Source organism: Bradyrhizobium pachyrhizi, assembly GCF_001189245.1.
In the GTDB taxonomy this organism is placed as follows: Bacteria; Pseudomonadota; Alphaproteobacteria; order Rhizobiales; family Xanthobacteraceae; genus Bradyrhizobium; species Bradyrhizobium pachyrhizi.
In genome coordinates, this window is record NZ_LFIQ01000039.1 from 321,259 (window position 1) to 376,388 (window position 55,130).

Annotated in this window: 56 protein-coding genes; 28 read left to right on the forward strand and 28 right to left on the reverse strand. The window is 64.8% G+C overall.

Annotated features, from left to right (window positions below; translation table 11 throughout):
* Positions 1-50: 50 nt before the first annotated feature.
* On the forward strand, positions 51-947 hold the full coding sequence (locus AKL29_RS06265) for a methylated-DNA--[protein]-cysteine S-methyltransferase (protein WP_028335763.1): 897 nt from the start codon (positions 51-53) through the stop codon (positions 945-947).
* A gap of 96 nt (positions 948-1,043) precedes the next feature.
* On the opposite strand, the gene AKL29_RS06270 is transcribed toward AKL29_RS06265, so the two are convergent.
* From AKL29_RS06270 to AKL29_RS06310, 9 genes are all read right to left on the reverse strand, one after another.
* The gene (locus AKL29_RS06270; RefSeq protein ID WP_050383489.1) at positions 1,044-1,667 is read right to left on the reverse strand and encodes a 2,3-bisphosphoglycerate-dependent phosphoglycerate mutase; all 624 of its coding nucleotides are present in this window, start codon (positions 1,665-1,667) and stop codon (positions 1,044-1,046) included.
* Positions 1,668-1,714: 47 nt separating this feature from the next.
* On the reverse strand, positions 1,715-2,527 hold the full coding sequence (gene dapB, locus AKL29_RS06275; protein WP_028341754.1) for a 4-hydroxy-tetrahydrodipicolinate reductase: 813 nt from the start codon (positions 2,525-2,527) through the stop codon (positions 1,715-1,717).
* Positions 2,528-2,592: 65 nt separating this feature from the next.
* Positions 2,593-2,895, reverse strand: a complete 303-nt coding sequence (locus tag AKL29_RS06280; protein ID WP_028335765.1) for a DUF1330 domain-containing protein — start codon at positions 2,893-2,895, stop codon at positions 2,593-2,595.
* Between the two features lie 21 nt (positions 2,896-2,916).
* Positions 2,917-3,627: an orotidine-5'-phosphate decarboxylase gene (gene pyrF, locus AKL29_RS06285; RefSeq protein WP_028335766.1), complete on the reverse strand. Its 711-nt coding sequence runs from the start codon at positions 3,625-3,627 to the stop codon at positions 2,917-2,919.
* A gap of 6 nt (positions 3,628-3,633) precedes the next feature.
* The gene (locus AKL29_RS06290) at positions 3,634-4,212 is read right to left on the reverse strand and encodes an NADPH-dependent FMN reductase (protein WP_050383490.1); all 579 of its coding nucleotides are present in this window, start codon (positions 4,210-4,212) and stop codon (positions 3,634-3,636) included.
* 48 nt (positions 4,213-4,260) lie between these two features.
* A complete protein-coding gene (locus tag AKL29_RS06295) occupies positions 4,261-4,863 on the reverse strand; it encodes a class I SAM-dependent methyltransferase (RefSeq protein WP_028335768.1) in 603 nt (200 codons plus the stop codon).
* Between the two features lie 99 nt (positions 4,864-4,962).
* Entirely contained in the window at positions 4,963-6,090 is a 1,128-nt protein-coding gene (dnaJ, locus tag AKL29_RS06300; protein WP_050383491.1) for a molecular chaperone DnaJ, read from the reverse strand.
* Between the two features lie 148 nt (positions 6,091-6,238).
* Complete coding sequence (gene dnaK, locus AKL29_RS06305; RefSeq protein ID WP_028335770.1) at positions 6,239-8,140, reverse strand: molecular chaperone DnaK; 1,902 nt, start codon at positions 8,138-8,140, stop codon at positions 6,239-6,241.
* Positions 8,141-8,345: 205 nt separating this feature from the next.
* A complete protein-coding gene (locus AKL29_RS06310) occupies positions 8,346-8,615 on the reverse strand; it encodes a hypothetical protein (RefSeq protein WP_050383492.1) in 270 nt (89 codons plus the stop codon).
* 92 nt (positions 8,616-8,707) lie between these two features.
* Here AKL29_RS06310 and AKL29_RS06315 point away from each other — a divergent pair, with 92 nt between their 5' ends.
* The 4 genes from AKL29_RS06315 (at position 8,708) to AKL29_RS06330 (ending at position 11,809) form a co-directional block, all read left to right on the forward strand.
* Complete coding sequence (locus AKL29_RS06315) at positions 8,708-9,643, forward strand: hypothetical protein (RefSeq protein WP_050383493.1); 936 nt, start codon at positions 8,708-8,710, stop codon at positions 9,641-9,643.
* Between the two features lie 84 nt (positions 9,644-9,727).
* On the forward strand, positions 9,728-10,438 hold the full coding sequence (gene pncA / locus AKL29_RS06320; RefSeq protein ID WP_028335773.1) for a bifunctional nicotinamidase/pyrazinamidase: 711 nt from the start codon (positions 9,728-9,730) through the stop codon (positions 10,436-10,438).
* Between the two features lie 22 nt (positions 10,439-10,460).
* Complete coding sequence (locus AKL29_RS06325) at positions 10,461-11,315, forward strand: AraC family transcriptional regulator (protein ID WP_050383494.1); 855 nt, start codon at positions 10,461-10,463, stop codon at positions 11,313-11,315.
* Between the two features lie 68 nt (positions 11,316-11,383).
* Entirely contained in the window at positions 11,384-11,809 is a 426-nt protein-coding gene (locus tag AKL29_RS06330) for a VOC family protein (RefSeq protein WP_050383495.1), read from the forward strand.
* Positions 11,810-11,858: 49 nt separating this feature from the next.
* Here the strand turns inward: AKL29_RS06330 and grpE are convergent, their stop codons facing one another.
* Both grpE and hrcA read right to left on the reverse strand, forming a co-directional pair.
* The gene (gene grpE / locus AKL29_RS06335; RefSeq protein ID WP_028335776.1) at positions 11,859-12,464 is read right to left on the reverse strand and encodes a nucleotide exchange factor GrpE; all 606 of its coding nucleotides are present in this window, start codon (positions 12,462-12,464) and stop codon (positions 11,859-11,861) included.
* A gap of 165 nt (positions 12,465-12,629) precedes the next feature.
* A complete protein-coding gene (gene hrcA / locus AKL29_RS06340) occupies positions 12,630-13,718 on the reverse strand; it encodes a heat-inducible transcriptional repressor HrcA (protein ID WP_016841498.1) in 1,089 nt (362 codons plus the stop codon).
* Between the two features lie 170 nt (positions 13,719-13,888).
* On the opposite strand from hrcA, the gene rph reads away from it, so the two are divergent.
* From rph to hemW, 3 genes are read left to right on the forward strand one after another with little or no spacing between them, the layout of a single operon-like run.
* Positions 13,889-14,602: a ribonuclease PH gene (gene rph / locus AKL29_RS06345; protein WP_016841497.1), complete on the forward strand. Its 714-nt coding sequence runs from the start codon at positions 13,889-13,891 to the stop codon at positions 14,600-14,602.
* An 11-nt stretch (positions 14,603-14,613) separates the two neighbouring features.
* Positions 14,614-15,249 carry an RdgB/HAM1 family non-canonical purine NTP pyrophosphatase gene (gene rdgB / locus AKL29_RS06350; RefSeq protein WP_050383496.1) on the forward strand — a complete coding sequence of 212 codons (636 nt, stop codon included), beginning with the start codon at positions 14,614-14,616 and terminating at the stop codon, positions 15,247-15,249.
* Positions 15,236-16,393, forward strand: a complete 1,158-nt coding sequence (gene hemW / locus AKL29_RS06355; RefSeq protein ID WP_050383497.1) for a radical SAM family heme chaperone HemW — start codon at positions 15,236-15,238, stop codon at positions 16,391-16,393. The genes rdgB and hemW overlap by 14 nt, the downstream gene beginning before the upstream one ends.
* Before the next feature lie 192 nt (positions 16,394-16,585).
* On the opposite strand, the gene AKL29_RS06360 is transcribed toward hemW, so the two are convergent.
* Positions 16,586-17,800: a penicillin-binding protein activator gene (locus AKL29_RS06360; RefSeq protein WP_028335781.1), complete on the reverse strand. Its 1,215-nt coding sequence runs from the start codon at positions 17,798-17,800 to the stop codon at positions 16,586-16,588.
* 220 nt (positions 17,801-18,020) lie between these two features.
* Here AKL29_RS06360 and rsmI point away from each other — a divergent pair, with 220 nt between their 5' ends.
* The 4 genes from rsmI to AKL29_RS06380 all read left to right on the forward strand — a co-directional run bounded on the left by rsmI (position 18,021) and on the right by AKL29_RS06380 (position 21,481).
* A complete protein-coding gene (rsmI, locus tag AKL29_RS06365; protein ID WP_050383498.1) occupies positions 18,021-18,974 on the forward strand; it encodes a 16S rRNA (cytidine(1402)-2'-O)-methyltransferase in 954 nt (317 codons plus the stop codon).
* A complete protein-coding gene (locus tag AKL29_RS06370) occupies positions 18,961-19,344 on the forward strand; it encodes a YraN family protein (protein WP_050383499.1) in 384 nt (127 codons plus the stop codon). The genes rsmI and AKL29_RS06370 overlap by 14 nt, the downstream gene beginning before the upstream one ends.
* A 30-nt stretch (positions 19,345-19,374) precedes the next feature.
* Positions 19,375-20,322: a glutathione synthase gene (gshB, locus tag AKL29_RS06375; protein WP_050383500.1), complete on the forward strand. Its 948-nt coding sequence runs from the start codon at positions 19,375-19,377 to the stop codon at positions 20,320-20,322.
* A 187-nt stretch (positions 20,323-20,509) separates the two neighbouring features.
* Entirely contained in the window at positions 20,510-21,481 is a 972-nt protein-coding gene (locus AKL29_RS06380; RefSeq protein WP_028335785.1) for an MBL fold metallo-hydrolase, read from the forward strand.
* Positions 21,482-21,570: 89 nt separating this feature from the next.
* Here AKL29_RS06380 and fsrB read toward each other — a convergent pair whose 3' ends face one another.
* Complete coding sequence (gene fsrB, locus AKL29_RS06385) at positions 21,571-22,860, reverse strand: siderophore utilization protein FsrB (RefSeq protein WP_050383615.1); 1,290 nt, start codon at positions 22,858-22,860, stop codon at positions 21,571-21,573.
* Positions 22,861-22,887: 27 nt separating this feature from the next.
* The gene (locus tag AKL29_RS06390; RefSeq protein ID WP_430648854.1) at positions 22,888-24,861 is read right to left on the reverse strand and encodes a TonB-dependent siderophore receptor; all 1,974 of its coding nucleotides are present in this window, start codon (positions 24,859-24,861) and stop codon (positions 22,888-22,890) included.
* Positions 24,862-25,602: 741 nt separating this feature from the next.
* On the opposite strand from AKL29_RS06390, the gene AKL29_RS06395 reads away from it, so the two are divergent.
* The 3 genes from AKL29_RS06395 to AKL29_RS06405 all read left to right on the forward strand — a co-directional run bounded on the left by AKL29_RS06395 (position 25,603) and on the right by AKL29_RS06405 (position 30,147).
* Positions 25,603-27,141: a YifB family Mg chelatase-like AAA ATPase gene (locus AKL29_RS06395; RefSeq protein WP_050383501.1), complete on the forward strand. Its 1,539-nt coding sequence runs from the start codon at positions 25,603-25,605 to the stop codon at positions 27,139-27,141.
* 131 nt (positions 27,142-27,272) lie between these two features.
* Positions 27,273-27,794, forward strand: a complete 522-nt coding sequence (locus AKL29_RS06400) for a hypothetical protein (protein ID WP_050383502.1) — start codon at positions 27,273-27,275, stop codon at positions 27,792-27,794.
* Between the two features lie 103 nt (positions 27,795-27,897).
* The gene (locus AKL29_RS06405; RefSeq protein ID WP_050383503.1) at positions 27,898-30,147 is read left to right on the forward strand and encodes a PAS domain-containing hybrid sensor histidine kinase/response regulator; all 2,250 of its coding nucleotides are present in this window, start codon (positions 27,898-27,900) and stop codon (positions 30,145-30,147) included.
* A gap of 167 nt (positions 30,148-30,314) precedes the next feature.
* On the opposite strand, the gene coaA is transcribed toward AKL29_RS06405, so the two are convergent.
* The 7 genes from coaA to hisB form a co-directional block, all read right to left on the reverse strand.
* Positions 30,315-31,271, reverse strand: a complete 957-nt coding sequence (coaA, locus tag AKL29_RS06410; RefSeq protein WP_026192056.1) for a type I pantothenate kinase — start codon at positions 31,269-31,271, stop codon at positions 30,315-30,317.
* A gap of 35 nt (positions 31,272-31,306) precedes the next feature.
* The gene (locus AKL29_RS06415) at positions 31,307-31,630 is read right to left on the reverse strand and encodes a phosphoribosyl-ATP diphosphatase (RefSeq protein WP_028335793.1); all 324 of its coding nucleotides are present in this window, start codon (positions 31,628-31,630) and stop codon (positions 31,307-31,309) included.
* 150 nt (positions 31,631-31,780) lie between these two features.
* Entirely contained in the window at positions 31,781-32,557 is a 777-nt protein-coding gene (gene hisF / locus AKL29_RS06420; RefSeq protein ID WP_028335794.1) for an imidazole glycerol phosphate synthase subunit HisF, read from the reverse strand.
* Positions 32,558-32,566: 9 nt separating this feature from the next.
* Positions 32,567-33,295, reverse strand: a complete 729-nt coding sequence (gene hisA / locus AKL29_RS06425; protein ID WP_050383617.1) for a 1-(5-phosphoribosyl)-5-[(5-phosphoribosylamino)methylideneamino]imidazole-4-carboxamide isomerase — start codon at positions 33,293-33,295, stop codon at positions 32,567-32,569.
* Positions 33,292-33,942, reverse strand: coding sequence for an imidazole glycerol phosphate synthase subunit HisH (hisH, locus tag AKL29_RS06430; RefSeq protein ID WP_050383504.1), 651 nt, complete (start codon positions 33,940-33,942; stop codon positions 33,292-33,294). Before hisH ends, hisA begins: the two co-directional genes overlap by 4 nt.
* Positions 33,939-34,469, reverse strand: a complete 531-nt coding sequence (locus tag AKL29_RS06435; RefSeq protein ID WP_050383505.1) for a DUF2628 domain-containing protein — start codon at positions 34,467-34,469, stop codon at positions 33,939-33,941. The genes hisH and AKL29_RS06435 overlap by 4 nt, the downstream gene beginning before the upstream one ends.
* A gap of 86 nt (positions 34,470-34,555) precedes the next feature.
* Entirely contained in the window at positions 34,556-35,149 is a 594-nt protein-coding gene (gene hisB / locus AKL29_RS06440) for an imidazoleglycerol-phosphate dehydratase HisB (RefSeq protein WP_050383506.1), read from the reverse strand.
* Positions 35,150-35,393: 244 nt separating this feature from the next.
* Between hisB and hslV the strand changes: the two genes are divergently transcribed.
* From hslV to AKL29_RS06465, 5 genes are all read left to right on the forward strand, one after another.
* The gene (gene hslV, locus AKL29_RS06445; protein WP_028335798.1) at positions 35,394-35,951 is read left to right on the forward strand and encodes an ATP-dependent protease subunit HslV; all 558 of its coding nucleotides are present in this window, start codon (positions 35,394-35,396) and stop codon (positions 35,949-35,951) included.
* 2 nt (positions 35,952-35,953) lie between these two features.
* Positions 35,954-36,439 (forward strand): GNAT family N-acetyltransferase, encoded by a 486-nt coding sequence (locus tag AKL29_RS06450; protein WP_028335799.1) that lies wholly within the window; start codon positions 35,954-35,956, stop codon positions 36,437-36,439.
* Entirely contained in the window at positions 36,436-37,029 is a 594-nt protein-coding gene (locus AKL29_RS06455; protein ID WP_050383507.1) for a DUF2585 domain-containing protein, read from the forward strand. Before AKL29_RS06450 ends, AKL29_RS06455 begins: the two co-directional genes overlap by 4 nt.
* A 61-nt stretch (positions 37,030-37,090) precedes the next feature.
* Positions 37,091-38,395, forward strand: a complete 1,305-nt coding sequence (hslU, locus tag AKL29_RS06460; RefSeq protein WP_016841472.1) for an ATP-dependent protease ATPase subunit HslU — start codon at positions 37,091-37,093, stop codon at positions 38,393-38,395.
* Between the two features lie 157 nt (positions 38,396-38,552).
* On the forward strand, positions 38,553-39,677 hold the full coding sequence (locus AKL29_RS06465; RefSeq protein ID WP_050383508.1) for a hypothetical protein: 1,125 nt from the start codon (positions 38,553-38,555) through the stop codon (positions 39,675-39,677).
* Positions 39,678-39,695: 18 nt separating this feature from the next.
* On the opposite strand, the gene AKL29_RS06470 is transcribed toward AKL29_RS06465, so the two are convergent.
* Genes AKL29_RS06470 through AKL29_RS06480 form a run of 3 tightly spaced genes read right to left on the reverse strand, consistent with a single transcriptional unit; the run spans position 39,696 to position 42,581 of the window.
* Positions 39,696-40,286: a Smr/MutS family protein gene (locus tag AKL29_RS06470; RefSeq protein WP_050383509.1), complete on the reverse strand. Its 591-nt coding sequence runs from the start codon at positions 40,284-40,286 to the stop codon at positions 39,696-39,698.
* The gene (gene mltA, locus AKL29_RS06475) at positions 40,283-41,899 is read right to left on the reverse strand and encodes a murein transglycosylase A (RefSeq protein WP_430648855.1); all 1,617 of its coding nucleotides are present in this window, start codon (positions 41,897-41,899) and stop codon (positions 40,283-40,285) included. Before mltA ends, AKL29_RS06470 begins: the two co-directional genes overlap by 4 nt.
* The gene (locus tag AKL29_RS06480) at positions 41,877-42,581 is read right to left on the reverse strand and encodes a Tim44/TimA family putative adaptor protein (RefSeq protein WP_028335804.1); all 705 of its coding nucleotides are present in this window, start codon (positions 42,579-42,581) and stop codon (positions 41,877-41,879) included. The genes mltA and AKL29_RS06480 overlap by 23 nt, the downstream gene beginning before the upstream one ends.
* 412 nt (positions 42,582-42,993) lie before the next feature.
* Here AKL29_RS06480 and secB point away from each other — a divergent pair, with 412 nt between their 5' ends.
* Complete coding sequence (gene secB / locus AKL29_RS06485) at positions 42,994-43,482, forward strand: protein-export chaperone SecB (protein ID WP_016841467.1); 489 nt, start codon at positions 42,994-42,996, stop codon at positions 43,480-43,482.
* Between the two features lie 145 nt (positions 43,483-43,627).
* Here the strand turns inward: secB and dnaQ are convergent, their stop codons facing one another.
* From dnaQ to AKL29_RS06505, 4 genes are read right to left on the reverse strand one after another with little or no spacing between them, the layout of a single operon-like run.
* The gene (gene dnaQ / locus AKL29_RS06490) at positions 43,628-44,353 is read right to left on the reverse strand and encodes a DNA polymerase III subunit epsilon (RefSeq protein WP_050383510.1); all 726 of its coding nucleotides are present in this window, start codon (positions 44,351-44,353) and stop codon (positions 43,628-43,630) included.
* Between the two features lie 30 nt (positions 44,354-44,383).
* A complete protein-coding gene (coaE, locus tag AKL29_RS06495; protein WP_050383511.1) occupies positions 44,384-44,983 on the reverse strand; it encodes a dephospho-CoA kinase in 600 nt (199 codons plus the stop codon).
* A 48-nt stretch (positions 44,984-45,031) separates the two neighbouring features.
* Positions 45,032-45,640, reverse strand: coding sequence for a Maf family protein (locus AKL29_RS06500; protein ID WP_028335807.1), 609 nt, complete (start codon positions 45,638-45,640; stop codon positions 45,032-45,034).
* A gap of 10 nt (positions 45,641-45,650) precedes the next feature.
* Positions 45,651-46,487 carry a pyruvate, water dikinase regulatory protein gene (locus AKL29_RS06505; protein ID WP_028335808.1) on the reverse strand — a complete coding sequence of 279 codons (837 nt, stop codon included), beginning with the start codon at positions 46,485-46,487 and terminating at the stop codon, positions 45,651-45,653.
* A gap of 473 nt (positions 46,488-46,960) precedes the next feature.
* Here AKL29_RS06505 and hemJ point away from each other — a divergent pair, with 473 nt between their 5' ends.
* The 7 genes from hemJ to AKL29_RS06545 all read left to right on the forward strand — a co-directional run.
* A complete protein-coding gene (gene hemJ / locus AKL29_RS06510) occupies positions 46,961-47,383 on the forward strand; it encodes a protoporphyrinogen oxidase HemJ (RefSeq protein ID WP_028335809.1) in 423 nt (140 codons plus the stop codon).
* A 252-nt stretch (positions 47,384-47,635) separates the two neighbouring features.
* Complete coding sequence (rho, locus tag AKL29_RS06515) at positions 47,636-48,901, forward strand: transcription termination factor Rho (RefSeq protein ID WP_021078151.1); 1,266 nt, start codon at positions 47,636-47,638, stop codon at positions 48,899-48,901.
* A 299-nt stretch (positions 48,902-49,200) separates the two neighbouring features.
* On the forward strand, positions 49,201-50,526 hold the full coding sequence (gene mnmE, locus AKL29_RS06525) for a tRNA uridine-5-carboxymethylaminomethyl(34) synthesis GTPase MnmE (protein ID WP_028335810.1): 1,326 nt from the start codon (positions 49,201-49,203) through the stop codon (positions 50,524-50,526).
* A gap of 232 nt (positions 50,527-50,758) precedes the next feature.
* On the forward strand, positions 50,759-52,642 hold the full coding sequence (gene mnmG / locus AKL29_RS06530; protein ID WP_050383512.1) for a tRNA uridine-5-carboxymethylaminomethyl(34) synthesis enzyme MnmG: 1,884 nt from the start codon (positions 50,759-50,761) through the stop codon (positions 52,640-52,642).
* Positions 52,643-52,776: 134 nt separating this feature from the next.
* On the forward strand, positions 52,777-53,442 hold the full coding sequence (rsmG, locus tag AKL29_RS06535) for a 16S rRNA (guanine(527)-N(7))-methyltransferase RsmG (protein WP_152977449.1): 666 nt from the start codon (positions 52,777-52,779) through the stop codon (positions 53,440-53,442).
* 31 nt (positions 53,443-53,473) lie between these two features.
* Complete coding sequence (locus AKL29_RS06540; protein WP_028335813.1) at positions 53,474-54,325, forward strand: ParA family protein; 852 nt, start codon at positions 53,474-53,476, stop codon at positions 54,323-54,325.
* 144 nt (positions 54,326-54,469) lie between these two features.
* On the forward strand, positions 54,470-55,130 hold a 661-nt coding region (locus AKL29_RS06545; RefSeq protein ID WP_244481782.1), incomplete at its 3' end, for a ParB/RepB/Spo0J family partition protein.

Sequence of the window (55,130 nt, forward strand, 5' to 3'; positions counted from 1 at the left end):
TGTCAGAAATCGGGTGGTTTGGACGCGCCATGGCTCCTAAATCAGACACCATGATGACACTCGCCATACACGACCAGCGCCTGGCCAAGCCGGGCCTCCAGAGCGCCGCGCTGCGCGACTATGACTCGGTTCGGCGCGCCATCGCGTTCATCTCGGAGCATTGGCGCACGCAGCCGACCATCGAAGCGATGGCCGATGCCGCCGCCGTCACGCCGGATGAATTGCACCATCTGTTCCGACGCTGGGCCGGGCTGACGCCGAAGGCCTTCATGCAGGCGCTGACCCTGGACCACGCCAAGAACCTGCTGCGCGATTCCGCCAGCGTGCTCGATGCGGCACTCGACTCCGGCCTGTCAGGGCCGGGACGGCTGCACGACCTGTTCGTCACGCATGAGGCGATGTCGCCGGGCGAATGGAAGACCGGCGCCGGCGGCATGACGCTGCGCTACGGCTTCCATCCCTCGCCGTTCGGCACCGCGATCGTGATCGCAACGGATCGCGGGCTTGCGGGGCTTGCCTTCGCCGATCACGGCGACGAGCAGACCGCATTCGCCGACATGAAGCGGCGCTGGCCGAACGCGACCTATGTCGAGGACACCGACGGCACCACCGCACTGGCACAGCGCGTGTTCGATACACGGTTGTGGCGGGCGGACCAGCCGCTGCGCGTCGTGTTGATCGGCACCGACTTCGAGGTGCGGGTGTGGGAGACGCTGCTCAAGGTCCCGATGGGCCGCGCGGTCAGCTATTCCGACATCGCCTGCAAGATCAACAGCCCGAAAGCTTCGCGCGCGGTCGGCGCCGCGGTCGGCCGCAATCCGGTGTCGTTCGTGGTGCCCTGCCATCGCGCACTCGGCAAGAGCGGCGCGCTGACCGGCTATCACTGGGGCATCACCCGCAAGCAGGCGATGCTGGGCTGGGAAGCCGGCCAGGTCGGATTGCACTAGCTCAATTGCAGGATGGGTAGCGCGAAGCGAAACCCATCGTCCTTATCCTCATTGCGTGATTGATGGGTTTCGCTTCGCTCTACCCATCCTGCGGGCCTACCCCGCGAGATCGACCTTTGAAGCAACGGTGGAATCGGCATTGAGCAGATAGACCACCGGCGCGCCGGTCGCGAGTTCGCGTTTGAGGATCTGCTCGGGCGTCAGCTTCTCCAGCACCATGATCAGCGCGCGCAGCGAATTGCCGTGGGCGGCGATCAGCGTGCGCTGGCCGCGCAGCACGCCGGGCAGGATCTCCTGCACGTAATAGGGCAGCGTGCGCGCCAGCGTGTCCTTCAGGCTTTCGCCGCCGGGCGGCGGCACGTCGTAGGAACGGCGCCAGATCAGAACCTGGTCCTCGCCCCACTTCTTGCGGGCGTCGTCCTTGTTGAGGCCGGAGAGATCGCCGTAATCGCGCTCGTTGAGCGCGAGATTCTTCGTGGTCGGCAAACCGGTCTGGCCGATCTGCTCCAGCATCAGCTTCAGCGTGTGCTGCGCACGGGTGAGGTCGGAGGTGAACGCGACATCGAACGACAGACCCTGCGCCTTCAGCTTGCGGCCGGCCTCGTTGGCTTCGTTGACGCCCTGCTCGGTGAGATCAGGGTCCTTCCACCCGGTGAACAGGTTCTTCAGATTCCAGTCGCTCTGACCGTGACGAACGAGCACAAGGAGACGATCACTCATTTCAGATTCCGTTTTCGCTTAGCTGGATTTCATTCCGTCGAGCGGTGTCAGTCGCTCAACCCGAGGACGTCGGCCATCGAATACATGCCGGGCTTCTTGCCATGCGCCCACAGCGCCGCCTTCAGCGCGCCCTGCGCGAACAGCGCGCGGTCCTCTGCATGGTGCGAGAGCGTGATGCGCTCGGAGGGGCCGGCAAAGATCACGCTGTGATCGCCGGCCGCAGTGCCGCCGCGCAACGAGGCAAAGCCGATATCGCCCGCGCGCCGCGCGCCGGTGAGACCATCGCGACCGCGCGCCGAATGCTGATCGAGTGCGATCTTGCGGCCGGCAGCAGCGGCTTCACCGAGCATCAAGGCGGTGCCCGACGGCGCATCGATCTTGGACTTGTGGTGCATCTCGAGAATTTCGATGTCAAAGCTCTGGTCGAGCGATTGCGCGACGCGCTTGACGAGCGCGGCGAGCAGATTGACACCGAGGCTCATATTGCCTGATTTCACCACGATGGCGCGGTTGGTCACGCTGCGTATCACCGCATCGTCGGACGGCGACATCCCGGTGGTGCCGATGACGTGAACGAGACCGCGCTCGGCCGCGATCGCGACATTGGCGATGGTCGCGGCCGGCACGGTGAAATCCAGGATGCCGTCGGCGCCGGCCGACATCGACCACAGATCGGCCGACAGCTTGACGTCATTGGCGGGAAGGCCGGCGAGCACGCCGGCGTCCTTGCCGAGCAGTTCCGAGCCCGGCGCTTCCAGCGCACCGACCAGCACCGCCCCCGGGGTCTCGGAAATCACCCGCGTCAGCGTGCGGCCCATCCGGCCGCCGGCTCCCGCAACGATCAAACGCATGTCAGCCATGGCTCACCTCTCCACGCGATATAGCGAGCCAAGGCTGTTCCGGCAACCGAACCGGCTACCCGCGATCAGGGCTGCGGGCCGTCATAGCCCTCGATGATGATGAGGTCGGCGATCGAATGCGGCTGCCGCACCTTGATGTTGGCCTGGTATTCCGGGGAGTTGTAGCAGGCCATCGCGGTTGCGTAGTCGGGGAATTCGATCACGACATTGCGGGAGCGGCTCTCTCCCTCGACGCAGTTGAGCTGGCCGCCGCGTACCACGTAACGGCCGCCGAACTTCTTGAAGATCGCAAGGTTGGCCACCGCGTAGGGCTTGTAGCCTTCGTCATTGTGAACGTCGACGCGTCCAATCCAGTATCCCTTCGCCATCTCTGTTCTCCCTCTTGTTGTTCAGGCGAGCGCCTGGGCGATTTCGGCGTGAATGGCTTCGGCTGAAGCCTTTGGATCGGCGGCTTCCATCACCGGGCGTCCGACCACGAGATAGTCGGCGCCGGCGGCGATGGCGCGAGCCGGCGTCATGATGCGCTTCTGGTCGCCGCTCGCCGAGCCTGCGGGGCGGATGCCCGGCGTCACCAGGTTCATCTGATCGCCGACGATCTTGCGCAAGGCGGCGGCCTCCTCGGGCGAGCTGACGAGGCCGTCAACACCAAGCGCCTGCGCCTGCCTGGCGCGCGCTTCGACGAGATCGGAGACGTTGAGGCGATAGCCCGCCGCATGCAGGTCGGTGTCGTCGTAGGAGGTCAGCACCGTCACCGCGAGGATCTTCAGGCCGGACCCGGCGCGTGCCTCGACCGCCGCCTTCATGGTCTGCGGGTAGGCATGCACGGTGAGAAAGGTCGCGCCGAGCCCGGCGACGCTTTCGACCCCGCGCGCGACGGTGTTGCCGATGTCGTGCAGCTTCAGATCGAGGAAGACCTTCTTGCCGCTGCCTGCAAGCTGCTTCGCCAGGATGAGGCCGCCGGCATAACCGAGCTGATAGCCGATCTTGTAAAAGGTGACGGCATCGCCGAGCCGGTCGATCATCGCCTCGGCGCTGGCGACGGACGGCAGATCGAGCGCCACGATCAACCGGTCTCTTGGAGCGATCCTGGCTGGCTGCATGTCACCTCACATCATGCGTTGGGATTGGTCGATCAGCTGCCGCACCAGCGCCTGCATCGCGTCGATGTCGGCCTGGTGCTTCAGATGATCCATATCGTCGTAGGCCTGCTCGGCGAATGACAGCGCGAGCTGGTTCGGGATCACGGTGGCGTGGCACGCCGTCAGGATCAGGCGCAGCGCAGCCAGCGCGCGCGTGCCGCCGAGCCGGTTGCCGGATGCGGCTGAAATCGCGAACGCGCGGCCGTGGAACACCTGACCTCGCACCTCATGCGGATCCTGCACGCGGCTCACCCAGTCGATCGTGTTCTTCACCAACGCCGGCACCGAGGAATTGTATTCCGGCGTCACGATCAGCACGCCATGATGGGCGCCGATCATCCGCTTCAGATTCACGGCATGCTGCGGCACGCCGGATTTCGCCTGCAGGTCGCCGTCATAGATCGGCAGCGGAAAATCGCCGAGCGAGATGCGGGTGACGTCGGCGCCGGATTGCGCCAGTTCGTGCGCCAGCACGGCCGCCAGCTTCGCATTGAGCGAGCCTGACCGAAGCGATCCGGGGATCACGAGGATTTTCAGCGCGGACATTTTGAAATCGCAGGTAAGGCGCACGCCCGGCGCGACGGCGCCGGGTGGTCAGCCCTTGCGATACACCCAGACCCGCGCGGGCGGAAGGTTCATCCAGATCCGCTCGGAGGCCTCTGTGGACACGCCCGGCAGCGACTTCGGAATCGGAGGCACCACCGAATAGGTGAACTGAATGAACGGCGCGCCGGGTGCGAGCGCCAGGAAGGCGTCACGGACCAGCCTCAGGCGGGTCAGCATCGGCTTGGTGACGAGCGGCAGACCGGAGACCACGGCCGAGGCGGGAGATTTCAGCACCTCCCACAGCGTATCGCGCAGCCTATAGGCGTCCCCCTGGACGACCCTGGCGTGCGGATAGCGTTCGCGCAGCAAGGCGCAGAAGCCGGGATTGTATTCGACCAGGACGAGACGCTTTTGATCCACGCCGTGCTCGATCAGCGCGTTGGTAATCGCCCCGGTGCCGGGTCCAAGTTCGACGACCGGCCCCTCGGCGTCGGGATCGACATATTGCGCCATGGTGCGGGCGAGCAGCCGTCCGGACGGCATCACCGCGCCCATATGCAGCGGCTTCTCCATCCATGAACGGAGAAATCGAACCTCGTCGTCGAGACGGAGGGGCTTCTTCGACGCACGCACGGACGATTGCAAAGGCATGTCGCTACCAGGCGGGGACCGCACAATCGAGCGGTTGTCAGAAAACAGTCACAAAGACGTATAGGTCGAAGTCGTTACGGTCAAGCATAACGACTGCGGCTAGACGGAGCGATTGCCAAAGAAGTCCTTGACCTTAGAGAAGAAACCCGCCGCCTCCGGCTGGGTTGCGCCGGACGACAGCTTTTCGAACTCCATCAGCAGTTCTTGCTGTTTCTTGGTCAGATTCTGCGGCGTTTCGACCACGACCTGGACATACATGTCGCCGGTCTGACGCGAGCGGAGCACCGGCATACCCTTTGATGCGATGCGGAATCGCCGGCTGGATTGGGTGCCGGCCGGCACCTTGACCTTGGTCTTGCCCTTGTCGATGGTCGGCACCTCGAATTCACCGCCGAGCGCTGCGGTCACCATCGAGATCGGCACGCGGCAGTGCAGGTCGGCGCCGTCGCGCTGGAAGAACTGGTGCGTGGTCAGCGACAAGAAGATGTAGAGGTCGCCGGGCGGTCCGCCGCGGACACCGGCCTCGCCTTCACCGGCGAGACGAATGCGGGTGCCGTCCTCGACGCCCGGGGGAATGTTGACCGACAGCGTGCGCTCGCGCGTCACCCGGCCGGAACCGGCGCAGGAGGTGCAGGCATCCTCGATCATCTGGCCGCGACCCTGACAGCCGGGACAGGTCCGCTCCAGCGTAAAGAAGCCCTGGGCCTGCCGGACACGGCCGGCGCCGCCGCAATGCGAGCAGGTCTTCGGCTTGGTGCCGGCCTTGGCGCCGGTGCCCGAGCAGGATTCGCAGGTGACCGAGACCGGAATCTCGATCTGCGCGGTCTTGCCCTGGAAGGCCTCCTCGAGCGTGATCTCCATGTTGTAGCGCAGATCGGCGCCGCGCTCGCGGCCGCCGCTGCGGCGCTGCCCGGCCATGCCGAACAGGTCCTCGAAAATGTCGGAGAAGGATGAGGCGAAGCCGGCGCCGAAGCCGGGACCGCCGCCGCCCATGCCCTGCTCGAAAGCGGCATGGCCGAAGCGGTCATAGGCGGCGCGCTTGTCGCCGTCCTTCAGCACCTCATAGGCTTCGTTGATTTCCTTGAACCGGACTTCGCTGGTGGCGTCGCCCGGATTCTTGTCCGGATGCCATTTCATCGCGAGCTTGCGGAAAGCCGATTTCAGCTTGGTCTCGTCCGCGTTCCGCTCAACCTCGAGGGTCTCGTAATAGCAGCGCTTGGTGGACATCCTTCAATTCCGTCCGAAGTTCGTCGCCATCGCCAAGGATTGCGCCTGTCTGGAAGATGCAGTGATCGCCTTAAAGAAAAATGCCCCCCACTCCTCCGAGACGCGGCGCGTGCTCTTTGGTGTGAGGGCCATGATCGCAAGCCCGCGCTTAAGCAGACTTCTTGTTGTTCTTGTCGTCGTCGACCTCGGTGAACTCCGCGTCGACAACGTCATCCTTAGCAGCGTCCTTGGCCGCATCGGCCTCGGCCTGCTGCTTGTACATGGCCTCGCCGAGCTTCATCGAAGCCTGCGCCAGCGTGTTGGTCTTGGCCTTGATCGCCTCGGCGTCGTCGCCCTTCAGCGCTTCCTTGAGGTCGCTGACGGCGTCTTCGATCGCGCGGCGCTCGGTGTCGGCGATCTTCGAACCGTGTTCGGCCAGAGCCTTCTCGGTCGAGTGAACCAGACCGTCGGCATGGTTCTTGGCGTCGACAGCCTCGCGGCGCTTCTTGTCCTCGGCCGCGTTGACCTCGGCGTCCTTGACCATCTTGTCGATGTCGGCCTCGGACAGACCGCCGGATGCCTGGATCCGGATCTGCTGTTCCTTGCCGGTCGCCTTGTCCTTGGCCGAGACGTTGACGATGCCGTTGGCGTCGATGTCGAAGGTCACCTCGATCTGCGGCATGCCGCGCGGAGCCGGCGGAATGCCCATCAGGTCGAACTGGCCGAGCATCTTGTTGTCGGCCGCCATTTCACGCTCGCCCTGGAAGACCCGGATGGTGACGGCGCCCTGATTGTCTTCGGCGGTCGAGAACACCTGGCTCTTCTTGGTCGGGATCGTGGTGTTGCGGTCGATGATGCGGGTGAACACGCCGCCCAGCGTCTCGATGCCCAGCGACAGCGGGGTCACGTCGAGCAGCAGCACGTCCTTGACATCGCCCTGCAGCACGCCGGCCTGGATCGCAGCGCCGATCGCGACGACCTCGTCGGGATTGACGCCCTTATGCGGCTCCTTGCCGAAGAACTGCTTCACGACTTCCTGAATCTTCGGCATGCGGGTCATGCCGCCGACCAGCACCACTTCGCCGATCTCGCCGGCGGTCAGGCCGGCATCCTTCAGCGCCTTGCGGCACGGCTCGATGGTCTTCTCGACGAGATCGGCCACCAGCGCCTCGAACTTGGCGCGGGTCAGCTTCATCGTCAGATGCTTCGGACCAGTCTGGTCAGCCGTGATGAACGGCAGGTTGATTTCGGTCTGCGTGGTCGACGACAACTCGATCTTGGCCTTCTCCGCAGCTTCCTTCAGGCGCTGCAGGGCGAGCTTGTCGTTGCGCAGGTTGATGCCCTGCTCCTTCTGGAATTCGTCGGCGAGATAGCCGACCAGGCGCATGTCGAAATCTTCACCGCCCAGGAAGGTGTCGCCGTTGGTCGACTTCACCTCGAACACGCCATCGCCGATCTCGAGGATCGAGACGTCGAAGGTGCCGCCGCCGAGGTCGTACACGGCGATCGTGCCGGACTTCGACTTGTCGAGACCGTAGGCGAGCGCGGCAGCCGTCGGCTCGTTGATGATGCGCAGCACTTCGAGGCCGGCGATCTTGCCGGCGTCCTTGGTGGCCTGACGCTGCGCGTCGTTGAAATAGGCGGGAACCGTGATGACGGCCTGCTCGACCTTCTGGCCGAGATGCGCCTCAGCGGTCTCCTTCATCTTCTGCAGAATGAAGGCCGAAACCTGCGAGGGCGAATAGGTCTTGCCATCGGCTTCGACCCAGGCGTCGCCGTTCGATGCCTTGACGATCTTGTAGGGAACGAGCTTCTTGTCCTTCTCGACCATCGGGTCGTCATAGCGGCGGCCAATGAGGCGCTTCACCGCGAAGAACGTACGCTCGGGATTGGTCACCGCCTGGCGCTTCGCCGGCTGGCCGACGAGGCGCTCGCCATCGTCAGTGAAGGCAACGATCGACGGCGTCGTCCGCATGCCCTCGGCATTCTCGATCACCTTGGCGTTCTTGCCATCCATTACGGCGACGCACGAATTCGTGGTGCCGAGGTCGATCCCAATGACCTTACCCATGGTTTTCATATCCTCTTTGCTACGGCAGGTTGGTTGGGCCCTGACGGCGCTCCGTACCGAACCCCCAGACGTTCACATACTCGCGATATTGCGACGGTGAGCCTGATATAGGAGAGAGGGTCCTGCCCGCAAGGACTGGACGCAACGTTGAGGCCTGAAAAGACTGACGTTTGAAAGATTGTGTCAGCCCGGCTGCAGCGCCGGTTCAAGCCCGATCCAAGTTAACAAATCGGCAATGATGCCGCCCGCCGTCGACCGCGAACATCGGCCGCGCGACGTCCGCGCTGTTGAGTGAACACTCACAAACGTCGTATGCGAGAGCGGCGCACAGGCCGAGGGCGCGCTGTTTGGCCGCTGGTGGCCGATCGTCGGAAACGTCGGGAAACTGGAAAGTGCCAGCCAATCGGGACGAAAAGCCCATGGAATCGGGCCTGCAGGCCCGGAGCGCGGCTTTGGCGGCCTGTTGCAGGGTCATCAAAACCGCTAAAAGCGGTCCGACTGAAAGAGGCCATCCAGCCCTGCACCGGCCCCGTTGCGCGGCCACCAAGCAAAACCGGTAGATCCCCCATGACGCCTTTTCGACTTCTCGTTGCGGTTGCCTTGCTGCTTGCTGCCACCTGTCGTGGCTTTGCCGCCGACGTGGTGTTTCCGCCGGGCGCGCATGTCGGGATGAAGCCGCTGGTGGGCCTCAACCGCGCCAGGTCGTTCATCGGCTTCGAGACCGAGGACCAGGGCGTGAAGGTCTTGATCGCCGATCTGCCCGCGGACGCCTACAACGAGGTCGTGAGCGCCTTCAAGGCCAACCCGGCCGGTAGCGGAAACATCAAGCCGGAGAGCCTCGAGACGCCGGCGGGCCTCGCCTATTACACCGTGGAGAGCGCGCGTGACGGCACCACCAATGTGCGGCGCTATTCCATGATCCTGCCGGGACCGACCTTCTCCGGCTATGTCGCGGTCCAGGTGCCGGAGAACGCCAGCAAGATCTACACCGACGACGCCGTGCGGCAGATGTTCGCCACCGCCCAGATCCGCAACGAGGTGCCGGTCGACGAACAGCTCGGCATGATGCCCTTCAAGGTCACCGAGCTCGGCAGCTTCAAGAATGTCCGCATGCTGGCGCCGGGCGCCGCGCTGCTGATGGCCGACGGCGACGACAAGGGCCTTGAGACCAAGCCCTTCATGCTGCTTGGCATCATCGGCTCGGCCCCGGCCACACCGGATGATCGCGGCCGCTTCGCCCAGCAGATCGCCACCACGATCCCCGGCGTGCGCGACGGGCGGATCACCATGTCCGAACCGATCCGGATCGACGGCCAGCCCGGCTTCGAGACGCGCATCGACGCCGTCAGCGGCAAGGACAATACCGCGGTGACCATCGTGCAGTGGCTGCGGTTCGGCGCGCAAACATCGATGCGCATCATCGGCAGCTCCCCGCGCACCGATTGGGAGAAGGCCTTCCCGCGCTTCCGCGCGGTGCGCGACGGCATCCAGCCGCGCGGCTGACAGGCCCGCCGAAAAATCGGACTTTCGCAGCTCCACGAACGGAATTAGCCTTCTCGCACGGTTATCAGAGCGAGGAGGGGCGCGATGTTGGATCGACGACAGGTCGTTGCAGGGCTCGGTACGCTGGCGCTTGCCGCGCTGGTTCCAAAACATCTCTGGGCGGCTGCGATCAAGCCCGACGACGGCGCCGCGCTGCTCGTGATCGACGTCCAGAACTGCTTCCTGCCCGGCGGCAGCCTCGCGGTGAAGGACGGCGAGCAGGTGGTGCCGGTGATCAACCGGATCGCCAAGAGCTTTGCCAATGTGGTGATGACGCAGGACTGGCACACGCCCGGACACATCTCCTTTGCCTCGACCCATTCCGGCAAGAAGCCGTTCGAGACCGTCGACCTTGCCTATGGCAAGCAGGTGCTGTGGCCCGACCACTGCGTGCAGGGCACCGACGGCGCTTCGCTGTCGAAGGAACTCGCGATCCCGCAGGCCGAGCTGATCATCCGCAAGGGGTTTCACAAGGACGTCGACAGCTACTCCGCCTTCACCGAGGCCGACGGCAAGACCACCACCGGGCTCGCCGCCTATCTGAAGGCGCGCAACGTCGAGCGGGTTTTCGTGGCCGGGCTCGCCACCGATTTCTGCGTGGCATGGACCGCGCTCGATGCGCGCAAGGCGGGCTTCGAGACCTATGTGGTGGAAGATGCCTGCCGCGGCATCGACACGCAGGGATCGCTCGCCAAGGCCTGGGACGACATGGCCAAGGCCGGCGTCAAGCGCATCCAGTCCTCGGATATCGCGTAGGACGCTGCCTCGCGAGATCCGCATGGCCGAGTCTGCGTCACCCCTTGCATTCGATCTCGCGCAGCGCCTGCCATCGCCGCGCCTGGCGGGCCTGATCGTCCGGATCACCGGTTATCGCGAGACCGCAACCGGCCGGTTCGCACAACGACAGACCGCGCCGCTGATCGTCCCGCTGATCATCAGTTTCGGCTCGCCGTTCCTGATCGCGCTGTCGCGCGAGCCCGGCGCGGCCGATCGTCAGCTCAGCTTCGCCGCCGGCCTGCATGCCGGGCCTGTCTACATCGAGTCCGACGGCCACGCCGCCTGCGTGCAGGTCGATTTCACTCCGCTCGGCGCCTACGGCTTCTTCGGCGCCGCCGTGACCGACCTGGTCGGGCGCATGGTCGATATCGACGATGTGCTCGGCCATGATGGCCGTCGTCTGCGCGAGCAACTCGGCGCCGTGACGTGCTGGCAGCGCCGCTTCGACCTGATCGAGGCGTTCGTGCTGCGCCGCGCCGGCCACATGCCGTCTCCCGAAGTCGCGTTCGCCTATCGAAGACTGGCGCGTTCGGCCGGCACTATCAGCATCACAGCATTGGCCGACGAGATCGGCTGGAGCCGCAAGCATCTGGCCGGCCGGTTTCGGTCCGAACTCGGCCTCGCCCCCAAATCGCTGGCGCGCATGATGCGGTTTCACCGGGCGAGCCGGCTGGCACAAAGCGGCGCAGCGCTCGGCTGGGCGGGGATCGCGGCGGAAAGCGGCTATGCCGACCAGGCCCATCTCGCCCGCGAGTTCGTCGAATTCGCAGGCGAACCGCCGACCGCCTGGGCGCGCCGCCAGGCGCTGACCGACCGCCGGCTGGTTCACGCCGGCGATGGGCTGGCAGACTGGTAACAAACCTTCAAGCCAACGCCGCGTTGCCTCGTGCAGGATGGCGCCGTCAGCCAAGGAGGTGAGCGACCATGACGCACGACATCGAACCGCCCCGCATCTACCCGACCCTGCGCTGCAAGGACGCCGAGGCGATGACCAATTGGCTCACGACGGTGCTTGGGTTCAGCGAACACGTCGTCTACCGCGACGGCGGCGTGATCCATCACGCCGAGCTCGCTTACGGTTCCTCGATGCTGATGCTGGGCCAGAGCCGTGACGGCGCATATGGCAGGCTGGTCGGCGACCTCGACCACCGCCGCACCGACTCGATCTATATCGCCGTCGACGATCCCGACGCGCTGCACGCGAAGGTCAAGGCTGCCGGCGCCAAGATCGAGATGGAACTGCGAGACACCGACTATGGCAGCCGCGACTTCGCCTGTCGCGATCCGGAAGGCAATCTCTGGAGCTTCGGCACCTATTGGCCGAAGGCACACGAGAAGCCGCGACCGTGAGCCCGCGCAATCCGCGAGCTCACAAACGGGCAGCCGGGATCGGGACGGATCAGGCGGTGATGTCGGCGGTCGGGGCGGCCTTGGCGCCGCCCTTGGAGACGCCGACCAGCGCCGGACGCAGGATGCGCTCGCCGATCATGTAACCGGCCTGCACGACCTGCACCACGGTGCCCGACGGCACCGACGGATCAGGCACCTCGAACATCGCCTGCTGGAAGTTCGGATCGAACTTCTCGCCGATCGGGTCGAACTTCTTGACGCCGTTCTTCTCCAGCGCGTTGAGCAGCGAACGTTCGGTCAGCTCGACGCCTTCGATCAGCGCCTTCAGGCCGGGATCGGCGGCCTCCTTGGTTTCGGCCGGCACCGCGTCGAGCGCGCGCTGCAGGTTGTCGGCGATATCGAGCACGTCGCGGGCAAAGCCGGTGATGCCGTAAGTCTTGGCATCGGCGACCTCGCGGCGGGTGCGCTGACGGAGGTTCTCCATCTCGGCCAGCGTGCGCAGCGTCCGGTCCTTCGCCTCGGCGAGTTCCTTGATCAGCGCCTCGGCCGATCCGGCCTCGGGCTCGTCAGGCATGATGTAGGGCTTCGAGACCACGGGCTCACCCGTCGGCGCCGAATTCTCGGTGTTGTCATTGGCCCGGTTCGGATCGGTCATGGCTTGCCTTCTCGAAAACTCGCGTCGGTTCAAATCTTGGGGATTGCTTGCCGGGATATCGTGCTTTGGGCGGCGAAAATCAAGCGCAACATACCGGTCTCGGGAACTGGGATCTCCGGCTTGGGTGAAGAAAACCCGTCAAATGAAAGCGAAATCGCCCTCCGGTCAGCCGCCCAGCATCTTGCTGACGATGCGCGCGGCATAATCGACGGTCGGGATCACCCGCGCATAGTTCAGCCGCGTCGGTCCGATCACGCCGAGGACGCCCACGATCCGCCCCTGAGCGTCGCCGTAGGGCGCGATGATGGTCGAGGAACCCGACAGCGAGAACAGCTTGTTCTCCGAGCCGATGAAGATCCGCACGCCCTCGCCGCGTTCGGCGCGGCCGAGCAGATCGATCACGCCGCGCTTGGTTTCGAGATCGTCGAACAGCGACTTGATGCGCTCGAGATCGTCGAGCGCGTGCAGATCCTCGAGCAGATTGGCGTGACCGCGCACGATCAGCTGGCGGTCCTCGTTCTCGCCGCCGGACCAGCTCGCGATGCCCGCCGCGACCACCTTTTGCGTGAGCTGATCGAGCTCGGCGCGGTTTTGCGTCAGTGCCGTCTCGAGCTCGAGCCGCGCTTCGGCCAGCGTCCGGCCGCGGATCCGCGCATTGAGGAAGTTGGTTGCTTCGGTCAGGGCCGAGGATGGAACACCCGGCGGCAGCGCCAGCACGCGGTTTTCGACCTGGCCGTCTTCGCCGACCAGCACGACCAGCGCCTTCTCCGGCTCGAGCCGCACGAACTCGATGTGCTTCAGCCGCGCATTCGACTTTTGCGTCAGCACCACCGCCGCGGCGCGGGTCAGTCCCGACAGGCGCGTCAAGGCTTCGCCAAGCGCGGCCTCGACGGATTGCGCGCGTCCGACGGCAGCAAGCTGGGTCTGGATCGATTGACGCTCGGCCTCGGTGAGGTCGCCGACCTGCATCAGCGCATCGACGAAGAAGCGCAGCCCGAGTTCGGTCGGCAACCGGCCGGCGGAGGTGTGCGGCGCATAGATCAGGCCGAGCTGCTCGAGATCCGACATCACATTGCGGACCGAGGCCGGCGACAGCGGTAATGCGATCAGGCGCGAAATGTTGCGCGAACCGACCGGCTCGCCGGTCGCGAGGTAGCTTTCGACGATTTGACGAAAAATGTCGCGCGAACGCTCGTTGAGCTGGGCGAGCCCGGCATGCGGCGCGATCAGGCCAATCGGATCGTGGTGAGTCACACTCCAGTCCCTCACAATTACTGCATAATTTGTCGATCCGGGAGGCCGATGACAAGCATGCATTCGGCCCCCTCGTACCGGACCATACCGGGGCCGAAAACCCTTGCCGCTGCCCCTTCCCGCTCCTACAAGCACGGCCAGCCAATTTTCTCGGATTTCTGGAGGATTTCATGCGGCCAAGCCGCCGTGCACCCGATGAACTGCGTCCCGTGTCGCTGGAACGCGGCGTCGTCAAATATGCCGAGGGTTCCTGCATGGTGAAGTTCGGCGACACCCATGTGCTGGTGACCGCCACGCTGGAAGAGCGGTTGCCGCCGTGGCTGAAGGGCCAGGGCCGCGGCTGGGTCACCGCCGAATACGGCATGCTGCCGCGTGCCACCCTGGAACGCACCCGCCGCGAGGCCTCGGCCGGCAAGCAGGGCGGCCGGACGGTCGAGATCCAGCGGCTGATCGGCCGCTCGCTGCGCGCGGCGGTCGATCTCGAGGCGCTCGGCGAACGCCAGATCACGGTCGATTGCGACGTCATCCAGGCCGACGGCGGCACCCGCACCGCCTCGATCACCGGTGCCTGGGTGGCGCTGGCCGACTGCATCAACTGGATGAAGACCCGCAACATGCTGAAGACCAATGTGTTGCGCGACAATGTGGCGGCGATCTCCTGCGGCATCTACCAGGGCACGCCGGTGCTCGATCTCGACTATGCCGAGGATTCCGAAGCCGACACCGACGCCAATTTCGTCATGACCGGCGACGGCCGGATCATCGAGGTGCAGGGCACCGCCGAGAAGACGCCTTTCTCGGAAGGCGAATTCCTGGCGCTGATGGCGCTGGCGCGCAAAGGTGTCGCGCGTCTGGTCGACTTGCAAAAGATCGCGGTGGCGTAGTCAGATTGGCCATGCACCGCCGAATCACCGGAAGGCTCGTCATCGCCACCCATAATCCCGGCAAGCTTGCCGAGATGCGGGAACTGCTGGCGCCGCACGGCGTGGAGGTGGTGTCGGCCGGCGAGCTCGACCTCGCCGAGCCCGAGGAGACCGGCGACAATTTTCGCGCTAACGCGGCGATCAAGGCGATCGCGGCGGCGAAGGCGACCGGACTGCCCGCCTTCGCCGACGATTCCGGCCTCGTGGTCGACGCGCTCGACGGCGCGCCCGGGATCTACTCGGCGCGCTGGGCCGGCGAGGGCAAGGACTTCATGGCGGCGATGACGCGGATCGAGCGGCTGCTGCAGGAACGCGGCGCCACCGCACCGGACCGGCGCAAGGCGCACTTCGTGTCGGCGTTGTGCGTGGCCTGGCCCGACGATCATCTCGAGGAGGTCGAGGCGCGCGTCGATGGAACCCTGGTCTGGCCGCCGCGTGGCAGTGCCGGCTTCGGCTACGATCCGGCTTTCCTGCCGGATGGCTACACGCGGACCTTCGGCGAGATGACCAGCATCGAGAAGCACGGCCTGCCGCCGCTCGGGCTCGGCCTGTCGCATCGCGCCCGCGCCTTCGTGAAGCTCGCGGAGATCTGCCTTGAGCCACGCTGACCGAGAAGCCTTCGGCGTCTACGTGCACTGGCCGTTCTGCCTGTCGAAATGCCCGTATTGTGATTTCAACAGCCACGTGCGGCATGCGCCCGTCGACGAGGCGCGTTTCGTGCGCGCGTTCGCCCGCGAGATCGAGACGACCGCCGCGCGCGTGCCGGGGCGTCAGGTGTCCTCGATCTTCCTCGGCGGCGGCACGCCGTCGCTGATGCAGCCGCAGACCGTCGGTGCCGTGCTCGATGCCATCGCCAAGCACTGGACGGTGGCGCGCGATGTCGAGGTCACGCTCGAGGCCAATCCGACCAGCGTCGAGGCGACACGCTTTCGCGGCTATCGCGCAGCCGGCGTCAACCGCGTCTCGCTCGGCGTGCAGGCGCTCGATGACGCCTCGCTGAAGGCGCTGGGCCGCCTGCACACCGCCCGCGAGGCGCTCGACGCGGTCACGATCGCGCGCGCTGCGTTCGACCGTTACTCGTTCGATCTGATCTATGCCCGCCCCGACCAGACGCCGCGGATGTGGGCCGATGAACTGAAGCAGGCGATCTCGGAAGCGGCCGAGCATCTGTCGCTCTACCAGCTCACGATCGAGGAAGGCACGCCGTTCTTCGGACTGCATGCCGCCGGCAAATTGCAGACGCCGGATGAGGCGACCGCGCGCGCGCTCTACGACGTGACGCAGGAGGTCTGCGCCCGCGAGGGATTGCCGGCCTATGAGATCTCCAATCACGCCCGCGCCGGCGCGGAGTGCAAGCACAACCTCGTCTACTGGCGCGGTGAGGAATATGCCGGCATCGGCCCCGGCGCACATGGAAGGCTCGACATCGATGGCGTCAGGCACGCGACCGCAACGGAGCGGCGCCCCGAGGCGTGGCTGTTGAACGTCGAGGAGCGCGGTCACGGCGTTGTCAGCGATGACAGCCTCAACAGCGAAGAGCGCGCCGACGAGTTTCTGCTGATGGGGCTGCGGCTCGCCGAGGGCATCGATCCCAAGCGCTATGCGAAGCTCTCCGGCCGCCAGCTCGACCCGCACCGGATCGCGATGCTGCGCGAGGAAGGCGCGATCGCCGTCGACGCCGACGGGCGGCTCCGCGTGACCAAGTCGGGATTCCCGGTGCTCGACGCGGTCGTTGCGGATCTCGCCGCCTAAAGCGCGATGAGATTAGGTTGAATCGTCGTCGCGCTTTAGCTCCTTGTTTGAGCATGATCTTTTCGGAAAACCGCTTCGCACTTTTCCGGATCATGCTTTAGGTGCACGCTGCCAAAATATCGAAAACAACCCCATGCAAAGGAGCCGGCGGGTGCCGGCGCTCGACAAGGCAGCTTGACCGCCCGACGAAAATTAAGCGCCGAAGCTCTTCGGCGAGCCTGCGACCGGCGTGCTGCCGCCTGAGGCCACCTTCATGACCGCAAGGCCGCGCTCATTGGTGCCGTCGGAGCGGAAGCGGAACAGACCGTCGATACCGGCAAAGCCGGACGGATTGGTCAACGTCTCCGGCGCAAAGCGTTGCGCCCCTTGCGTGCGCGCGAGCGCCGCCATCAGCGCCACGGCATCATAGGCAAGCGTCGCGGTGCGTACCGGCTCGCCGCCATATTTGCTGCGGTAGCGGCCGGCGAAGCTGCGGAAGCCGGACGGATCGGGCGCGGCATAGAGGCCGCCCTGCAAGACGGGGCTCGCGAACACCCGCGGATTGTCCCACAGCCCGGTGCCGAGCAGCTGGATGTTGCGCAGGTTGGCGCCGGCTGCGGTCAAGGCATCGGCGGTCGCGACGACCGAATCACCATCGTCGGCGATCAGCAGCGCATCGGCCTGGCCGAGCGCCTGCGCCACGGTTCGCGCCGGCGTCGCGCGATCGGCGCCATATTTCTCGAATGCGACGACGCGGCCGTTCTTGCGGCCGACCGCCTGCTTGAACGCGGCCTCGACCACGTTGCCATAGGCATTGTCCGGCACCATCGCGGCGAACGAGCGCTTTCCGATCCCCGCCGAGTAGTCGACGATGCGGTTGATATCGGACTCCGGCAGGAAGCTCAGCAGATAGACGCCGCGCCCGGCCACGCTCGAATCGGTGGAGAATGCGATCACCGAGGTTCCGCGCGGCCGCGTCAGTTGCGCGACGGCCGGCACCGAGCCTGCGAACAGCGGTCCCAGAATGATCTCGGCGCCTTCGGACAGTGCCTGCTGGGCACCCTGCGATGCGCCCTGCGGGCTGCCGCCATCGTCCTTGATCAGGAGCTGGATGTTCGGGTTCTGAAATTCCGCCAGCGCCATTTCGGCCGCGTTCCGCATCGACTGGGCGGCAAGCCCGGCATTGCCGGAAGCCGACAGCGGCAGGATCAGCCCGATCTTGACCTGCCCGGTGCCGACCGCCTGCGGTTGCTGCTGCGGTCCGGCGGGACCGCCTTCCTGGTTGCCGCCGAACGGAGTGGAAAACTGGCTCAAGCTCTGCTGCACGCCGGAACACGCCGTCAGCAACGGCGCGCCCACGATGAGGCCGAGCGCGGTCCGCCGGGTGGTGCCCGACGGCGGGGACTTGCGGTGATGCGGGCCTTCCATCGTCTCTCTTCTCTTGGCCGACCGTGATCAGCCAGGACTCCATCCAGCTCTGATGAGGCGGGTGGATTCAGGCATATTCTCGGCGAATAGTTAACTAAAACAAAAGGATTATGGCCCCGCGGCGCCCTTGCCGCGGCCTCCATTTCCCCCGTCAGGCAGCGTTCCGTCACCGCCGTTTGCGGATGTGGCGCAAGCGCTGCCATCCCTCTAGATTGGCATTATGCGCGCAAAAGCCAGTTCCCTCCACAGTTCGGATGCCACGACAGGCGCTGCGGCCAGAACCTTTTCGATCGGCGGCCAGCAATTGGCCGCGCCGAGGGCCGCACCCGGGCTCCATCTGGTCGCGACCCCGATCGGAAATCTTGCCGACATCACCCTGCGCGCGCTGGAAACGCTGGCCGGTGTCGACGTCATCGCGTGCGAGGACACGAGGATCACCCGCCGGCTGACCGAGCGTTATGCGATCGCCGCCGAGCTCGCGCTCTACCACGAGCACAATGCGGCCCAGGCCCGCCCCAAGATCCTGGAGCGCCTGGCGCAGGGCGCCGCGATCGCGCTGGTCTCGGACGCGGGCACGCCGCTGATCTCCGATCCCGGCTTCAAGCTGGTGCGCGACGTCTGCGCCGCCGGGCACGCCGTCATCGCGGTGCCGGGGCCATCATCGGTGCTGACGGCGCTGTCGGTCGCTGCATTGCCGACCGACCGGTTTTTCTTCGAGGGATTTTTGCCCGCGAAGGAGCACGCGCGTCGCGCCCGGCTCAACGAGCTGGCGAGGATCGATTCGACGCTCGTGATGTTCGAATCAGGCAATCGCGTACAGGACACGCTGCGCGATCTCGCTGCGATCATGGCCGGTCGCGATGCCGCGATCTGCCGCGAGCTGACCAAGCTGCACGAGGAGATCACGCGCGCGCCGGTCGCCGAGCTGGCGGCAAGCGCGGACGCGCTCGAAACACGCGGCGAGTTCGTGCTTGTCATCGGACCTCCGGCCGATGATGCCGGGGTGATGGACCAGGATACGCTCGACGATCTGCTGCGGGCGCAGCTCGGCCGCGGCAGCGTCAAGGATGCGGTCGCCCATGCGGTCGAACTGTCGGGCCGGCCGCGCCGCGAGGTCTATGCCCGTGCCCTCGAGCTTGCGAAGACCATCGGGGACGGCAATGGCGAAGACTGACAGCGCCTCGCCCGGGCGCGTCGCGGCGTTCCGGACCGGCATCTCGGCGGAGAGCCGCGCCGCAGCCCTTCTGATCGCCAAGGGCTATCGCATCCTTGCACGACGCTTCCGTACCCCCTTTGGGGAGATCGACCTGGTGGTGCGCCGGCGCAATTTGCTGGCCTTCGTCGAGGTCAAGGCCCGTGCCAGCCTCGACGACGCCGCCTATGCGGTGACGCCGCGCCAGCAGCTGCGCATCATCAATGCCGCCCAGGCCTGGCTGATGGCGCATCCCGAACATGCCGAATTTGAGCTCAGATTCGACGCCGTGCTGATTGCGCCGAAGAGCCTGCCGCGCCATCTGTTAGCGGCATTCGATGCCAGCCCTTAACGTTATCCTCAGACCTCGCGGAACATGCCTATGAAATTGAAGATCGCCGTCCAGATGGATCCCATCGCGCGCATCAATATTCGCGGCGATTCGACCTTTGCGCTGCTGCTCGAGGCGCAGAAACGCGGCCACGGCATTTCCTACTACACGCCCGACAAGCTGTCGCTGCGCGGCGAGGAGCTGGTAGCGCCGGTGCAGCCTCTCACCGTGCGCGACGAGGTCGGCAGTCACTTCACGCTGGGCGAGCCGAAGCGTGAGGCGCTCAACGGCTTCGACGTCGTACTGCTGCGTCAGGATCCGCCGTTCGACCTCGCCTACATCACCTCGACCCATTTCCTCGAGCGCATCCATCCAAAGACCTTAGTCGTCAACGACCCGGCCAGCGTGCGCAACGCGCCGGAAAAGCTGTTCGTGATGAATTTCCCGCAGCTGATGCCGCCGACCCTGATCTCGCGCGATCTCGACGAGATCAACGCATTCCGCGACCAGCATGGCGCCGTCGTCATGAAGCCGTTGCACGGCCATGGCGGCGCCGCCGTCTTCCGCGTGATGCCGCAGGACATGAACTTCGGCTCGCTGTTCGACATGTTCTCCGTCACCTTCAAGGAGCCCTGGGTGATCCAGCGCTTCCTCCCCGAGGTGAAGCATGGCGACAAGCGCATCATCCTGGTCGACGGCGAGTTCGCCGGCGCCGTCAACCGCGTGCCGGCGGCGGACGATCTGCGCTCCAACATGGTCCGTGGCGGCGCAGCCGCGGCGACCGAGCTCTCCGATCGCGAGCGCGAGATCTGCGCCACGCTCGGACCTGCGCTGCGCGAACGCGGCCTGCTGTTTGTCGGCATCGACGTGATCGACGGCAACCTCACCGAGATCAACGTCACCTCGCCGACCGGCATCCGCGCAATCCAGCGGCTCAATGGCCCCGACGTCGCGGCGATGATCTGGGATACCATCGAGAAGAAGCGCGCCGCCAGATAACCCTCCCTTGTGCGCCGCACGGCCGGCTGAAATCCAGTCGGCGTTCGACCACGCATGCGTTCTCCTTATTCTTCTTGCCAGCTTGCGCGGGCGAGGGCAGCATCCTCTTGCCTGCGTCAGGTCAAGCAGCGGGTCAACGCGCGGGCAACAACGCGAAAATATCATAAAAATTGTGGAGGAAGACGTTATGACGCTCAATGTCTCACGACGATCCTTGCTCGCGCTCGGTGCCGGTCTCGGCGCCAGCACCCTGCTCGGGGGCACCGCACAGGCACGCGCGCCGAAGCTCGGCACGCAGACACCCTACTGGCACCGCTTCATGCTCGGCGAAGCCGAAGTGACCGTCGTATCCGACGGGCCGCTTCCGCTCGGCGACCCCTCCGGCACCTTCACCGGTGTGCCGAAGGAGGAGGTGAAGAAGATGCTCTCCGACAACTTCCTCTCGCCCGACAATGTCGTGCTCGAGCAGAATTCGCCGATCGTCAACACCGGCGACAAGCTGATCCTGTTCGATACCGGCATGGGCACCTCGAAGGCCTTCGGTCCGACCACCGGCCGGCAGCAGAAGAGCATGAAGGAAGCCGGCATCAAGCCGGAGGACATCGACGCCGTCGTGCTGTCGCACGCGCATATCGATCATATCGGCGGCATTGTCGGCGCCGACGACAAGCCGCTGTTTCCGAATGCGCAGTACTACATCGCCCAGAGCGATCTCGAGTTCTGGACCGACGAAGGCAAAATGGGCAGCCCGTTGAAGGATTTCATCGTGCATGCCCGCAAGAACCTGCTGCCGGTGCGCGACCGCATCGTGTTCTTCAAGGACGGTCAGGAATTCCTGCCCGGCGTGACGGCAATCGCAGCGCCCGGCCACACCGTGGGCCACACCATCTTCATGGTGAGCTCGGGTGGCAAATCCTTCGCGTTCCTCGGCGACCTCTCGCATCACGCGGTGCTGCTGCTGGAGCGTCCGCGGATGGAATTCTCCTACGACACCGATCCGAAGCAGGCGGCCGCGTCGCGGGTCAAGCTGCTGGAGATGCTGGCCGCGAACAAGACGGCCGTGATGTCCTATCACTTCGCCTGGCCGGGCTACGGCCACGTCGCCAAGGTCGGCGAAGGCTTCCACTACTATCCAGAGCCGATGCAGATGAACCTGTGACGGGCTGATTGCGGACTGCCTCGGGAGCGGTCGCCGCCGCTCCCGAATGCATTTGTCGCCCGGTGTAAGGAGCCCACGGGGCGCCCGGCCTATTCCGCCGGCGCAAGGCGGCTCCCGGGGCGTGTGCGCATCGTCTCTCGCGCGCCAATCCGCGCACGACGTTTGCGCCACCAGATCACGACGCCCGTCACCGACAACGCCGCGACCACCAATCCCATCAGCGAGATCAGGATGCGCCCGGGCAAGCCGGCGATCCGGCCGGAATGCAACGGAAACTGCATCTGCACGAACACGCCGGCCGCGGTGCCGACCCATGGCAGCCGCTCGCCGAGCGGACGGCCGTCCTCGCTGTCGTAGTAAAGCTGCGCCGGCCCGACGCCCGCGGCGCCGTGTTCGTCGCCCGGCTCGAAGAATGCGACCGCATAGACGCCGTGGGCCGGACCATAATTGATCGAACCGATCGGTGTGATCCAGCCGCGGGCCTTGCCGTCGGCCGCGGCCCGCGTGGCGATCTCCGCGTAGGTCATTCTTGGCTCGATCGGATCGTCAAGATGACGGTATGGTCGCTGCTCGTAGGGCGTCGGCGTGTAGTTGGACACGGTCTTCATCAACGGCGAGAACACCTCGAAATAGAGGTTCAGCGAGAATGCCGTGAATGCGATCACGAACAGCAAGGCCCAAGTCCACAGGCTGAAGGCGCGATGAATGTCGAAATTGATTCGATAGGCGCTGCCTGAGGTCTTGATCTTCCATGCCGGCGCCCAGCGGGTCCAGAAACCCTTGCCGCGCCGGCCTGATATCACCGACGCCCGTTCCGCCTTTGCACGCCGCCGCGACGGCAGGGTCAGGTAGAAGCCGACGAAACAATCGATCGTCCAGATCACGGCGATGACGCCGAGGAAGCGCATGCCCCAGCGATCGCTGCCCCAGAATTCGGGGATATGCATCGTGTAGTGCAGTTTGTAGAGGAACGAGACGAAGTTTTCGCGGGTCACCGGCCAGACCGCGCCCCAATAGCGGCGTCCGAGCTCGACGCCGGTGTTCGGATCCAGAAAGACCTGGTTATAGTCGAGCGTGTAACGTGTGCCGGTCGCCGGATCGATCCGCGGCAGCACGAAGAACCACAGCGACTCGCCTCTCTCCGCCGTCATGAACATGTGGACGACGCGGGCGCGATGATCGCGCTGCTCGATCAGCCGGACGAGCTCGACCGACGGGATCGCGGGTCCGGAGCTCATCACCTCGAACAGCTTCCTGTTGAGCACATCGTCGATCTCGTGGTCCCACGAGATGATCGCGCCGGTGATGCCCGAGAAGAACAGGAAGGCCGCGGTGAGAAGACCCGCCCAGCGATGCAGTCGTCCGAAGATGGATCTCATGTGCATTTCAGCATGTCATTTGGCTGATCACCAGCGATAGGTCAGCTTCGCGATCGCCTTGCGGCCCTCCGCGTAGAAGCAGCTGGTGTTGCCGTAGCAGGCTGCCACGTAGCGCGTATCGGCGAGGTTGGTGACGTTGAGCGAAAGGCGATAATTGTCCCTGGTATAGGCGACGAGCGCATCGACGACCGTCGACGCCGGTACCTTGAAGGTGTTGGCGTCGTCACCGAACGTCGATCCGACATAGCGGACGCCGCCCCCGAACTGGACGCCGGCGAGCGGGCCGCCCTGAACGGTGTAATCGCCCCACAGCGAGAAGCGATTGAGCGGCACGGTGGTCGGCGCCTTGCCGACATTGACGGGATCCTTGGTGACGACCGCGTCGACATAGGCGTAGCCGCCGCGGATATTGACGCCCTCGACAAGCGTCGCGGTGCCTTCGAGCTCGACGCCGCGCGACCTGACCTCGCCGGTCTGCTCCGCGAAATAGAACGGCGGAGCGTAGGTGACGACGTTGGATCGGGTCAGGTCGAAGGCGGCCAGCGTGATCAGCGCATTGATGCCGACCGGCTGGTACTTGACGCCGACTTCGTACTGCACGCCGCTTTCCGGCTTCAGCAGCTCGCCGGCGGCATTGACGCTCAGCACCGGCAGGAATGATTCCGAATAGCTGAAATAGGGCGCGATGCCGTTGTCGAAATTGTACATCACGGCGGCGCGGCCGGTGAATGCCGAGGCATCGGTCGAGGTCGACGTCCTCGCGAGATTGTTGTCGAGGTCCGTGGTGACGAAATCCTGCCGCCCGCCAAGCAGGAACGACAGCCGGCCGAGCCGGATCTGGTCCTGCAGATAGAGGCCGGCCTGCGACTGCTTGATGCCGGTGTCGTCATACGGTCCGTTGTTGGTCCAGCTGTTGGTATAGACCGGCGCGAAGACGTTGAGCTTGCCGGTGCTGTAGCTCGAGGCCATGTCGCGGAACGACGTGTTGCGGTAATCGACGCCGAACAGCGTCGTGTGGCTCAGCATGCCGGTGACGAACTTGCCCTGCAGCTGGTTGTCGACCGCGAAGGAATCGATCGTCGAGCTGCCGCCGGCGCCGCCGCGCGACAGCAGGCCCGCGGCCTCGTCGGCCGCCGATGCATAGCCGGTGCCGTAGAAGCTCTTCTGCTCGTTGTGCATCCACGAATAGCGCAGGTTCTGGCGGAAGGTCAGCGCGTCGTTGATGTCGTGCGACAGCATGTAGCCGACCGAGGATTGTTCGGTGTCGAACTGGTTGAAGCCGGGCTCGCCGACGAAGCGCGTATTCGGAATGTAGCGGCCGTTATTGGCCCAGACGGTGCCGGACGGCGGCAGGAATTGCAGGCCCCAGCCGGTGCGTTCCTTCTGGTAGTTCGCGAGGAAGGTGATCGTGGTGTCCTCGTTCGGCTTCACGGTGACGGCGGGCGCGATGAAGACGCGATTGTCCTTGGTGTAGTCGACCTGGGTCTCACCATCGCGCGCGACGCCGGTCAGGCGCCACAGCACCGTTCCTTCCTTGTTGGCGCGGCCGCCGATATCGAACTCGCCCTGATAGCGGTTGAAGCTGCCGCCCGACAGCGACACTTCCCCGAACTCGCGTGCAGTCGGCAGCTTGCTGACATAGTTGAGGATGCCGCCGGTGCCACTGCCGCCGAACATCGCCGACGATGGCCCCTTCAGGACCTCGAGACGCTCGGCTCCGTACGGATCGAGCCCGAGGAAGTGCACATAGTTGCTGCTCGGCAGCCGCAGGCCGTCGAGATAGAGTCCCGGCATCGTCATGTCGAAGCCGCGGATCTGCAGGCCGCCGAAGCGGGTGTCCGATCCGCCATTCACGTCGCCGCTGACACCGGCGGTGTAGCGCAATGCCGCGCCCACCGATTCCGCACCCTGGTTCCTGATCTGGTCCGTCGTGACGACCGAGATCGATTGCGGGATTTCGATCAGCGGCGTGTCGGTCTTGGTCGCCGAGCCCGAACGCATGGCAACGAACCCAACCACCGGACCGCCGGCTCGCTCACCGGCGCCGGCACCGGAACGTGCCGCCGCTGGCGGCGTCGCCTGCTGGGATCGAGCCACACGATTGGCGCGGCTCGCGCGTGCGGTCACCGGACGACGAACCGGTTTTGCATTCGCAGTGATCGAGCGCTGCTGAGGCGCGTCCACGCTCACCGGCGGCAGTTCCGATTGCGCGTCGGCGCGTTCGGTCGTGACACCTGCGGCAAGGACGGCAGCGGTACACAGACCGATCGTTCGCAGCGCTGGATGTTGACGGGTGGAATGCGAAGCAAGTCGATCGATCACGCGAAGGCGCCCCTGATGTCAGCCTGGATGGATTTGTGATCCGGCTCTACAGCGCGGGGCTCGCGAGTACAGACCTCGGCAGTTGGAATAGATCGAGACTGCGCGCGCGATCAGTGTGCGATCACTGAAACAGCAAGCAAATCGACGACACGCTGCGACAATAAGCGCGCGATGCCCGTCGTGCTGGAATGATTCTTGAAAATGATTCCTGCAGTTGTCGACGACGCGAGTTGTGTTCGATCGCGCGAGGCGCGCGTCATCGCGAGCGACGCCTGACGCTTCCGCGCCGGCCGGAAGCGAATGCGCCGCGCGGTGAATTGGCACCGGGCGACCAGCCCTCGGCGCCGCGAACGTTCTTGTAATGTTCTTGCACTTGCCGCCCGGTTCCGCTACCTTCGATTGCGGAAGAATAGGGGCAGCATGGTCCAGCGCGTTTCCACCGTCGCATTCGAGGGGATCGAGGCCCGCGCGGTCGACGTGCAGGTTCAGGTCGCGCCGGGCTTGCCGGCATTCGCGATCGTCGGCCTGCCCGACAACGCGGTGTCGGAAGCCCGCGAACGCGTGCGTTCGGCCTTGATCGCCTCCGGCCTCGCGCTTCCTGCCCGCCGCATCACCGTCAACCTCGCGCCCGCCGACCTGCCCAAGGAGGGCAGCCATTACGACCTGCCGATCGCGCTCGGCCTGATGGCGGCGATCGGCGCGATCCCGCCGGATGCGCTGAACGGCTTCACCGTGCTCGGCGAGCTCGGGCTCGACGGCTCGATCGCGCCGGTGGCGGGCGTGCTGCCCGCGGCAATCGGCGCCAATTCGCGCGACGAGGGATTGATCTGCCCGGCCGCCTGCGGCTCGGAAGCCGCCTGGGCCAGTCCGGACATCCAGATCATCGCGGCACACTCGCTGATCCAGATCGCCAACCACTTCAAGGGCACGCAGGTGCTGTCGCGCCCGCAGCCGAAGGTGCATGAGCGCGAGGAAGCGCTGCTCGACCTGCGTGACATCAAGGGCCAGGAGAGCGCGAAACGCGCGCTCGAGATCGCCGCCGCCGGCGGTCATCATCTGTTGATGATCGGCTCGCCCGGCGCCGGAAAATCGATGCTGGCGGCGCGACTGCCCTCGATCCTGCCGCCGCTGTCGCCGTCGGAGCTACTCGAAGTCTCGATGATCGCCTCGGTTGCCGGCGAGATCCGCGACGGCGCCTTGACCGCGCGACGCCCGTTCCGCAGCCCGCATCATTCCGCCAGCATGGCCGCGCTGACCGGCGGCGGCATGCGCGCCAAGCCGGGCGAGATCTCGCTGGCGCATCAGGGCGTGCTGTTCCTCGACGAACTGCCGGAGTTCGATCCGCGCGTGCTGGATTCGCTGCGCCAGCCGCTGGAGAACGGCGAGGTATCGGTGAGCCGGGCCAACCACCGCGTCACCTATCCGGCGCGCTTCATGCTGGTCGCGGCCATGAACCCGTGCCGTTGCGGCCACGCCTATGAGCCCGGTTATTCCTGCAAGCGCGCACCTGTCGACCGCTGCACCGCCGACTACCAGATGCGGATCTCCGGCCCGCTGATGGATCGCATCGACCTGCGGATCGAGGTGCCCGCCGTGACTGCGGCGGATTTGATCCTGCCGCCGCCGGCGGAAGGATCGGCCGAGGTTGCCGCCCGCGTCGCGGCCGCGCGCGACATCCAGCTCGCTCGCTATGCGGCTGCCGGCATGCCGCATGTCCGCACCAATGCGGAAGCGCCGAGCTCGCTGCTCGAGACCATCGCGCAGCCCGACGCGCATGGGCAGAAGCTGCTGCGCGAGGCCGCCGACAACATGCACCTCACCGCGCGCGGCTATCACCGCGTGCTGCGGGTGGCGCGCACGCTTGCCGATCTCGACGGCGCCGAGACGATCGGCCGGCTGCACCTTGCCGAAGCGCTGTCCTATCGTGCATTGGCCGACGATGTGCGCCGCGCCGCGTGATCCGAAGCGCAGCCCCGTCCCGATTCGTGCCGCAATGCCCCGCGTCAACGCGGCGGTAACGAGTTTTGTTTACGCTCCGCAAACCATAAGCACCGCGATCGGCGGCAAGCTTGGGTCGAGCGAGTTGTGTCATGTTGCGTTTGAAGATTTTGACCTCGGTGGTCCCCCTTGCCGTGGCCGCGGTCCTTGCCCGCGTCGAATTCCTGCCGGGCCCCCGGCCCTGCATCGAGGTGGGCGGCGCCACGATGCAGATCGCATCGGTCCCCTGGCTGGCGCAACTTCACGTCAGCTTCACTGACGACCCCGGCCAAGCCACCGTCCGGGTCCAGATCGCCGACAGCGCCGACGCCGCCGACTTCACCGTGATCGACGACATCGACGATGCCGAGGCCGGCGCCTGCGAGAGCAGCGCGGCGGCGCAGCTGATCGGGATTTCCAGCGATGCCTCGGCAACCGGCTCCGTCATCTATCTGACGCATGATGACGGTCCGTCCGACTACCGTGTCTTCGTGCAGTCGAAGACGTTCTCTGTGCGCGATGCCGCGGCCCTGATCGTCAGCGCCCGGGGCGGACACCGCCGCCTTGAAGCCGCATCGCCCGCACCTGACACGCGCGTCCCGAACCGGGTCATGGCGGAATTAACCCCCCGCTAACCTTGTTCTGAGGGCAGCGCGAAATGGCCACCAACTTCAAGCACTTTGCAAGCTGGCCGACGCATCGTCAGCGCCAGATCAAGCTGTCTCAGGGTCACCATTGATGGGGCGTTTCTTCCGGATCAAGTTGCGCCTTCGCCGCTTCCTCCGGCGCCATTCCTGGGTCGCGACGATCGTCCGCTCGTTCACGATCTTCTCCGTCGCGTTCGGCAGCGCCTTCGGGTTCATTTCGGGCGCGCTCTCGCAACAGAGCGGCTACGATCCCAATGCATTCGCGATTGGGGTCAGCTTCCTGTTCGCGCTCGCCTGCCTCTGGATCGTGACGCTCGGCATCCGCCTGCGGCTGATGCGCAAGCGGCTGCGCACCATCGCCATGCACAATGAAGCGATGGCCGACCGCAACTGGGAACTGCAGGAGGCCGAGCAGCGCGCCTCTACCCTGTTCGAGGCGCAGGACGATCTGATCGTGCTGCGCGACCTCGACGGGCTCATCACCTATGCCAACGATGCCTATTGCGAGCTGGCGCAGAGGCCCCGCAGCGAATTGATCGGCAGCACCGCCACGCTGAAGGTGCTCGAGCAAGGCGACACCGCGCTCGAATCCAACGGCACGCGGGTCTACGACCAGAAGATCGAGGGACCGCTCGGGCCACGCTGGATCGCCTGGCGTGAGGGCCTCGTGCGCAACGATGCCGGCGCGCCCGCGGAGATGCAGAGCGTCGGCCGCGACGTCACCGACCGCACCGAGAGCGAGCGCGCGCTCACCGAAGCGCGCGATCAGGCCGACGCCGCCAACCGCGCCAAGTCGCGCTTTCTTGCGATGGCGAGCCACGAGATCCGCACTCCGCTGAACGGCATCATCGGCATGAGCGGATTGCTGATGGATACGCAGCTGACGCCGGAGCAGATGACCTACGTCAAGGCGGTCAAGACGTCGGGCGACGCGCTGCTCGCGCTGATCGAGGAGTTGCTCGATTATTCCAAGATCGAGGCCGGCAAGATCGATCTCGAACACCGCGCGTTCGCGCTGTCCGGCCTGATCGAGGACATCACCGAGCTGCTGGCGCCGCGCGCGCAGACCAAGGGCATCGAGATCGCCGCCTATGTCGACGAACGGCTGCCGATGCAGGTGACCGGCGACGCCGCGCGGCTGCGTCAGGTGCTGCTCAATCTCGCCGGCAACGCCATCAAGTTCACCGCGACCGGTGGCGTGGCGCTGATCGTCGAGCCCGGCATCTGGCCGAACGAGATCAGCTTCCTGGTCCGCGACACCGGCATCGGCATCGCACCGGAAGCGCAGCAGCGTATATTTCGGGAGTTCGAGCAGGCCGATGACCGGATCGCGCGCAGCTATGGCGGCACCGGGCTCGGCCTTTCGATCAGCGACCGCATCGTCAAGCGGATGGGCGGCCGCATCACGCTCGCAAGCACGCCGGGCGCCGGCTCGACCTTCGAGGTGTCGATCCCGCTCGTCGCCGCCGATACCGGCGAGGCCAGCGGCTTCGCCGCGCCCGACTTGACGGGACAGTCGATCATGCTGGTGGCGCCGCACAGCATCGAGGTCTCGCTGATCTCGCGGCGGTTGCAGCGCTGGGGCGCGCGGACCTGCATCGTGTCGGATGCCAACGTCGCCGAGGCGCTGCTGCCGGAGCGGAGCTGGCACGCGGCCCTGATCGACCACACGCTCGGCACCCCGGCGATGGAGGCATTTGCCGACGCCGCCCGGCTCCATGCAACCCATCGCATCGTGATGTTCACGCCGGCGACGCGGCAGGACCTTTCGGCTTCCGAGTCAGCCATGTTCACCGGCTACCTGGTGAAGCCATTGCGCGCGTCGTCGCTCGCCGCGCGCCTGACCGCATCGCCGGAAATCGCGGCGCCGAGCCTCGCGATCGAGGCGGCCGCCGGGTCCGCACCCACTGCGCCCGCATCCGCGTTGCCGGACAAGGGGCTCTCGATCCTGGTCGCCGAGGACAATGAGATCAACGCGCTGTTGATGCGCTCGCTGCTCACCCGGCTCGGCCATAACGTGGTCATCACCACCAACGGCGAGCAGGCAATGGAATCCTGGCTGTCGGCGACCTCAGCCGGCACGCCCTATGATCTCGTGCTGATGGACATCCAGATGCCGCGCCTCAACGGCATCGAGACCACCAAGCAGATCCGCGCCCATGAAGCCGCGCAATCCGTCCGCCGGACTCCGATCCTGGCACTGACGGCAAATACCCTGGTGGAGGACCGCTATGCCTGCTTCGAAGCCGGCATGGACGGGTTTCTGATCAAGCCGCTCGACCGCGAAAAGCTGGAAGAAGCGCTCGCGGGTCTGGCCGCCGCGCGGCACATTGCGGCGTAGCAGCCACTAACCCCGCGTCGTCCCGGCGAAGGCCGGGACCCATAACCAAGAATGCCAATTGGTGAGCGACCGTCTCGCCGCGTGCCTTTTGCAGGGGCCGCAGAGTATGGGTCCCGGCCTACGCCGGGACGACGCCGTTGATGTGGTCAGCTTTGGCGGATCAAACCTTACAGCCGGCGCAGCGCGACCGACTGCACCACGTGGTCGGCGCCCTTCTTCAGGATCAGCGTCGCGCGCGGGCGGGTCGGCAGGATGTTGTCCTCGAGATTGGCGAGGTTGGTACGCTCCCAGATCGCGATCGCGGTCGCCGTGGCTTCCTCGTCCGACAGCGGCGCATAGCGGTGGAAGTAGGATCTTGGATCGGTGAACGCGGTGTCGCGCAGCGCCAGGAAACGCTTGATGTACCACTCCCGCAGCACGGCCTCGTCGGCGTCGATATAGACCGAGAAATCGAAGAAGTCGGAAACGAACGGCACCGCCTTGCCGTCGCGCGGCAGCCGCCCGGTCTGCAGCACATTGACGCCCTCGACGATCAGGATGTCCGGCTGGTCGATCTCGACCCATTTGTTCGGCACGATGTCGTAGGTCAGATGCGAATAGACCGGCGCGCGCACGCGGCGCCGCCCCGCCTTGATGTCGCTGAGGAACGACAGCAGCGTCGGCAGGTCGTAGCTTTCCGGGAAGCCCTTCTTCTGCATGATGCCCTGCCGCTCGAGCACAGCATTCGGAAACAGGAAACCGTCGGTCGTGATCAGATCGACCTTTGGCCGCGGCGACCAGCGCGCCAGCAGCGCCTGCAGCACGCGGGCCGTGGTCGACTTGCCGACCGCGACGGACCCGGCGACGCCTACGATGTAGGGCATCTTGCGGTCGCGGATGTTGAGGAACTGGCGCTGCGAGTAATATAGCCGCTGCGTCGCATCGACATAGATCGAGAGCAGCCGCGACAGCGGCAGATAGATGTCCTCGACCTCCTGCAAATCGAGGCGATCGTGCATCGAACGCAGACGATCGAACTCGCCGGGCTCGAGCGTCATCGGCGTATCGTCACGCAGATGCGACCATTGCTGGCGCGTGAAGATGCGGTAGGGGTTGTACTGTTGATCTGGTGCCCGGATGTCCATGAGGCCGCCCCTCTCGATGCGCTCGATCATTTGCGCTAGTCGCGCTTGCGCGACGCCTTCTCTTCCAGTCCCGACATCGAGGTGCGCTTCTCCAGCGCGGCCTCGACATCCTCCAGCCTCACGCCGCGGGATTTCAACAGAACCAGCAGGTGAAACACGAGATCGGCACTTTCCGCGATGAGGTGATCGCGGTCATTCTCGACCGCGGCGATCACGGTCTCGACCGCTTCCTCGCCCAATTTCTTGGCGCAATGCTCCGCGCCCTTGTCGAGCAGCTTGCGGGTGTAGGACGCCTCACCGCCCGTTGCAGCGCGGGCATCGATGGTGGCGGCCAGATCGTGGACCGTGAAACGCGACATCAACTCAACTCAAGCATGCACAGCGGCACCGCACGGGTGCCATCCCTTAGGTGGGGACTTAGCATTTTTGTGACAAGGAGTCCTCAACCACTCCGTTTGAGCGTGGTCTTTTCGGAAAACCGGTTTCCACTTTTCCGGACCACGCTCACGCTAGGGATCGAGCCGCATCGGCAGGCCGGCGCGCACCATGTGATCCTTGGCCTGGCGGATGGTGAATTCCCCGAAGTGGAAGATCGACGCGGCCAGCACACCGGTGGCGTGACCCTCGCGGACGCCGTCGACCAGGTGGTCGAGATTGCCGACACCACCGGACGCGATGACCGGTACGGGGACACTGTCCGCGATCGCCCGGGTCAGCGGCAGGTCAAAGCCCTGCCTGGTGCCGTCCCGGTCCATCGAGGTCAGCAGGATTTCGCCGGCGCCGAGCGCGACAACCTCCTGGGCGTATTCGATGGCGTCGATCCCGGTGGCATTCCGTCCACCATGGGTGAAGATCTCCCAGCGGTCCGAGCCGCCGGCGCGCTTGACCCGCTTGGCGTCGATCGCGACCACGATGCATTGCTCGCCGTATTTCTCGGCCGCTTCCTTGACGAATTCGCGCCGGCTGACGGCTGCCGAATTGATCGAGACCTTGTCGGCGCCGGAGCGCAGCAGGGTCTTGATGTCGTCAACGGTGCGGACGCCGCCCCCCACGGTCAGCGGCATGAAGCAGGCCTCCGCGGTCCGCCGCACCACATCCAGCATGATGCCGCGATTTTCGTGGGTGGCGGTGATGTCGAGGAAGGTGAGCTCGTCGGCACCGGCGGCGTCATAGGCGATCGCGGCCTCGACCGGGTCGCCGGCGTCGCGCAGATCGACGAAGTTGACGCCCTTGACCACGCGGCCGTCCTTGACGTCGAGGCAGGGGATCACGCGAACCTTGAACATGATCTCCTCCTACGCGCCGCGGATCAGCTGAAGGGCAGCGGCCGGATCGAGCCGTCCGTCATAGAGCGCGCGGCCGACGATCGCACCGGCGAGCTTTTTGGCGCGCGGCTCCAGCAGCGCCTTGACGTCGTCGATCGAGGCAAAGCCGCCGGAGGCGATCACCGGAATCGAGATGCGATCGGCAAGCGCAATGGTCGCATCGAGGTTGAGGCCCTTGAGCAGGCCGTCGCGGGCGATGTCGGTGAAGATGATCGCGGCGACGCCGGCATCCTCGAAGCGCTGTGCGATCTCGAGCGCGGTCACATGCGAGGTCTCGGCCCAGCCTTCGACCGCGACCTTGCCGTCGCGCGCATCGAGGCCCACGGCGACGCGGCCGGGGAATGCCTTCGCCGCGCCCTTCACCAGCTCGGGATCGCGCACTGCGGCGGTACCGATGATGACGCGCGTGATGCCCTTGTCGAGCCAGGCCTCGATGGTCTTGAGGTCGCGGATGCCGCCGCCGAGCTGCACCGGCATGGTGACGGCCTTCAGCATCGCCTCCACCGCATGCGCATTCATCGGCTTGCCGGCGAAGGCGCCGTCGAGATCGACGACGTGGAGATATTCGAAGCCCTGCGCGGCAAAGCTCGCCGCCTGTGCCGCCGGATCGAGATTGAACACGGTGGCGCGCGCCATGTCGCCCTGCTCCAGGCGCACGCACTGGCCGTTCTTCAGATCAATCGCTGGAAAGAGAATCACGGCTTCCACTTCAAGAAATTGGCGATCAAAGCGAGGCCGAAGCGCTGGCTCTTCTCGGGGTGAAACTGGGTGCCGATCGCGGTGTCCTTGCCGACGATCGCGGTCACCGGCCCGCCATAGTCGGCGCGCGCGAGCACGTCCGCCTCATTGGCGGCGTTGAGGTGATAGGAGTGCACGAAATAGGCGTGACGTCCCTTCGGCCCGAGCGGCAGCCGCTCCAGCACCGGATGCTCGCGCACCATGTCGAGCGTGTTCCAGCCCATATGCGGGACCTTCAGACTCACGTCGCGCGGCTCGATCTTCTCGACATCGCCGCCGATCCAGTTGAAGCCCTCGGTGATCACGTGCTCCTTGCCGCGCGTCGCCATCAGCTGCATGCCGACGCAGATGCCGAAGAACGGCCGCGCCTTGACCCGCACCGCCTCGGTGAGCGCTTCCAGCATGCCGTCGACCGCGTCGACGCCGCGGCGGCAATCGGCGAACGCGCCGACACCGGGCAGCACGATGCAATCGGCGCGATACACTGCGTCGGGATCGCGCGTCACCTTGATGGCTTGCGGATCCTCCATGCTGCGTGCGGCGCGCTCAAAGGCCTTGGCCGCCGAATGCAGATTGCCGGAGCCGTAATCGATGATTGCAACGGTCATCGCGATCCTCCTGGCTCTGGAAACAATCCGATGATGCCGCCCTGCGGCATCGGCGCGGGTTTTGAGAACGACTGACCCGGAACGTCGCGGGTCGGTGGCGGTCCACCGCGGTCGACGGACCGCTGGTCGTTGACGGCGCCGCGATGCCGCGCGGTCCAGCGCGCGAAGAAACGGCGCTCTGCGGCCTCCACATCGTCACCCACGACGATGTCGATCTGGCGCCATCTGCGCCGCGACAGCGTCCAGCGTTGCAGGGTCGCAGCCTCGAGGCCGAGCAACACCATCAGCACCAGGTCGACGAAGAAGATCGCGCTACGGCCGACGCCAAGCTTGGCCAGCGCGTAATCGATCACGAAAGTAAGAACGAACCAGCCGATCAGCGCCAGCCAGAGCCGATGCCAGGCCAGCCAGATCACGCCCGCAACCGCGGCCCAGAAATGGAAGCCGTCGCGCACGAAGACGAACTTGTCGGCCGCCGCGAGATCGGCGCCGTTGGCCACGGGGGCATGCACTGTATAGACCGGCATCGAACGCTCCGCCGAGGATGGACTCTTATTTAAAGCATGATCTTTCGGAAAACCGGCATCCACTCTTCCGGATCATGCTCCAGAGATCAGCCGCCGAGCTGACCCTTGGTCGAGGGCACTTCGCCCTGGGCACGCGGATCGATCGCAATTGCCGTCCGCAGCGCCCTCGCCAGACCCTTGAAACAGGATTCGGCGATATGATGGCTGTTCTCGCCATATAGGGTCTCGACGTGCAGAGTCACGCTGGCGTTCATCGCGAAGGCGTTGAACCACTCGCGCACCAGCTCGGTGTCGAACTCACCGATCTTGTCGCGCGGAAATTCGGCCTTGAATACCAGCACCGGGCGGCCGGAAATGTCGATCACGACGCGCGACAGCGTCTCGTCCATCGGCATGTGGATCGAGGCGTAGCGGGTGATGCCGGCCATGTTGCCGAGCGCCTGCTTCACGGCCTGCCCGAGCGCGATCCCGACGTCTTCGGTGGTGTGGTGGTAATCGACATGGAGATCGCCATCCGCCTTCACCGTGATGTCGATGCGCGAATGCCGGGCCAGGAGGTCGAGCATATGGTCGAAGAAGCCAATCCCGGTCGAAACCGTGGATACGCCTGCTCCGTCGAGGTTGACCGTCACCTCGATGTCGGTCTCCTTGGTCTTGCGCTTGATGGTTGCGGTGCGCATGAAAATTGAGCTTTCCCGTGCCGAAAACGCCGGTCTTTTAACAGGCTGATGTCACCTTCGCTACTGCGGGATGACCTCGAAACGCCCCAACTTCCGGCCATGGTGACCGGAATTCGTTGTCGATCTGGTTCTGCCGCGTTTTCTTCACGCGAGCCGGCGCCACCTCGCCTGAAAACGCTCCGATTTCGTCCCGATTGTAACCCCCTGCCCGACCGCCTAAATCTGCCCGGAAGAGAGGTAACCTATGCAAGCATCCCCAAATGAGCTGCCGGTCTGGCATGGCACCACGATCTGCACGGTCCGCAAGGGCGGCAAGGTGGTGATCGGCGGCGACGGGCAGGTCTCGATCGGCCAGACCGTGATCAAGGCCAATGCCAGGAAGGTCCGCCGGATCGGCAAGGGCGACGTGATCGGCGGCTTTGCCGGCGCCACCGCCGACGCCTTCACCCTGTTCGAGCGGCTGGAAAGCAAGCTGGAGCAATATCCGGGGCAGCTGACCCGGGCGGCCGTCGAGCTCGCCAAGGACTGGCGGACCGACCGCTACCTGCGCCGGCTGGAGGCCATGATGATCGTGGCCGACAAGGACGTTTCCCTGGTGCTGACCGGAACCGGCGACGTTTTGGAGCCCGAATCCGGAGTCATGGCGATCGGTTCCGGCGGCAATTACGCCCTTGCCGCGGCCCGCGCGCTGGTCGACACCGACAAGGACGCCGAGACCATTGTCCGCCGCGCGCTGGATATCGCCGCCGATATCTGCGTCTACACCAACCGGAATGTGACGATCGAGACGATCGGCGGCTGAGCATGGCCGGCCCCTATCATTTCCGCCCGATGACGCCGGCCGACCTGCCGCTGGTCAAGCGGTGGCTGGCGTTGCCGCATGTCCGCCAATGGTGGGGCGATCCGGCCGAGCAATATGAACTGGTCAGCAGCGACCTCGATGAGCCGGCCATGGACCAGTTCATCGTCGCGGCCGATGGCGGCGACCTCGGCTATATCCAGTGCTACGACCTGACGGCGTGGAATTCCGGCTTCGGGGCCCAGCCGGAGGGCACGCGCGGGATCGACCTCTTCATCGGCGAGCCCAGCATGATGGCAGGTGGCCACGGCTCGGCGCTGATCCGCGCCTTTGTCGACGACCGGCTGGCGCAGGGCGCGCCACGCATCGTCACCGATCCCGATCCGGCCAATGCGCGCGCGATCCGCGCCTATGAGAAGGCGGGTTTTCGGAAGATGGGTATGGTCGATACGCCGGACGGGCCGGCGCTGCTGATGGCGCGCGACGCATGACGATCGCGCACAAGCCCGTCGGCGTTTCAGCGTGGCATTGGCTGGCGATCGCGGCAGCGCTGCTCGTGCTGCAGGCGGCGCTGCTTTATGCGATGGGTCGTCTGCCGATCTGTGCCTGCGGCTATGTCAAGCTATGGCACGGCTCGGTTATGAGCTCGGAGAATTCGCAGCACATCGCCGATTGGTACACGCTGTCGCATGTGCTGCATGGCCTGCTGTTCTACAGTCTGACCTTCCTCCTGCTGCCGCGCCTCGCCTGGCCCGGGCGGCTGATTGTCGCGATGCTGATCGAAGGCAGCTGGGAGCTCGTCGAAAACTCCAACTGGATCATCGAGCGCTACCGCGCCGGCACGATCTCGCTCGATTATTACGGCGACACCATCGTCAATTCGGTGTCGGACACGCTCGCGATGGTTGTCGGCTTCCTGCTGGCGCGCAAGCTGCCGATCGCCGCGACCGTCGCGCTCGGCGTTTTGTTCGAAACCGTGCTGCTGCTTCACATTCGCGACAATCTGACACTGAACATCATCATGCTGATCCACCCGTTCGAGACAATCCGGCAGTGGCAGGCCGGGCCGCCGATTCTTTAGAGGACGATGCCTTGGAGGACTGCCGCTTGCCGAGACCGCGATTCCAACCTAGCTAGAGCCAATGACTCACTTCTCTCCCCGTGAAATCGTTTCTGAACTCGACCGCTTCATCGTCGGCCAGACCGACGCCAAGCGCGCCGTCTCGATCGCGCTGCGCAACCGCTGGCGGCGGCTGCAGCTCGCCGGTTCCCTGCGCGAGGAGGTTCTGCCCAAGAACATCCTGATGATCGGGCCGACCGGCGTCGGCAAGACCGAGATCGCGCGGCGGCTGGCCAAGCTCGCCGGCGCGCCGTTCCTCAAGGTCGAGGCCACCAAGTTCACCGAGGTCGGCTATGTCGGCCGCGACGTCGAGCAGATCGTCCGCGACCTCGTCGAGGTCGCAATCGCACAGACCCGCGAGCGCAAGCGCAAGGATGTCCAGGCCCGCGCCCAGCTCGCCGCCGAGGAACGCGTGCTGGACGCGCTGGTCGGCCCGGGATCGAGCCCGGCGACGCGCGAGTCGTTCCGCAAGAAGCTGCGCGCCGGCGAGCTCAACGACAAGGAAATCGAGATCGAGACGCAGTCGGGCGGCAGCGGCATGCCGATGTTTGAAATCCCCGGCATGCCCGGCGCCCAGATGGGCGCGATCTCGCTCGGCGACATCTTCGGCAAGATGGGCGGACGCAGCAAGACCCGCCGCCTGACGGTGGAGGGCTCGCACGAAATCCTCGTCAACGAGGAATCCGACAAGCTGCTCGACACCGATCAGCTGGTGCAGGAGGCGATCAACGCGGTCGAGAACAACGGCATCGTGTTCCTCGACGAGATCGACAAGATCTGCGTCCGCGAGAACCGCGCCGGCGGCGACGTCTCCCGCGAGGGCGTGCAGCGTGACCTGCTGCCGCTGATCGAGGGCACCACGGTCTCGACCAAGCACGGCGCCGTCAAGACCGACCACATCCTGTTCATCGCCTCGGGCGCGTTCCATATCGCCAAGCCGTCGGACCTTTTGCCGGAGCTGCAGGGCCGCCTGCCGATCCGCGTCGAGCTGCAGGCGCTGACCCGCGACGACATGCGCCGGATCCTGACCGAGCCGGAGGCGTCGCTGATCAAGCAATATGTCGCGCTGATGAAGACTGAAGGCGTCACGCTCGACATCACCGACAACGCCATCGACGCGCTGGCCGATGTCGCCGTGGCGGTGAATTCCACGGTCGAGAACATCGGCGCAAGGCGGCTGCAGACCGTGATGGAGCGGGTGCTGGACGAGATCTCCTTCACCGCGCCCGATCGCCACGGCGAGACCATCCAGGTCGACGCCGACTACGTCACCAAGCATGTCGGCGACCTCGCCAAGAACGCCGACCTGAGCCGGTTTATTTTGTAGGCGGCCACCATAGTCGTCCCGGCGAAAGCCGGGACCCATAACCCCGACAGTCTGCGGTGACAAAGACTCGGGCCGACATTCCTTCTAGAACTACCTTCGGTGGTTATGGGTCCCGGGTCGCGCTTCGCTTGCCCGGGACGACGAGAGTGGGCGATCGATGAATCTGCGGGTGTGGCAAAACCCCTGGCGCCTGATGCTGGCCGTCAATGCGGCGGTACTGGTCGGCGTGTTCCTGCACAAGATCGCGCTGCCGCCCTTCGTTCCCTACATCCATCTGCTGGTCGACTATCATTACGGCTTCACCAAGCGCGCGCTGGTCGGGGCGATCGTGTCGCTGTTCACCGACAAGGTGCCCGTATGGCTGGTGTTCGCGCTGGCCGGCGCGATCTGGCTGGTGACGCTCGGGCTGTTCATCAAACTGTTCCGCCGCACATTCGGCTTCAACGATGCGCATTGGCCGTTGTTCGTCTTCATCGCGGGCTCGCCGTTCTTCCTGAAGAACTTCATGCACACGCTCGGCCATTTCGACATCTATGGCTGTGCGCTGACGATCGTGCTGCTGCTGATCCCGGCGCGCTCAATGGCGTATGTGCTGATTGCCGCGCTGTTCTCGATCCTGCTGATCCTGGTCCATCATATCTTCGTCCTGATGTATGTGCCGACCATCACGGCGATCGTGGTGCTGCGCTTCTATCTGGTGCAGGGCGTGACGCCGAGGAACGCCGTCTTCGGCATCGCGGCCCTCGCAGGGGTCGGCATCCTGTTCCTGGTCGCGCAATTCGCTGGCACGGTCGACGTGCCCTATGACGAATTCATCCGTCATCTGCAGAGCCGGATGGCCGATCCGTCACGCACCGACCTGCTTCAGTTCGGCTACATCTGGTACCAGCCGCTGTCGAAGGAGTTCGCCGACACCTGGGCGCGCATGCCCTCGAACATCCTGGGCGTTCCGGTGTTTGCGCTGCTGATCTGGCTGCATACGCCACTATGGCGCTATTTCGCGCGGCTGATTGGCGCGCTCGCGAGTGAACTGCATCGCCGGATCGTGCTCGGCGCGCTCGTCATGATCAGCGCCGGCTATTTCGTGATGTTCGTGACCGTGTTCGACTATTCGCGCTGGATCTCGAACTGGGCGGTCTGCATGTTCCTGATGCTGCATGCCACCAGGATGCTGCCGGCGTCGAAGGACGTCCCGCTGATCCCGGCGGACGACCGCAAGACGACGATATCGGGCTGGATCGTGACGCTGATCCCGCGCGTCGGGATCGTCAGGCCGTTCTAACATTTTCGTTGAGCACGCTCAGCGCGCGCGCCGGACCCGCACATAGAGCGCGCCCTCGCCGCCATGGCCGATATGCGCTTCCTCGAAGCCGACGACCAGCGAGCGGAATTCCGGCAGGCTGAGCCATTCCGGAACCTGGCGGCGCAGCACGCCGCGTTCGGAATCGAGCCCGCCGACCTTGCCCTTGCCGGTGATGACGAGCACGAAAGTGAGCCCGTCGCTGTGCGCGCGCTGCAGGAAGGTGAACAGCACGCGATGCGCGCGCATCTGGGTCATGCCGTGCAGATCAAGCCGCGCATCGATCTCCTGCCGGCCGCGCGAGAGCTTTGCACGTTCGCGACGGCCGATCGGCGCCAGCGGCGGCACGTGCGGGCGTTGCGCCGGCGCAGCCTTGACCGCTGTCGCCGGCTTGACCGGGATGGGTTTGGCAATCGCGTGATGGGTGGCCGGATCGGAGGCGACGGCGCGTGCCTTCGCGGCGACCGGCCGCTTGCGCAGTGGCTTGACTTGCTTTGCCACGCTTTCCCAGAGCGCACGCTCCTCTTCGCTCAGCGCGCGCTTGCGCCGCAACGGAGCGGACAGATCGGGGATCGGCGCGGGTCGTTTCATTGCTCGCGGTGATGGCGATAGCGCCGGAAGCGCCGCTTCTCCGGTTGCGGAATATCGGGCCGGGCGACCGGCAGCGGCACCGGTTCTGCCACAGGTGCGGCCTGCGCGACAGGGGTCGTTGCTGCCGGCGCTGCGGGCGCGACATCCTTCGCGGCCGGGTTCCTGGCGGCGCTATTGCCAGAGTCTTTCGCCGCGCTTTTGGCGATGCCGGCGGTCGGCACATCCGCGGCCTTCGCCGCCGGCTTGTCCTTCGGCGGCTCGGTCTGCGGAAACAGCTTTGCGATCTTGGCCGAGGGCCGCTCATCCGGAACCGGCAGCTTGTGGCCGCGCGCGACGGGGTCGAGACCCCTCGGCACCAGCATGACGAACTGCATATTGTGCCGCAGCCGGCCCGAGACCTTTCCGGCTTCCGCGCCGGCGCCGAAATAAAGATCGGCGCGCGCCGGGCCGACGATCGCCGACCCGGTGTCCTGCGCGATCATGAGCCGGTGGAACGGCGTCTTCGACTGTTCGGATTCAATCGGCAGCTCGCCGGCGATGAAGAACGGCGTACCGTAGACATGCAGCGCCTTGTCGACTGCGATCGAGCGGCCCGGCGTCAACGGCACGCCCTGCGCGCCGACGGCCTCGTCCTTGTCGGACAGCGGGACCTCGCGGAAGAAGACGTAGGAGCGGTTCTGCCGGCGCAGGTCCTTGGCGCCGTCAGGGTTCTGCTCCATCCACTCCCTGATCTTCTGCATCGACATCTGATCCTTCGGGATGATGCCGCGGTCGATCAGAACGCGTCCGACCGGCGTATAGGGATAACCATTATGCGCATCGTAATTGATGCGCAGCGTGGTGCCGTCCTCGAGCTTGATGCGCGCCGAGCCCTGGATCTGCGCGAACAGGAGATCGGTCTGGCTCTTCAGCCAGCAGATCTCGAGCCCGCGGCCGGCGATCGCGCCGTCCTCGATCTGGCCGCGGTCGTAATAGGGCACGAGCTTGCGCCGGCCGATCTTGCGATACACCGCACCGCCATTGGGCAGGCCGACCGAATTCTGCGTCTTGCCGCGCACGAACAGGTTGGACGGACGTCGATAGACCGGCACGTTATAGACGTCGGTCTGGGTCCGCGATCCATCGAGCACCGGCTCGTAGTAACCGGTGACGAAGCCGGCGTCCTCGCCGAGCCGCGAGATGCGCAGTGGCACGAAATTCTGCTCGAAGAAGTCCTTCGCCCTGACGCCGTCGCTCAGCGCGAGTCCCTTGGCGATCCGGCAGGGATCGCGCAGCGAGCTCCCGAGCGCTTTCGAATCGGCAGGCGCACCCTGCTGGGCCGCGATCGGCTTGCAGCTGGTGCGGAACGCCTTGTAGGCTGCCAGATGATCGTCGTCGCGCCAGCCGGCGACGTTGGGCCAGGCGAGCGGCTCGTACTGGCTGCCGCTGACTTGCAGCGGCATTTCCAGATTGGGATAGGGGATCGGGTGGCTATGCTCGTGTCGCGGCGGAGGGTGCCGGCTTGATCTGTAGCGCGCAGCGATCGCTGCGGTGGAGCACAGCACCGCGAGCGCGCAGCACGCGACCGCGACCCGCCCGTAGCTGAGATGCTTAGTGAGCGCTTCCAGTGCCAACCAGCTTCCAATTCGGATCGCGGGAAGTCGAGTCGCGGGCGAATGTCCAGATATCGGTGATGTCGGCGACCTTGTCCGGGCTGCCGTCGACGATGGTGCCGGCCTTGTCGCGCGTGACCGAGATCATCTGCGACACGAAGCGGACGGTGAGCTGGGTCGAGCGGTCGCGCGCCTCCGCGCTGACGATCTCGGCCTTGTCGATCGAGACGAACCGCGTCTCGGTCTTCTGCTCGTGCTTCTCGCGATCCTTGATCGCGGCCTCGAAGCTTTCATAGACCTCGGTCGACAGCAGGTCGCGCAGCGCACGGCGATCGCCATTGGCGAAGGCCAGCACGATCATTTCATAGGCCGAGCGGGCACCTGAGAGGAAATGCCGCGGATCGAACGAGGAATCCTGGACGGCCACCGCGTCGAGACCCTGCGCCAGCGCCGTGCCGGGCTCGGCGATGCCCTTCCAGCGTTCCGTGGGCTCGACCGGCTCGGCGGGCGCCGCCGAGGCCGGCTGGTCGATCACCGATCCAGGGATCGGAACGACGTTGTTGTCCTGACCGCGCTGCACGACGTTGGGCGCGGCGCGATCATAAGGCGGCCGCTCGCTTCCCGTGCGCTGTCCGAGAACGCTGCGCAGGCGCAGGAAGATAAACACGGCCAGCGCCAGGAAGATGATGGTGTAGATATCCACGTCGAATTCGCTTTCTGGTCTCTGCCGGCAACGGGCCGGCCGTCAAAGCGTTCCCGGTCGGGAACAGCAGAGATTACATCACCGATAGAGTCCGCAGATGTAGGCACGAAACTATGCCCGGCCAATGGCGCTTTTTGGCACGGGCAAGTGTAGCGCGTTTTGACCCCCGGGGGAAACCGTTCCTTTTCAGGAAATCGCGCATCTTCAATAATTTAGGAAGCTGTTAAGAGATTGGGCAGGCTCGCGCGCGCTGCCCTTTGCCGGGAGAACTTGCCGCCGGCCCGCCCTTTCGTCGTCCTTGTGGACCGAGCCGGGCCTATGATAGCCACTCGCCCGGCATCGGCATTCTCAACACCTTAACGCGTGCCGTCGGACATTCTGTCCATCGAGCGCTGCTCCAGGAGACATTTTCATGACCAATGGCAACGGCGCCCCCGTCGAACAACCCGCTCCCCAGCTCAACGTACTGGCGCAGTACACCAAGGACCTGTCGTTCGAGAACCCGAATGCGCCAGCCTCGCTCGGCCAGCAGCAACAGCAGCCGGCGATCAACATCCAGATCAACGTCTCCGCCAACAACCTGTCGGAGAACGAGTACGAGGTGATCCTCTCGATCGAGGGCAAGGCCGAGACCGCAGGCAAGGTGATGTTCAGCTTCGACCTCGCCTATGCCGGCGTCTTCCGGATCGTGAATGTGCCGAAGGAGAACCTGCACCCGCTGGTCATGATCGAGTGCCCGCGGCTGCTGTTCCCGTTCGCACGCGAGATCGTCGCGACCTCGGTCCGCGACGGCGGCTTCCCGCCTTTGTTGCTCGACCCCGTCGATTTCCTCGGTCTCTACCGCCAGAACATGGAGCGGCAGGCGGCCGCCCAGGCTGCTCCCGGCGTCAAGCCGAGCTGATTTGAGTCAGAGAATACCGAAGCCTAACCCGTTATCCTGAGGTGGCCGCAACGCGGCCGTCTCGAAGGATCAACGGCCCGACGGTGGCCGCGCATCTTTCGAGGCTCGCCCCATCAAGATGATGGGGATAGAGTCCAATAGGGGCTCAAGCCGCCGGTGCTGCCGCAGGCGCTGGCGGCGGCAGGTAATCGTTCCAGATCGGCTTGTCGCCGAGCGTGGCAATGAAGGCCCTGTGGGCCTCCCGATCGGCGTCACTGACCCGCGCGAGTAGCGGGGTCTCGCGCTGCCGCCGCGGCGTATCACCACTATGGCCGCCCGCACGCGCATCCGACGTTTCCGACGCCAGGATCAGCTGCGACTGCCGCGCGCCGATCAGGTCGATATAGACCTCGGCCAGCAGCTCGGCGTCGAGCAAGGCGCCGTGCTTGGTACGGCGGGAATTGTCGATCTGATAACGCGAACAGAGATCGTCGAGCCGGTTCGACACGCCGGGATGCTTGCGCCGTGCCAGCAGCAGCGTATCGACCAGCTGGTCCTTCGGAATCGCCTTCCGCTTGATGCGGTCGAGCTCGGCGTTGATGAAGCTGATGTCGAACGACGCGTTGTGGATCACCAGCGGCGTATCGCCGATGAAGGCCAGGAACTCGTCGACCACTTCAGTGAACAGCGGCTTGGAGGCCAGAAACTCGGTCGACAGCCCGTGCACGGCGAACGCTTCCGCCGGCATGTCGCGCTCGGGATTGATGTAGACGTGATAGGTCTGCCCCGTCGGCATGCGGTTGAAAATCTCGACGCAGCCGATCTCCACCAGCCGATCGCCGCGCAGCGGATCGAGGCCAGTGGTTTCAGTATCGAGAACGATTTCGCGCATGACGTGAAAGAATCCGAAATGGCGGGCGAATCAGGCGCGCCGCTTCGGCATCTTAACAACCTCGGCCAGAATGTCGCGGATACGCGCCCGCACCGGATCGAGTCCGTGCGAGGTATCCACTATGAAATCCGCGCGTTTGCGCTTCTCCGCGTCCGGCATCTGCTTGGCGATGATGGCGTCGAGCTTGGCCGCATCCATCGTGCCGCGGGCGAGCACCCGTTCGCGCTGCAGTTCCGGCGAGGTGGTGACGACAACGACGGCATCGACACGCTTCTCGCCGCCGGTTTCGAACAGCAACGGCACGTCGACAACGACGATCGGGCTACCTGCGGCTTCCGCATCAGCGAAGAATTTCTGGCGCGACGCGCCGAGCATCGGATGCACGATCTGCTCGAGCTGCTTCATCGCAGCAGGATCGTGCACCACGCGCGCCGACAGTTTCGCGCGATCAACCTTGCCGCCGGTGGTGGTGCCGGGAAAGGCGGCCTCGATCGCCGGCGCGGCTTCGCCTTCGTAGAGCTGATGCACGGCCGCATCGGCGTCATACACCGGCACGCCGGCCTCCATGAACAGTTTGGCCGTGGTGGATTTTCCCATCCCGATCGAGCCGGTCAGTCCCAGAATCAGCATCGCATCAACATCGGTTCAGCATCTCTCCCGTCGCCACGCCTCCGCGCCTCACACCACGAGCAGCTTCTCGCCGCGCAGGAACGCCAGCAGCGACAATAGCGGCAGGCCGAGGATGGTGAAATGGTCACCTTCGATCCGCTCGAACAGATGCACGCCGAGGCCCTCGAGCTGGTAGGCGCCGACGCTGGTCGTCACCGCCTCGCCGGCCTGGTCGAGATAGCTCTCGATCTCGCCGGCGGCGAGCCGCCGCATCGTCATGCGGGCCACGCTCACATCACTGAACAGGACCTTTCCATCGCGCGCGACCGAGACGGCGGAATGCAGCTCATGGGTCCGTCCGGCGAGCAGGCCGAGCTGCTCGGCGGCCTGCGTGCGGCCGGCGGGCTTGCTGAACATCCGTTGCCCCAGCGCCAGCGTCTGGTCGGCGCCGACGACGTATTGACCGGGCCTCTGCCTGGAGACGAACAACGCCTTCTCGCGCGCCAGGAGCGATGCGATCTCGCCCGGCGCCGAAAGGCCGGAATTCTTCTGCACCGCGCGTTCGTCGATGTCAGCCGGCAGCGCCTCGAAATTGAGGCCGGCATTTTCAAGCAGCATCTTTCGCGCGCGGCTCTGCGACGCGAGGATCAGCTTCTGTGGGCCACACCAGATGCTCATGACGTGAGAATCATTCCGACGGCCGAGAACGCTGGCGGTCGTTGAAGAGTTTCATCACCGCGGCCGCGGTCTCCTCGATCGAACGCCGTGTGACGTCGAGCAGCGCCCAGTTGAATTTCGCGCTGAGGCGCCGGGCAAAGGCGACCTCGTCGGCTACCGACTGCTTGTCGATGTAAGTGTCATTGTCGCGGTCGCCCATGGTGAGCAGGCGGTTCTGCCGGACCTGGATCAGGCGCTCGGGCGTCGCATGCAGGCTGACCACCAGCGGCTTCTTCAGGGTCTCGAGCTGATGCGGCAGCGGGATGCCCGGCACCAGCGGCACATTTGCCGTTCGGATACCGCGGTTGGCGAGATAGATCGAGGTCGGTGTCTTCGAGGTACGGGATACCCCGACCAGCACGACGTCCGCCTCCTCGAGGCCTTCGACATGCTGACCATCGTCATGCATCATCGTGTAGTTCAGCGCATCGATGCGGCGGAAATATTCCGCGTTCAGCACGTGCTGCGCGCCGACGCGCCCGGTCGTCGCGGCACCCAGATACGCCTCGAACAACTGCATCACAGGCCCGATGATCGACAGGCTCGGAACGTTGATCTCCTTGCACTTGCCCTCGAGCCGGCCGACCAGATCCTTCTCCAGCAGCGTGAACAGGACAATGCCGGGCGATTCCTCGATCTCGTCGAGCACACGATCGAGCTGCTTCTGGCTGCGCACCAGGGGGTAGACATGCTCGACCGCGGTCACATTGGCGTATTGCGCGGCGACCGCGCGCGCCACGGTGATCAGCGTCTCGCCGGTCGAGTCCGACACCAGATGCAAATGGAAGTAGTTGGAGGTCGTCGGCACCAGAGCCCCTGTCTATCCTGTGAATCCCTGTGGAGGTCGAGGAGAAGAATCAGGGTCCAGGGCCAGGCCCCTGTATATCTCGCCCCCTTCTTCACAGCACGTCGCAAAAGGATAAGTCGACGTCATGGCGAAGATGATAGTGAAGCAATGTGGATTTGTCTCTTCATAAGCTGGCCACAGAGGCGCGCAACCAATTGAGTCCTGCGACAGATTCCGGATATCCGCCGCTGCCGACCAGAATGTTGAGAGATGTGAACAAGCGCGCAGCAACCGCTGGACCGCCTTGCATGAGTCAAATTCACTGCCATTAAGACTCAAACCTTAGATTCTAAAATTAATTAGGTTTAGGAGAGCTGTGTGTGCGGATATGTATCCGTCCCTCGCCGGCAAAGCCTTGCGCGCAACGCTGAGTCCTCCCGAACTGTTCCCCGAAAGGCATCACTGCGATGTTCGACTGGATCAACGCCCTGCCGATCTATGCCTGGGTCAAGGCCCTGCACATCGTCGCCGTGATCTCGTGGATGGCCGGCATGCTCTATCTGCCGCGGCTGTTCGTCTATCATTGCGAGGCCGAGGTCGGCTCCAGGCAATCCGAGACCTTCAAGGTCATGGAGCGGCGGCTTTTGAAGGGGATCATCAACCCCGCGATGATCGTGACCTGGCTGGCCGGGCTTTTCCTGGTCTGGGCCGGACACTGGTACCTATCCGGCTGGTTTCACGTCAAATTTGCGCTGGTGCTCGCCATGTCGGGTATCCACGGCTTTTTGTCCCGCTGCGTGAAGGATTTCGCCGCCGACCGGAATCAGCGAACACAGAAATTCTATCGTATTATCAATGAGGTGCCGACGGTTCTGATGATCCTGATCGTGATCATGGTGGTGGTGAAGCCGTTCTAGACATCACGATGTTCAAGACGCATGCTTCAGTCCTTCTTGCGAAGGACGAATCGATTTTCTATATAGGATTTATCCCACCCCACGCAGGCGGATGTGGTCGCGTTCCGGTTCTTTTCGGACCGGCGCCGCATCAGGTTTGAAAGCCCAAACGGCACTTTCCTGGCTGAGACCTGCGGACCTTCCTTTGGCGTCCGCTTTTTCCAAAGCCACCTCGCACCCCTTCCCTACTTACTTCCTCACAGGACGACCCCAATGCGGGAAATCAAACTCCAGGACCTCAAATCGAAAACGCCGGCCGAGCTCGTCTCGTTCGCGGAAGAGAATGGGGTCGAGAATGCCAGCACCATGCGCAAGCAGGAGCTGATGTTCGCAATTCTCAAGCAGCTCGCGATCGCCGAGACCGACATTATCGGTGAGGGCGTTGTCGAGGTGCTGTCTGACGGCTTCGGCTTCCTTCGTTCGCCCGACGCGAACTACCTGCCCGGCCCCGACGACATCTACGTTTCGCCGTCGCAGATCCGCCGTTTCGGCCTGCGTACCGGCGATACGATCGAAGGCCATATCCGCAGCCCGAAGGAAGGTGAACGCTATTTCGCGCTGCTGAAGGTCAACACGCTCAATTTCGAAGACCCGGAGAAGTCGAAGCACAAGGTCAATTTCGACAACCTCACGCCGCTGTTTCCCAATCAGCGTTTCCGCATGGAGCTTGAGGATTCCACCAAGAAGGACCTTTCCGCCCGTGTGATCGATATCGTCGCGCCGATCGGCAAGGGCCAGCGCGCGCTGATCGTGGCACCACCGCGCACCGGCAAGACGGTGCTGATGCAGAACATCGCGCACTCCATCACCGCCAATCATCCTGACTGCTATCTGATCGTGCTTCTGATCGACGAGCGTCCGGAAGAAGTCACGGACATGCAGCGCTCGGTGAAGGGCGAGGTGGTGTCGTCGACCTTCGACGAGCCAGCGGTGCGTCACGTCCAGGTCGCCGAGATGGTGATCGAGAAGGCCAAGCGCCTTGTCGAGCACGGCCGCGATGTCGTGATCCTGCTCGATTCGATCACGCGCCTCGGCCGCGCCTACAACACCGTCGTGCCGTCATCCGGCAAGGTGCTGACCGGCGGTGTCGACGCCAATGCGCTGCAGCGTCCGAAGCGCTTCTTCGGCGCCGCGCGCAACATCGAGGAGGGCGGTTCGCTGACCATTATCGCGACCGCGCTGGTCGATACCGGCAGCCGTATGGACGAAGTCATCTTCGAAGAGTTCAAGGGCACCGGTAACTCCGAACTGATCCTCGACCGCAAGGTTTCGGACAAGCGGACCTTCCCGGCGATCGATATTGCCCGTTCCGGCACCCGCAAGGAGGAGCTGATCACCGATCCGCAGGTGCTCAAGAAGATGTACGTCCTGCGCCGCATCCTCAATCCGATGGGCACCATGGACGCCATCGACTTCCTGCTCGACAAGCTCCGCAACACGAAGAGCAACTCGGAATTCTTCGATTCCATGAACACCTGAGGCCACGGCCGAAAAGAACAGGGCGCTCCGCAAAAATGGGGCGCCTTTTTTCATGCTGCGGATTTGCTGCAGCGACGTGCAGCATAAAAGGAGCGGCCCACCGCACTGGCGTTTTCATTTAACTATCTGAATTTATTTATATTTATATCGTAGCCTTGTGATCTAGCTGACGACACCGCAGCAAATTGATGCGCGGCTGCTGCGGTGAAGTCAGACGATGCTGCATCGCAGCATTTTGCGGTATGGGGCGCGCAATCGGAGCGGCATTGCCTTTCCCGATTTGCTGGAAGAAATAGGCGATGCATCCGCGTGACCAGACCATCTTCGCGTTATCCTCGGGGCGTCCACCGAGTGCGATTGCCATCGTCAGGCTGTCTGGCCCAATGGCCGAGTCGGTCATTGCAGGACTGGCGGGCAAAACACCGGTGCCGCGGCTGGCAACCCGCGCGCTGCTCCACGATTCGAACCATCAACCGATCGACGACGCGGTCGTGCTGTGGTTTCCAGGCCCGGCCAGTGCCACCGGCGAGGACGTCGCCGAACTTCATGTCCATGGCGGACGCGCGGTGCTGTCGGCGATGTTCGATGCGATCGCGGCATTCGACAACGTGCGGCCGGCCGAGCCGGGCGAGTTCACCCGGCGGGCCTTCGAGAACGGCAAGCTCGACCTGACCGAGGCCGAGGGCCTGGACGATCTGATCCACGCCGACACTGACCGGCAGCGGCGCCAGGCGCTGCGCCAGCTGAAGGGGCTGCTCGGCGACCGGGCGCGGGACTGGCGCGAGCGAATCATCGCGGCGTCGGCGCTGATCGAGGCCGGCATCGATTTCTCCGACGAAGGCGATGTGCCGGCCGAGCTGATCGCACCGGCGCTCGATAAGATCCGGGCGCTGCATGAGGAGATCAAGCAAGTCCTTGCAGGGCAGGGGCAAAGCGAGCGGCTGCGCGACGGCCTCGTGGTCGCGATCGCCGGTCCGCCGAATGTAGGCAAATCGACCCTGATCAATCAGCTCGCCAAGCGCGAGGTCGCGATCGTCTCGCCGCATGCCGGCACGACCCGCGATGTGATCGAGGTGCAGCTCGATCTCGACGGCTATCCAGTGACGATCATCGACACCGCCGGGATTCGCGAGACCGACGACCCGGTCGAGCAGGAGGGCGTCCGCCGCGCCCGCGCCCGCGCCGCCGAGGCCGACCTGGTGCTGTGGCTGGCCGACAGCGGCAATGCAAAGACGGGACATGGCGGCACGACGCCGACCTGGCTGGTGCGGAACAAGATCGACCTTGTCAGGACCACGGCGGGTGAGGGCGGCAGTTACCCTGAATTCAGGATCTCGGCTGCTCGCGGCGACGGGTTGTCAGAGCTCATCGCGGCGTTGGTCGGGTTCGCTCAGGACTATTTTGGAACCAGCGAAGGCGGCTTGATCAGTCGGATGCGGCAGCGCGGTTTGCTGCAGGAGACCATCGAATCTCTCCAGCGCAGCATCGACGTGGTCGGGCAGGGCGAAGAACTGGCGGCGGAGGAACTCCGCCGGGCCGCCTACTCACTCGGTCGCCTGCTCGGCCGGGTGGACGTTGAAGACATCCTCGATGTCATCTTCCGCGAATTCTGCGTCGGGAAGTAGCAGGCGCCCATCTGTTTCACGTGAAACATGGTTTCGATCCGGTTAAGGAACCCTCGCCCTGTTTCACGTGAAACAATTGCCGGTCAGAAGGCGCACTGTTTCACGTGAAACAGCTCCGTCTATCATTGCGAGCGACGCGAAGCAGTCCATATTTGCCTCGGGTTTCGGTCTCAAAGCGGCAATCCCAACTTCGTTCTTCCGGCTTTCATGACTCCACGATAGAAGTCCCGCCATGATTTCCAGGGCAGACTCATTTGACGTCATCGTCATCGGCGGCGGCCATGCCGGCTGCGAGGCCGCGAGCGCTTCTGCCCGGATGGGCGCAAAGACCGCGCTGGTGACCCATCGTTTCGCGACCATCGGCGCGATGTCCTGCAATCCCGCCATCGGCGGGCTCGGCAAGGGCCATCTGGTCCGCGAAGTCGACGCGCTGGACGGTCTGATGGGCCGCGTGGCCGACGCCGGCGGCATTCAGTTTCGCATGCTCAATCGCCGGAAGGGTCCGGCGGTCCGCGGCCCCCGGGCCCAGGCTGACCGCAAGCTCTACGCCGCGGCGATGCAGGCGGCGATCACCGAGACCGCGAACCTCAGCGTCATCGAAGGCGAGGCGGATGAACTGGGCGTCGTCGATGGTCGCGTGACCGGCATTTGCCTGGGCGATGGCCGTCAGCTGTCGGCGGGGGCGGTTGTCATTACGACCGGCACCTTCCTGCGTGGCCTGATTCATCTCGGCGAGAGGAACTGGCCGGCGGGCCGGGCCGGCGAGGCGCCCGCCATGGGCCTGTCTGCCTCGTTCGAGCGGGCAGGGTTTGTGCTCGGGCGGCTCAAGACCGGGACACCGCCGCGCCTCGATGGCACCACGATCGACTGGTCGGCGGTTGAAATGCAGCCCGGAGACGAGCCTCCAGAGCCGTTTTCGGTCATGACTGACCGGATTACGACCCCGCAGATCCAGTGCGGCATCACCCGGACCACGCCGGCGACCCATGAGGTGATCCGGGCCAATGTGCATCGCTCGCCGATGTATTCCGGCCAGATCAAGAGCTCTGGACCGCGCTATTGCCCCTCGATCGAGGACAAGATCGTCCGCTTCGGCGACCGCGACGGCCATCAGATCTTCCTGGAGCCGGAAGGGCTCGACGACACCACGGTCTATCCGAACGGCATCTCGACCTCGCTGCCGGAAGAGGTCCAGCTTGCGATCCTCGCCAGCATTCCAGGCCTCGAGCGGGTGAAGATGGTCCGGCCGGGCTATGCGATCGAATACGATCACGTCGACCCGCGCGAGCTCGATCCGACCCTGCAGACCAAGCGTCTGCGCGGGCTTTTCCTGGCCGGCCAGATCAATGGCACCACGGGCTATGAGGAGGCCGCGGGGCAGGGTGTTGTCGCCGGACTCAATGCCGCGCTCGCTGCCGGCGGTGCCGATCCGATCGTGTTCGACCGCGCCGACGGCTATCTCGGCGTGATGATCGACGATCTCGTGACCCGTGGGATCACCGAGCCGTATCGCATGTTCACCTCGCGCGCTGAATACCGGCTGACGTTGCGGGCCGACAACGCCGACCAGCGCCTGACCGACAAGGGCATTGCGCTCGGATGCGTCGGAACGGCGCGCGCCGAGCGCCATCGGACCAAGATGGCGGCGCTGGAGGCGGCCAAGCGGCTGGCGAAGTCGCTCGCGATCACACCGAATGAAGCCGCTAAGCACGGACTCGCGCTTAATCGCGACGGCAATCGCCGGTCGGCCTTCGAGCTGCTGGCTTACCCCGAGCTCGAATGGCCCGCAGTCCAAGCGATCTGGCCGGAGTTGTCGGCCATTGACCCCGCGATCGCGGTGCATCTCGAGATCGATGCCAAATACGATGTCTATCTGAAGCGTCAGGCCGCCGATGTTGACGCTTTCCGGCGTGACGAGGGTCTGGTTCTGACCGACATCGACTATGCCGATGTCCCCGGTCTTTCGAACGAAGCGCGCGCCAAGTTGCAGAAGGCGCAGCCGCGGACGGTCGGGCAGGCGGGTCGGATTGACGGCATGACGCCGGCGGCGCTGGGTATTCTGGCGGCCTATCTCCGGCGTGAGGCGCGAGGGAAGACTGCGAAGGCCTCTGCCTAACGTTTCACGTGAAACGGGAGGCGGTCCATCATTGCGAGGAGCGGAAGCGACGAAGCAATCCATCGCTTCCTCAGGTGGCACTATGGATTGCTTCGCTTCGCTCGCAGTGACGAGCTCGATCGGCATTCCAGAGAATGGCTTCAATTTCGCAATCCGCCGAACTCAGCATCTCCACCAAGGACAAGGCCGCGGCGCTCGCGCTAACGCCTGTTTCACGTGAAACAGAGGCGCGGCTCGACCGCTACGTCGCCCTCCTCCTGGCGTGGCAGGCCAAGACCAATCTCGTCGCGCCATCGACGCTGCCGACCCTCTGGACCCGCCACGTCTCCGATTCGCTGCAGCTCCTGAGTCTGGTGCCGACGGCGAAGTCGTGGGTTGATCTCGGCAGCGGCGGCGGCTTCCCCGGTGTCGTGCTGGCCTGCGCGCTGGCCGAGACCCCGGGCGCGTCGATTCATTTGGTTGAGCGAATCGCCAAGAAGGCGGCATTCTTGCGCGAGGCGATACGGGTGACGGCGTCCCCGGGGACGGTGCATCTGGCTGATATCGGGGATACTGTGGATAGAATCCCGGGGATCATCGATTGCGTCACCGCGCGGGCGCTGGCTCCGTTACATCAACTCATCGGCTTTGCGGAGCCGTGGGTCAAAAACGGCGCCAAGGCGCTGTTTTTGAAGGGTCAAGATGTAGAGGCCGAATTGACCGAGGCCACTAAATATTGGATTATTGAGCCAAAGCTACACGCCAGCCGGACCGGCGGACAGGGCTGGATCGTCGAACTCGGGTCAATCGAGCGGCGCTAGGGGACTCCGCGAGAGCAAATGGTATTTTGGTATGACTGTGATGGACGAGGTTTATCAAGAGGATAAGGCGTCCCAGCCGCCTGGCCATCCGCGCATCCTGTCGCTCGCCAACCAGAAGGGCGGCGTCGGCAAGACCACCACAGCGATCAATCTTGGGACTGCACTCGCTGCGATTGGTGAGCGTGTCCTGATCGTCGATCTCGATCCGCAGGGCAACGCCTCGACCGGCCTCGGCATCGATCGCCGCAACCGCAGCTGCTCGACCTACGACGTCCTGATCGGCGAGGCGCCGCTGCGCGATGCCGTGGTCGCGACCGCGGTGCCGCGGCTGCATATTGCCGCCTCCACCATGGACCTTTCCGGCCTCGAGCTCGAGCTCGGCACGACGCCGGGCCGCGCGTTCCGGCTGCGCGATGCGATCGCGGGATTGAACAACAACGTCTCGCCGGAAGCCGACTACACCTATGTGCTGATCGACTGCCCGCCCTCGCTCAATTTGCTCACGGTGAATGCGATGGCGGCGTCGGACGCGATCCTGGTGCCGCTGCAATGCGAGTTCTTCGCGCTCGAAGGTCTGTCGCAATTGCTGCAGACCGTGGAGCAGGTGCGCTCGACGCTTAATCCGAACCTGTCGATCCACGGCATCGTGCTGACCATGTTCGACTCGCGCAACAACCTCTCCAACCAGGTCGTTGCCGACGTGCGCCAGTTCATGGGCGACAAGGTCTACGACACCATGATCCCGCGCAACGTGCGCATCTCCGAGGCGCCGTCCTACGGCAAGCCGGTCCTGGTCTACGACCTCAAATGCGCCGGCAGCGATGCGTATCTCAAGCTCGCCACCGAAGTGATCCAGCGCGAGCGCGAGCTGCGCACGCATTGATGTTGCGTAGGATGGGTAGAGCGAAGCGAAACCCATCACTCTCATTGCGAGCCGCGATGGGTTTCGCTTCGCTCTACCCATCCTACGTTTCTTCTGAAATTCAAGTCCGGAGTACTGCGTGTGAATCCAAGGGAGCTCGCAACAATGGCCGATGAAGCGCGTTCGCGACTGGGGCGCGGGCTGGCAAGCCTGATCGGAGATGTCGGCGGCGAGGCGGCCGCGCATGTCGAGCGGCCGCGCAACCAGCGCAAGGTGCCGATCGAATTCCTCAAGGCCAACCCGCGCAACCCGCGGCGCACCTTCGCCGACACCGAGCTCGGCGAGCTTGCCGATTCGATCAGGCAGCGCGGCGTGATCCAGCCGATCGTGGTGCGTGCGATCAAGGGCACGCAGGACCGCTACGAGATCATCGCCGGCGAGCGCCGCTGGCGCGCCTCGCAACTCGCCGGCCTGCACGAAGTGCCGATCGTGCCGGTCGAGGTCTCTGATTCCGACGCGCTCGAGATCATGATCATCGAGAACGTCCAGCGCGAAGACCTCAATGCGATGGAAGAGGCGCAGGGCTATCACGCGCTCGCCGACGAGTTCAAACGCAGTCAGGAAGAGATCGCCAAGATCGTCGGCAAGAGCCGCAGCCATGTCGCCAACATGATGCGGCTGACCAAGCTGCCCGCCGAGGTGCAGGCGCTGATCTCGAAGGGTGATCTCTCCGCCGGCCACGCCCGCGCGCTGATCGGCGTGCCGGATCCGCTCGCTGCAGCGAAGCGCATCGTCGCCGAAGGCCTCAACGTCCGCCAGGCCGAGG

Coding starts and splice junctions, on each gene's coding strand:
- AKL29_RS06265 (WP_028335763.1), top strand. CDS start 51: ATGATGACACTCGCCATACACGACCAGCGCCTGGCCAAGCCGGGCCTC.
- AKL29_RS06270 (WP_050383489.1), bottom strand. CDS start 1,667: ATGAGTGATCGTCTCCTTGTGCTCGTTCGTCACGGTCAGAGCGACTGG.
- dapB (WP_028341754.1), bottom strand. CDS start 2,527: ATGGCTGACATGCGTTTGATCGTTGCGGGAGCCGGCGGCCGGATGGGC.
- AKL29_RS06280 (WP_028335765.1), bottom strand. CDS start 2,895: ATGGCGAAGGGATACTGGATTGGACGCGTCGACGTTCACAATGACGAA.
- pyrF (WP_028335766.1), bottom strand. CDS start 3,627: ATGCAGCCAGCCAGGATCGCTCCAAGAGACCGGTTGATCGTGGCGCTC.
- AKL29_RS06290 (WP_050383490.1), bottom strand. CDS start 4,212: ATGTCCGCGCTGAAAATCCTCGTGATCCCCGGATCGCTTCGGTCAGGC.
- AKL29_RS06295 (WP_028335768.1), bottom strand. CDS start 4,863: ATGCCTTTGCAATCGTCCGTGCGTGCGTCGAAGAAGCCCCTCCGTCTC.
- dnaJ (WP_050383491.1), bottom strand. CDS start 6,090: ATGTCCACCAAGCGCTGCTATTACGAGACCCTCGAGGTTGAGCGGAAC.
- dnaK (WP_028335770.1), bottom strand. CDS start 8,140: ATGGGTAAGGTCATTGGGATCGACCTCGGCACCACGAATTCGTGCGTC.
- AKL29_RS06310 (WP_050383492.1), bottom strand. CDS start 8,615: ATGACCCTGCAACAGGCCGCCAAAGCCGCGCTCCGGGCCTGCAGGCCC.
- AKL29_RS06315 (WP_050383493.1), top strand. CDS start 8,708: ATGACGCCTTTTCGACTTCTCGTTGCGGTTGCCTTGCTGCTTGCTGCC.
- pncA (WP_028335773.1), top strand. CDS start 9,728: ATGTTGGATCGACGACAGGTCGTTGCAGGGCTCGGTACGCTGGCGCTT.
- AKL29_RS06325 (WP_050383494.1), top strand. CDS start 10,461: ATGGCCGAGTCTGCGTCACCCCTTGCATTCGATCTCGCGCAGCGCCTG.
- AKL29_RS06330 (WP_050383495.1), top strand. CDS start 11,384: ATGACGCACGACATCGAACCGCCCCGCATCTACCCGACCCTGCGCTGC.
- grpE (WP_028335776.1), bottom strand. CDS start 12,464: ATGACCGATCCGAACCGGGCCAATGACAACACCGAGAATTCGGCGCCG.
- rph (WP_016841497.1), top strand. CDS start 13,889: ATGCGGCCAAGCCGCCGTGCACCCGATGAACTGCGTCCCGTGTCGCTG.
- rdgB (WP_050383496.1), top strand. CDS start 14,614: ATGCACCGCCGAATCACCGGAAGGCTCGTCATCGCCACCCATAATCCC.
- AKL29_RS06360 (WP_028335781.1), bottom strand. CDS start 17,800: ATGGAAGGCCCGCATCACCGCAAGTCCCCGCCGTCGGGCACCACCCGG.
- rsmI (WP_050383498.1), top strand. CDS start 18,021: ATGCGCGCAAAAGCCAGTTCCCTCCACAGTTCGGATGCCACGACAGGC.
- AKL29_RS06370 (WP_050383499.1), top strand. CDS start 18,961: ATGGCGAAGACTGACAGCGCCTCGCCCGGGCGCGTCGCGGCGTTCCGG.
- gshB (WP_050383500.1), top strand. CDS start 19,375: ATGAAATTGAAGATCGCCGTCCAGATGGATCCCATCGCGCGCATCAAT.
- AKL29_RS06380 (WP_028335785.1), top strand. CDS start 20,510: ATGACGCTCAATGTCTCACGACGATCCTTGCTCGCGCTCGGTGCCGGT.
- fsrB (WP_050383615.1), bottom strand. CDS start 22,860: ATGAGATCCATCTTCGGACGACTGCATCGCTGGGCGGGTCTTCTCACC.
- AKL29_RS06390 (WP_430648854.1), bottom strand. CDS start 24,861: ATGCGTTCGGGCTCGGCGACCAAGACCGACACGCCGCTGATCGAAATC.
- AKL29_RS06395 (WP_050383501.1), top strand. CDS start 25,603: ATGGTCCAGCGCGTTTCCACCGTCGCATTCGAGGGGATCGAGGCCCGC.
- AKL29_RS06400 (WP_050383502.1), top strand. CDS start 27,273: ATGTTGCGTTTGAAGATTTTGACCTCGGTGGTCCCCCTTGCCGTGGCC.
- AKL29_RS06405 (WP_050383503.1), top strand. CDS start 27,898: ATGGGGCGTTTCTTCCGGATCAAGTTGCGCCTTCGCCGCTTCCTCCGG.
- coaA (WP_026192056.1), bottom strand. CDS start 31,271: ATGGACATCCGGGCACCAGATCAACAGTACAACCCCTACCGCATCTTC.
- AKL29_RS06415 (WP_028335793.1), bottom strand. CDS start 31,630: ATGTCGCGTTTCACGGTCCACGATCTGGCCGCCACCATCGATGCCCGC.
- hisF (WP_028335794.1), bottom strand. CDS start 32,557: ATGTTCAAGGTTCGCGTGATCCCCTGCCTCGACGTCAAGGACGGCCGC.
- hisH (WP_050383504.1), bottom strand. CDS start 33,942: ATGACCGTTGCAATCATCGATTACGGCTCCGGCAATCTGCATTCGGCG.
- AKL29_RS06435 (WP_050383505.1), bottom strand. CDS start 34,469: ATGCCGGTCTATACAGTGCATGCCCCCGTGGCCAACGGCGCCGATCTC.
- hisB (WP_050383506.1), bottom strand. CDS start 35,149: ATGCGCACCGCAACCATCAAGCGCAAGACCAAGGAGACCGACATCGAG.
- hslV (WP_028335798.1), top strand. CDS start 35,394: ATGCAAGCATCCCCAAATGAGCTGCCGGTCTGGCATGGCACCACGATC.
- AKL29_RS06450 (WP_028335799.1), top strand. CDS start 35,954: ATGGCCGGCCCCTATCATTTCCGCCCGATGACGCCGGCCGACCTGCCG.
- AKL29_RS06455 (WP_050383507.1), top strand. CDS start 36,436: ATGACGATCGCGCACAAGCCCGTCGGCGTTTCAGCGTGGCATTGGCTG.
- hslU (WP_016841472.1), top strand. CDS start 37,091: ATGACTCACTTCTCTCCCCGTGAAATCGTTTCTGAACTCGACCGCTTC.
- AKL29_RS06465 (WP_050383508.1), top strand. CDS start 38,553: ATGAATCTGCGGGTGTGGCAAAACCCCTGGCGCCTGATGCTGGCCGTC.
- AKL29_RS06470 (WP_050383509.1), bottom strand. CDS start 40,286: ATGAAACGACCCGCGCCGATCCCCGATCTGTCCGCTCCGTTGCGGCGC.
- secB (WP_016841467.1), top strand. CDS start 42,994: ATGACCAATGGCAACGGCGCCCCCGTCGAACAACCCGCTCCCCAGCTC.
- dnaQ (WP_050383510.1), bottom strand. CDS start 44,353: ATGCGCGAAATCGTTCTCGATACTGAAACCACTGGCCTCGATCCGCTG.
- coaE (WP_050383511.1), bottom strand. CDS start 44,983: ATGCTGATTCTGGGACTGACCGGCTCGATCGGGATGGGAAAATCCACC.
- AKL29_RS06500 (WP_028335807.1), bottom strand. CDS start 45,640: ATGAGCATCTGGTGTGGCCCACAGAAGCTGATCCTCGCGTCGCAGAGC.
- rho (WP_021078151.1), top strand. CDS start 47,636: ATGCGGGAAATCAAACTCCAGGACCTCAAATCGAAAACGCCGGCCGAG.
- mnmE (WP_028335810.1), top strand. CDS start 49,201: ATGCATCCGCGTGACCAGACCATCTTCGCGTTATCCTCGGGGCGTCCA.
- mnmG (WP_050383512.1), top strand. CDS start 50,759: ATGATTTCCAGGGCAGACTCATTTGACGTCATCGTCATCGGCGGCGGC.
- rsmG (WP_152977449.1), top strand. CDS start 52,777: ATGGCTTCAATTTCGCAATCCGCCGAACTCAGCATCTCCACCAAGGAC.
- AKL29_RS06540 (WP_028335813.1), top strand. CDS start 53,474: ATGACTGTGATGGACGAGGTTTATCAAGAGGATAAGGCGTCCCAGCCG.